At 66.8% G+C, this 56,569-nt stretch carries 52 protein-coding genes, 1 other RNA gene and 1 riboswitch; of the genes, 22 read left to right on the top strand and 31 right to left on the bottom strand.

Going from position 1 to position 56,569, the window contains the following annotated elements:
- Positions 1–64 precede the first annotated feature (64 nt).
- Positions 65–544 (top strand): DM13 domain-containing protein, encoded by a 480-nt coding sequence (locus tag R1H25_RS06915; protein ID WP_317223145.1) that lies wholly within the window; start codon positions 65–67, stop codon positions 542–544.
- Positions 545–633: 89 nt separating this feature from the next.
- Here R1H25_RS06915 and rnpB read toward each other — a convergent pair.
- An RNA gene (gene rnpB, locus R1H25_RS06910) (RNase P RNA component class A) lies at positions 634–985 on the bottom strand.
- Between the two features lie 111 nt (positions 986–1,096).
- Positions 1,097–1,915, bottom strand: a complete 819-nt coding sequence (gene rsmI, locus R1H25_RS06905) for a 16S rRNA (cytidine(1402)-2'-O)-methyltransferase (RefSeq protein WP_317223144.1) — start codon at positions 1,913–1,915, stop codon at positions 1,097–1,099.
- 81 nt (positions 1,916–1,996) lie between these two features.
- Between rsmI and R1H25_RS06900 the strand changes: the two genes are divergently transcribed.
- From R1H25_RS06900 to R1H25_RS06885, 4 genes are all read left to right on the top strand, one after another.
- Positions 1,997–3,718 carry a penicillin-binding protein activator gene (locus tag R1H25_RS06900; protein ID WP_317223143.1) on the top strand — a complete coding sequence of 574 codons (1,722 nt, stop codon included), beginning with the start codon at positions 1,997–1,999 and terminating at the stop codon, positions 3,716–3,718.
- Positions 3,708–4,076 (top strand): YraN family protein, encoded by a 369-nt coding sequence (locus R1H25_RS06895; RefSeq protein WP_170272468.1) that lies wholly within the window; start codon positions 3,708–3,710, stop codon positions 4,074–4,076. Before R1H25_RS06900 ends, R1H25_RS06895 begins: the two co-directional genes overlap by 11 nt.
- A gap of 110 nt (positions 4,077–4,186) precedes the next feature.
- Positions 4,187–4,906: a metal-dependent hydrolase gene (locus R1H25_RS06890; RefSeq protein WP_317223142.1), complete on the top strand. Its 720-nt coding sequence runs from the start codon at positions 4,187–4,189 to the stop codon at positions 4,904–4,906.
- Entirely contained in the window at positions 4,903–6,288 is a 1,386-nt protein-coding gene (locus tag R1H25_RS06885; protein ID WP_317223141.1) for an FAD-linked oxidase C-terminal domain-containing protein, read from the top strand. The genes R1H25_RS06890 and R1H25_RS06885 overlap by 4 nt, the downstream gene beginning before the upstream one ends.
- 152 nt (positions 6,289–6,440) lie before the next feature.
- Here R1H25_RS06885 and R1H25_RS06880 read toward each other — a convergent pair whose 3' ends face one another.
- Entirely contained in the window at positions 6,441–7,127 is a 687-nt protein-coding gene (locus R1H25_RS06880) for a winged helix-turn-helix domain-containing protein (protein WP_317223140.1), read from the bottom strand.
- Positions 7,128–7,173: 46 nt separating this feature from the next.
- On the opposite strand from R1H25_RS06880, the gene R1H25_RS06875 reads away from it, so the two are divergent.
- The 5 genes from R1H25_RS06875 (at position 7,174) to R1H25_RS06855 (ending at position 14,589) form a co-directional block, all read left to right on the top strand.
- A complete protein-coding gene (locus tag R1H25_RS06875) occupies positions 7,174–7,977 on the top strand; it encodes a porin family protein (RefSeq protein ID WP_317223139.1) in 804 nt (267 codons plus the stop codon).
- Positions 7,978–8,444: 467 nt separating this feature from the next.
- The gene (locus R1H25_RS06870) at positions 8,445–8,855 is read left to right on the top strand and encodes a hypothetical protein (RefSeq protein WP_317223138.1); all 411 of its coding nucleotides are present in this window, start codon (positions 8,445–8,447) and stop codon (positions 8,853–8,855) included.
- Positions 8,856–9,644: 789 nt separating this feature from the next.
- On the top strand, positions 9,645–11,066 hold the full coding sequence (locus R1H25_RS06865; protein ID WP_317223137.1) for an ATP-binding cassette domain-containing protein: 1,422 nt from the start codon (positions 9,645–9,647) through the stop codon (positions 11,064–11,066).
- A gap of 212 nt (positions 11,067–11,278) precedes the next feature.
- On the top strand, positions 11,279–13,663 hold the full coding sequence (locus R1H25_RS06860) for an autotransporter outer membrane beta-barrel domain-containing protein (protein WP_317223136.1): 2,385 nt from the start codon (positions 11,279–11,281) through the stop codon (positions 13,661–13,663).
- A 515-nt stretch (positions 13,664–14,178) separates the two neighbouring features.
- The gene (locus tag R1H25_RS06855) at positions 14,179–14,589 is read left to right on the top strand and encodes a hypothetical protein (protein WP_317223135.1); all 411 of its coding nucleotides are present in this window, start codon (positions 14,179–14,181) and stop codon (positions 14,587–14,589) included.
- A 120-nt stretch (positions 14,590–14,709) separates the two neighbouring features.
- Here R1H25_RS06855 and R1H25_RS06850 read toward each other — a convergent pair whose 3' ends face one another.
- The 6 genes from R1H25_RS06850 to R1H25_RS06825 all read right to left on the bottom strand — a co-directional run bounded on the left by R1H25_RS06850 (position 14,710) and on the right by R1H25_RS06825 (position 19,672).
- Positions 14,710–14,844 (bottom strand): hypothetical protein, encoded by a 135-nt coding sequence (locus R1H25_RS06850; protein ID WP_317223134.1) that lies wholly within the window; start codon positions 14,842–14,844, stop codon positions 14,710–14,712.
- A gap of 11 nt (positions 14,845–14,855) precedes the next feature.
- Positions 14,856–15,227, bottom strand: a complete 372-nt coding sequence (locus tag R1H25_RS06845) for a hypothetical protein (RefSeq protein WP_317223133.1) — start codon at positions 15,225–15,227, stop codon at positions 14,856–14,858.
- A 6-nt stretch (positions 15,228–15,233) separates the two neighbouring features.
- Positions 15,234–15,653: a hypothetical protein gene (locus R1H25_RS06840; protein ID WP_317223132.1), complete on the bottom strand. Its 420-nt coding sequence runs from the start codon at positions 15,651–15,653 to the stop codon at positions 15,234–15,236.
- Positions 15,650–16,156 (bottom strand): fimbrial protein, encoded by a 507-nt coding sequence (locus R1H25_RS06835; RefSeq protein ID WP_317223131.1) that lies wholly within the window; start codon positions 16,154–16,156, stop codon positions 15,650–15,652. Before R1H25_RS06835 ends, R1H25_RS06840 begins: the two co-directional genes overlap by 4 nt.
- 32 nt (positions 16,157–16,188) lie before the next feature.
- Positions 16,189–18,675 carry a fimbria/pilus outer membrane usher protein gene (locus tag R1H25_RS06830; RefSeq protein WP_373695553.1) on the bottom strand — a complete coding sequence of 829 codons (2,487 nt, stop codon included), beginning with the start codon at positions 18,673–18,675 and terminating at the stop codon, positions 16,189–16,191.
- A 79-nt stretch (positions 18,676–18,754) separates the two neighbouring features.
- Positions 18,755–19,672 carry a fimbrial protein gene (locus R1H25_RS06825; RefSeq protein ID WP_317223130.1) on the bottom strand — a complete coding sequence of 306 codons (918 nt, stop codon included), beginning with the start codon at positions 19,670–19,672 and terminating at the stop codon, positions 18,755–18,757.
- Positions 19,673–19,926: 254 nt separating this feature from the next.
- On the opposite strand from R1H25_RS06825, the gene R1H25_RS06820 reads away from it, so the two are divergent.
- Genes R1H25_RS06820 through R1H25_RS06810 form a run of 3 tightly spaced genes read left to right on the top strand, consistent with a single transcriptional unit; the run spans position 19,927 to position 21,638 of the window.
- Positions 19,927–20,439: a fimbrial protein gene (locus R1H25_RS06820; RefSeq protein ID WP_317223129.1), complete on the top strand. Its 513-nt coding sequence runs from the start codon at positions 19,927–19,929 to the stop codon at positions 20,437–20,439.
- 59 nt (positions 20,440–20,498) lie between these two features.
- A complete protein-coding gene (locus tag R1H25_RS06815) occupies positions 20,499–21,221 on the top strand; it encodes a fimbria/pilus periplasmic chaperone (protein WP_317223128.1) in 723 nt (240 codons plus the stop codon).
- Between the two features lie 45 nt (positions 21,222–21,266).
- Positions 21,267–21,638 carry a DUF805 domain-containing protein gene (locus R1H25_RS06810; RefSeq protein WP_317223127.1) on the top strand — a complete coding sequence of 124 codons (372 nt, stop codon included), beginning with the start codon at positions 21,267–21,269 and terminating at the stop codon, positions 21,636–21,638.
- 156 nt (positions 21,639–21,794) lie between these two features.
- On the opposite strand, the gene thiL is transcribed toward R1H25_RS06810, so the two are convergent.
- The 5 genes from thiL to R1H25_RS06785 form a co-directional block, all read right to left on the bottom strand.
- Positions 21,795–22,757 (bottom strand): thiamine-phosphate kinase, encoded by a 963-nt coding sequence (gene thiL, locus R1H25_RS06805; protein WP_317223126.1) that lies wholly within the window; start codon positions 22,755–22,757, stop codon positions 21,795–21,797.
- 125 nt (positions 22,758–22,882) lie between these two features.
- Complete coding sequence (nusB, locus tag R1H25_RS06800; protein ID WP_005408062.1) at positions 22,883–23,362, bottom strand: transcription antitermination factor NusB; 480 nt, start codon at positions 23,360–23,362, stop codon at positions 22,883–22,885.
- Positions 23,359–23,826 carry a 6,7-dimethyl-8-ribityllumazine synthase gene (gene ribH, locus R1H25_RS06795; RefSeq protein ID WP_005408061.1) on the bottom strand — a complete coding sequence of 156 codons (468 nt, stop codon included), beginning with the start codon at positions 23,824–23,826 and terminating at the stop codon, positions 23,359–23,361. The genes nusB and ribH overlap by 4 nt, the downstream gene beginning before the upstream one ends.
- Before the next feature lie 148 nt (positions 23,827–23,974).
- Positions 23,975–25,075, bottom strand: coding sequence for a 3,4-dihydroxy-2-butanone-4-phosphate synthase (gene ribB, locus R1H25_RS06790; protein ID WP_317223125.1), 1,101 nt, complete (start codon positions 25,073–25,075; stop codon positions 23,975–23,977).
- Positions 25,072–25,698: a riboflavin synthase gene (locus R1H25_RS06785; RefSeq protein ID WP_317223124.1), complete on the bottom strand. Its 627-nt coding sequence runs from the start codon at positions 25,696–25,698 to the stop codon at positions 25,072–25,074. The genes ribB and R1H25_RS06785 overlap by 4 nt, the downstream gene beginning before the upstream one ends.
- A gap of 74 nt (positions 25,699–25,772) precedes the next feature.
- Positions 25,773–25,918, bottom strand: a riboswitch (FMN riboswitch).
- 192 nt (positions 25,919–26,110) lie between these two features.
- On the opposite strand from R1H25_RS06785, the gene R1H25_RS06780 reads away from it, so the two are divergent.
- The 4 genes from R1H25_RS06780 (at position 26,111) to R1H25_RS06765 (ending at position 28,813) form a co-directional block, all read left to right on the top strand.
- Complete coding sequence (locus R1H25_RS06780) at positions 26,111–26,734, top strand: hypothetical protein (protein ID WP_049445008.1); 624 nt, start codon at positions 26,111–26,113, stop codon at positions 26,732–26,734.
- A 153-nt stretch (positions 26,735–26,887) separates the two neighbouring features.
- A complete protein-coding gene (locus R1H25_RS06775) occupies positions 26,888–27,772 on the top strand; it encodes a hypothetical protein (protein WP_317223123.1) in 885 nt (294 codons plus the stop codon).
- A 1-nt stretch (position 27,773) separates the two neighbouring features.
- A complete protein-coding gene (locus R1H25_RS06770; protein ID WP_317223122.1) occupies positions 27,774–28,409 on the top strand; it encodes a hypothetical protein in 636 nt (211 codons plus the stop codon).
- A 173-nt stretch (positions 28,410–28,582) separates the two neighbouring features.
- Entirely contained in the window at positions 28,583–28,813 is a 231-nt protein-coding gene (locus R1H25_RS06765) for a hypothetical protein (protein WP_317223121.1), read from the top strand.
- Positions 28,814–28,846: 33 nt separating this feature from the next.
- Here the strand turns inward: R1H25_RS06765 and ribD are convergent, their stop codons facing one another.
- The 6 genes from ribD to R1H25_RS06735 all read right to left on the bottom strand — a co-directional run bounded on the left by ribD (position 28,847) and on the right by R1H25_RS06735 (position 33,572).
- Positions 28,847–29,932 carry a bifunctional diaminohydroxyphosphoribosylaminopyrimidine deaminase/5-amino-6-(5-phosphoribosylamino)uracil reductase RibD gene (ribD, locus tag R1H25_RS06760; RefSeq protein ID WP_317223120.1) on the bottom strand — a complete coding sequence of 362 codons (1,086 nt, stop codon included), beginning with the start codon at positions 29,930–29,932 and terminating at the stop codon, positions 28,847–28,849.
- A gap of 93 nt (positions 29,933–30,025) precedes the next feature.
- On the bottom strand, positions 30,026–30,547 hold the full coding sequence (gene nrdR, locus R1H25_RS06755; RefSeq protein ID WP_004143350.1) for a transcriptional regulator NrdR: 522 nt from the start codon (positions 30,545–30,547) through the stop codon (positions 30,026–30,028).
- A 149-nt stretch (positions 30,548–30,696) separates the two neighbouring features.
- A complete protein-coding gene (locus R1H25_RS06750; protein WP_088480874.1) occupies positions 30,697–31,146 on the bottom strand; it encodes a hypothetical protein in 450 nt (149 codons plus the stop codon).
- Between the two features lie 27 nt (positions 31,147–31,173).
- Positions 31,174–31,593 carry a hypothetical protein gene (locus R1H25_RS06745; RefSeq protein ID WP_088480875.1) on the bottom strand — a complete coding sequence of 140 codons (420 nt, stop codon included), beginning with the start codon at positions 31,591–31,593 and terminating at the stop codon, positions 31,174–31,176.
- 67 nt (positions 31,594–31,660) lie between these two features.
- On the bottom strand, positions 31,661–32,914 hold the full coding sequence (gene glyA / locus R1H25_RS06740; protein ID WP_010481990.1) for a serine hydroxymethyltransferase: 1,254 nt from the start codon (positions 32,912–32,914) through the stop codon (positions 31,661–31,663).
- A gap of 184 nt (positions 32,915–33,098) precedes the next feature.
- Entirely contained in the window at positions 33,099–33,572 is a 474-nt protein-coding gene (locus R1H25_RS06735; RefSeq protein ID WP_088480877.1) for an RcnB family protein, read from the bottom strand.
- Positions 33,573–33,825: 253 nt separating this feature from the next.
- Between R1H25_RS06735 and ettA the strand changes: the two genes are divergently transcribed.
- From ettA to R1H25_RS06715, 4 genes are all read left to right on the top strand, one after another.
- Positions 33,826–35,490, top strand: coding sequence for an energy-dependent translational throttle protein EttA (ettA, locus tag R1H25_RS06730; RefSeq protein WP_005412220.1), 1,665 nt, complete (start codon positions 33,826–33,828; stop codon positions 35,488–35,490).
- 244 nt (positions 35,491–35,734) lie between these two features.
- Positions 35,735–36,424 (top strand): outer membrane beta-barrel protein, encoded by a 690-nt coding sequence (locus R1H25_RS06725; RefSeq protein WP_317223119.1) that lies wholly within the window; start codon positions 35,735–35,737, stop codon positions 36,422–36,424.
- A 64-nt stretch (positions 36,425–36,488) separates the two neighbouring features.
- A complete protein-coding gene (locus R1H25_RS06720) occupies positions 36,489–37,805 on the top strand; it encodes an NCS2 family permease (protein ID WP_005408048.1) in 1,317 nt (438 codons plus the stop codon).
- Positions 37,806–37,947: 142 nt separating this feature from the next.
- The gene (locus R1H25_RS06715; protein ID WP_317223118.1) at positions 37,948–38,913 is read left to right on the top strand and encodes a DUF4434 domain-containing protein; all 966 of its coding nucleotides are present in this window, start codon (positions 37,948–37,950) and stop codon (positions 38,911–38,913) included.
- Here R1H25_RS06715 and R1H25_RS06710 read toward each other — a convergent pair.
- The 8 genes from R1H25_RS06710 to R1H25_RS06675 form a co-directional block, all read right to left on the bottom strand.
- Positions 38,907–41,729 (bottom strand): hypothetical protein, encoded by a 2,823-nt coding sequence (locus R1H25_RS06710; RefSeq protein ID WP_317223117.1) that lies wholly within the window; start codon positions 41,727–41,729, stop codon positions 38,907–38,909. The two genes, R1H25_RS06715 and R1H25_RS06710, sit on opposite strands and share 7 nt — an antisense overlap.
- A complete protein-coding gene (locus tag R1H25_RS06705) occupies positions 41,726–43,873 on the bottom strand; it encodes a glycosyl transferase family protein (RefSeq protein WP_208044027.1) in 2,148 nt (715 codons plus the stop codon). The genes R1H25_RS06710 and R1H25_RS06705 overlap by 4 nt, the downstream gene beginning before the upstream one ends.
- 6 nt (positions 43,874–43,879) lie before the next feature.
- Positions 43,880–46,081, bottom strand: a complete 2,202-nt coding sequence (locus tag R1H25_RS06700) for a hypothetical protein (protein ID WP_317223116.1) — start codon at positions 46,079–46,081, stop codon at positions 43,880–43,882.
- Complete coding sequence (gene wecB, locus R1H25_RS06695) at positions 46,078–47,262, bottom strand: non-hydrolyzing UDP-N-acetylglucosamine 2-epimerase (RefSeq protein ID WP_317223115.1); 1,185 nt, start codon at positions 47,260–47,262, stop codon at positions 46,078–46,080. The genes R1H25_RS06700 and wecB overlap by 4 nt, the downstream gene beginning before the upstream one ends.
- Before the next feature lie 267 nt (positions 47,263–47,529).
- Entirely contained in the window at positions 47,530–48,567 is a 1,038-nt protein-coding gene (locus R1H25_RS06690) for a fimbrial protein (RefSeq protein ID WP_317223114.1), read from the bottom strand.
- Positions 48,558–51,122 carry a fimbria/pilus outer membrane usher protein gene (locus tag R1H25_RS06685; protein WP_317223113.1) on the bottom strand — a complete coding sequence of 855 codons (2,565 nt, stop codon included), beginning with the start codon at positions 51,120–51,122 and terminating at the stop codon, positions 48,558–48,560. Before R1H25_RS06685 ends, R1H25_RS06690 begins: the two co-directional genes overlap by 10 nt.
- A gap of 92 nt (positions 51,123–51,214) precedes the next feature.
- A complete protein-coding gene (locus tag R1H25_RS06680; protein WP_049444978.1) occupies positions 51,215–51,943 on the bottom strand; it encodes a molecular chaperone in 729 nt (242 codons plus the stop codon).
- 85 nt (positions 51,944–52,028) lie between these two features.
- Positions 52,029–52,568 (bottom strand): fimbrial protein, encoded by a 540-nt coding sequence (locus tag R1H25_RS06675; RefSeq protein ID WP_049444976.1) that lies wholly within the window; start codon positions 52,566–52,568, stop codon positions 52,029–52,031.
- Positions 52,569–53,028: 460 nt separating this feature from the next.
- Between R1H25_RS06675 and R1H25_RS06670 the strand changes: the two genes are divergently transcribed.
- Entirely contained in the window at positions 53,029–53,394 is a 366-nt protein-coding gene (locus R1H25_RS06670; RefSeq protein WP_014645902.1) for a hypothetical protein, read from the top strand.
- A gap of 25 nt (positions 53,395–53,419) precedes the next feature.
- On the opposite strand, the gene pncB is transcribed toward R1H25_RS06670, so the two are convergent.
- The 3 genes from pncB to R1H25_RS06655 all read right to left on the bottom strand — a co-directional run bounded on the left by pncB (position 53,420) and on the right by R1H25_RS06655 (position 56,393).
- Positions 53,420–54,598 carry a nicotinate phosphoribosyltransferase gene (gene pncB, locus R1H25_RS06665; protein WP_317223112.1) on the bottom strand — a complete coding sequence of 393 codons (1,179 nt, stop codon included), beginning with the start codon at positions 54,596–54,598 and terminating at the stop codon, positions 53,420–53,422.
- A gap of 107 nt (positions 54,599–54,705) precedes the next feature.
- Positions 54,706–55,545: a glycosyltransferase family 2 protein gene (locus R1H25_RS06660; protein WP_317223111.1), complete on the bottom strand. Its 840-nt coding sequence runs from the start codon at positions 55,543–55,545 to the stop codon at positions 54,706–54,708.
- Positions 55,542–56,393 (bottom strand): glycosyltransferase, encoded by an 852-nt coding sequence (locus tag R1H25_RS06655; RefSeq protein WP_317223110.1) that lies wholly within the window; start codon positions 56,391–56,393, stop codon positions 55,542–55,544. Before R1H25_RS06655 ends, R1H25_RS06660 begins: the two co-directional genes overlap by 4 nt.
- Positions 56,394–56,569 lie beyond the last annotated feature (176 nt).

Raw genomic sequence — 56,569 nt, 5'->3', positions numbered from 1 at the left:
GCACGCCACACGATGATCTGGCGCGGTCCTGCCGCGCGCCTCACCGATCCGCAGGGAGTCATCGATGCGCCGTGTTCTCGTACTTGTCGCCACCCACCTGCTCACCCTCGGCCTTGGCTTCGGCCTGGGCGTCTACCTCCTGCCGATCCTGATCGCCCCCGATGACCCGCCGGTCACACAGGTGCAGGCCGCCATGGGTGACGCCACCTACCACACCACCTTCCGCCGCGACCTCAAGGGCAGCGATGCGGTGCATTGGGCCGAAGGCAAGGTCAGCGTCAGCCCGCGCCAGGTCGCCTTCGACGGCAAGATGGGACCGGGCCCGGATTACAAGGTCTACCTGGTCCGCGACTTCGTCGACAACAAGGCCGACTTCCTGAAGATCAAGGCACAGGCCCAGCGCATCGGCGAGGTGAAAACCTTCAGCCGTTTCCTGGTGGACGTGCCCGACAACGTGGACGTGGACGACTACACCACGGTGGTGGTGTGGTGCGAGCGTTTCTCGCAGTTCATTTCGGCCGGGCAGTACCGTACGCCGGGTTGAACAACATCCCGAGCATCTGAACGGAGAGCAGCCGAGCATGGCTCGGCTCTACTGTAGAGCCGAGCCATGCTCGGCTTACCGTAAGAAAGAGGCGGAGCCGGCCGATAAGCCGGGTTCTGTCGTGGACAGTCATTCCTCTAGGCGTTACGTCACCGCAACGCTCAAGCAACCTACCCGGATCCAACGCGGGCCGCGCCAAAGGATCCCTATTTGGTCTTGCTCCAGGTGGGGTTTGCCGTGCCGGTCTGTTGCCAGACTCGCGGTGCGCTCTTACCGCACCATTTCACCCTTACCGGCCTTCCGAAGAAGACGTAGGCGGTATCTTTCTGTTGCACTTTCCGTCGGCTTGCGCCGCCCAGGCGTTACCTGGCACCTTGCCCTATGGAGCCCGGACTTTCCTCGGCACCCCCGAAGGGATGACGCGACTGTCTGGCCGGCTCCGCCAGCGCGCATTCTAGCGCACGCGGGTGGTTCCTGCCGCGTTGATCGCGACGTGCGGTTCATCCATCCACGCATGGCTTGGTGGGTGCGGACCTTGGTCCGCACGATCCATCAACTCCCGTACAACGCCTTGCGCGGTGCGCCGGTCAGCTCGGCAGCCAGCTTCGCCGCGGTCGACGGCGGCAGATGCTCGCTCAGCTTGGCGTACACACGACGGCCATGGGCCAGCTGCGCTTCCTCATCGTCGCCGGCGCCCTGCACCATCACCACGAACTCGCCCTTGCGCTGGTTCTCGTCGGCTTCCACCCTGGCCAGCAGGCCGGCCAGATCGCCATCCAGTACGGTCTCGAACAGCTTGGTCAGCTCGCGGGCCAGTACTGCCGGGCGCTCGCCGCCGAAGATCGCCGCCATGTCGGCCAACGACTCGGCGATCCGGTGCGAGGATTCGTAGAAGACCATCGTGCGCACTTCACCGGCCAGCGCCTGCAGGCGGTCGCGGCGACCGCTGGCCTTGGCCGGCAGGAAGCCCTCGAAGCTGAAGCGGTCACTGGGCAGGCCGGCCACGCTCAGCGCGGCGATGGCGGCGCAGGCACCGGGAATCGGGCTGACCTTGATGCCGGCTGCACGCGCGGCACGCACCAGACGGAAACCAGGATCGCTGACCAGCGGGGTGCCGGCATCGCTGACCAGTGCCAGCGACTCGCCGGCCTGCAGGCGCGAGACCAAGCGCTGGGCCAGGGCTTCCTCATTGTGTTCATGCAGGGCCACCAGCGGCTGCTGGATGCCGAAATGGGACAGCAGCTGGCCACTGCGGCGGGTGTCTTCGGCACAGATGGCCGCCACCGAACGCAGCACCTCCTGCGCGCGCGGGCTCAGATCGGCCAGGTTGCCGATCGGGGTGGCGACGACGTACAGGGTTGGGACACTCATTTCAGCGGTACTCACGGGGCAAGGGTAGAATCGTAGCGTGTACCCGGCCAAGGCCGCTGCCCTCATCGCATGGACCCGATCATGAACAAGCCCGCCGCACGGATCTCCGCCCTGTCGTTGTCGCTGATGCTGCTGGCCGGCTGTGCCACCACCAGCCTGACCAGTGCACCCGAATCGCCGGCCCAGAGCCAGGCGCTGGCGCTGATCGAACAGGGCAAGCCGCGCGACGCCGCACTGCAGCTGGAAGGCCTGGGCGCCACCCTGCGCGGCGGCGCCCGCAGCAACGCGCTGGCCGACGCGGCCTGGGCCTGGCACCTGGCCGGCGACAGCGCCCGCGCCCGCAGCCTGCTGGGCCAGCTCACCGCGCGCCAGCTATCCGGCGCCAGCCTGCAGCGCTACCAGCTGACCGGTGCCGAGCTGGCGCTGGCCGACAAGCAACCGGCGCAGGCACTGGCACTGCTGAAGGACCATGCCGACAGCGTTGCGGTCGGCCTGCGCACGCGCTGGCTGCTGGCCCGCGCCCAGGCCCTGCAGGGCACCGGCGATGCCTTCGGTGCCGCCAACGAGCGGGCCCGCGCCCATGCCAGCCTGACCGGCAGTGCGCGCAGCGAGAACCAGGCCGCCATCTCCGGCCTGCTCGGTACCCTCGACGACGCCACTTTGCGCAGCCGTGCCGCTGCCCTGCCGGCCAACGATCCGCTGTACAACTTCGCCGGCCGTGCGCTGATCGCGCGTGGCCTGCCGCTGCCGCGCCCGTTCGACCGCGATGGCGCCGCACAGTTCGACACCAGCAAGCGCCCGCCGGCGATGAGCGACGGCTACCGTCCGCCGGCCAAGCTGGCGGTGCTGCTGCCGCTCAGCGGCCGCCTGGCCACCGCCGCGCAGCCGGTGCGCGATGGCCTGCTGAGCGCCTACTACGGTGAAAGCCGCCGCCGCCCGGACATCAACTTCTTCGACACCGCCGGCACCCCGGCTGGTGCCCTCGCCGCCTACGACAAGGCCGTCGCCTCCGGTGCCGACTTCGTGGTCGGACCGCTGGGCCGCGACGAAGTGGACGCCGTGTACGGCCGCCAGCAGCTGCAGGTGCCGGTGCTGGCGCTGAACCGCGGCAAGGACGCACCGCCGGCCGGCAGCGCCGGCTTCTCGCTGGCACCGGAAGACGACGGTATCGTCGCCGCCGAATACCTGCGTGGCCGCGAGCGTGGCAAGGCGCTGGTGATCAACAGCGCCGACGACACCGGCCGCCGTGCCGCCGCGGCCTTCGCCCAGCGCTTTGCCCAGCGTGGCGGCCAGGTGGTGGCCACCGTCGGCGTGAGCGACGCGGTTGGCGATATCGGCGCGCAGGTGCGCAATGCCGGCCAGGTCGATGCCGTGTTCCTCGCCGTGCGCGCCCCGCAGGCCCGGTTACTGGCGCCGCAGCTGGCGCTGGCCGGTGCCGGTGGCGCCACCCGCGTCGGCACCTCGCAGCTGACCGTCGGCAGCGGCAAGGTGGAAGAAGACGTGGCGCTGGACGGCATCGTCTACCCGAACGAAGCCTGGAACGTGCGCAGCGTGTCCGGCTTGCCCTCGGCCAGCCAGGTGGCCAGCGCGCTGCCGAGCGCCCGCGGCGCCGCCGGCCGCCTGTTCGCCTTCGGCGCCGATGCCTGGAAGATCACCGCCTACCTGGACAAGCTGTCCAACGAAGGCGGCCTGGACGGTGCCACCGGCACCCTGTTCCTCGACAGCAACGGCAACATCCTGCGCCAGCCGGCATGGTCCACCTTCAATGGCGGCCGGCCGATGCCGATCGCCGGTGGTCGCTGAGCGCAGCCAACGGGGCTCGGCGGTGGAAGCCGCCGCCGAGCAGCATCTGCAGCAGGCCGGACTGCAGCCGCGCGCGCGCAACGTGCGCTATCGCGGCGGTGAACTGGACCTGGTGATGGACGATGCCGGCACCGTGGTGTTCGTGGAAGTGCGCTATCGCGCGCGATCGGATTTCGGTGGCGGCGCTGCCTCGGTGGATGCGCGCAAATGCCGACGCCTGGCGCACGCCGCGCAACTGTACCTGCAGGACAACCCCGCGCTGGCCAATGCGCCCTGCCGTTTTGATGTGGTTGACGCCACGGGCGAGCCGCCGCAGCTGCGGTGGCTGCGTGATGCGTTCCGGCTGGATGACTGCTGATGTGTACCGTCCGCCTTGGTAAAAGCCGACCTTGGTCAGCGCTTCTGTGCCAACCAAGGTTGGCACCTACCAGAGCGCAGCCTGGTCGGCACCACCGTGGTGTGTGACTGATGCCTTCGATCATCACCCATGCCGCCGTGCCGCTTGCGCTGTGGTGCGCCGCTGATCGCGGCCGCATCCCGCCGCGCCTGCTGGCTGCAGGTGTGATCGCGGCGGTGCTGCCCGATGCCGATGTACTGGCCTTCGCGCTGCACATTCCCTACGCCGATGCGTTCGGCCATCGCGGCGCCAGCCATTCGCTGCTGTTTGCCTGCGTGCTGGCGGCATTGGCCGCGGTGCTGGCGTTCTTTGGTAGCGGCCGACCTTGGTCGGCACCACACAGCCCCGGTAGTCGCCGACCTTGGTCGGCGGTTTCGTGCCAACCAAGGTTGGCACCTACCGAAGAGGCAATGGCGCGCTCTGGTAGTGGCCGACCTTGGTCGGCGGTTTCGTGCCAACCAAGGTTGGCACCTACCAAGGCAGGGCCAACGGTGGCATCGACCGTACAAGCCGCTGTATTCGTCTTCGTCTGCGCTGCCAGCCACCCACTGCTGGATGCGATGACCTCCGGCGGCCTTGGCGTTGCCCTCGCCTGGCCTTGGAGCGAACACCGCTTCTTCGCCCCGTGGCGACCGATCCGCGTTTCACCCTTCGCCCCGCAGTTCTTCAGCGCACGCGGCCTGGCCACCCTGATGTCCGAACTACGCTGGGTGTGGCTGCCACTGGCTGGCGCCGTGGTTGCGTGGAAACTGATTCAACCCGCCCCTGCTGTCCCGCGAGATCCGTCATGAGTCCTGCCCTGCCTGCTGCCCTGGTTGCCGAACTGTCCGCCCTGCTGGGCGCGGAGGGCTGGCGCATGGATGACAGCGCGCTGGACGCCAACGCACAGGACAACTCCTGGCGTCACCAGCGCCCCGCGGCGGTCGCCCTGCCGGCCGATGTGGAACAGGTGCAGGCGCTGGTGCGCGCCTGCCGAACATATGGTGTGGCCTTGGTCGCACGCGGCGCCGGCACCGGCACCACCGGTGCGGCCGTGCCGTTGCCGGGCAGCATCGTGCTGTCGTTCACCCGCATGGACCGCATCGTGGACATCCGTGCCGGTGACCGCTGCGCCGTGGTGCAGCCGGGCGTGTTGAACGGCGCGCTGCAACAGGCGCTGGCGCCGCACGGCCTGTTCTGGGCACCGGACCCGTCCAGCGCAGACATCTGCAGCGTGGGCGGCAACCTGGCCTGCAATGCCGGTGGCCCGCGCGCGGTGAAGTACGGCACCAGCCGCGACAACGTGCTGGGCCTGGTGGCGGTGACCGGCACCGGCGAGGTGATCCGCTGTGGCGGCGCCTACACCAAGGACTCCACCGGCTACGACCTCACTCATCTGCTGGTGGGCAGCGAAGGCACGCTGGCGCTCATCGTGGAGGCGACGTTGAAGCTGACCCCGCTGCCGGTCAGCCAGGCCGGCCTGCGCGTGCTGTACCGCGATGCCGATGCAGCCGCCGCTGCGGTGTCGCGCCTGATGTCGCAACCGGTGGTGCCCACCCGCCTGGAATTCATGGACGCGCGCAGCCTGCAGCTGCTGCGCCTCAATGGCGCCGAGGTGCCCGAGGCCGGCGCGATGCTGCTGGTCGAAGCCGATGGCGACCACGACACCCTGCCCTATCTGCTGCAGGCACTGGCCACGGCCGCCGAGGGCGATGGAATGATCGCGCTGGACGTGGCGATGGAAGGCCGCGCGCGCGACCAGCTGTGGGCGGCGCGCAAGGCGCTGTCGCCCGCACTGCGCAGCGTGGCGCCGGGCAAGATCAACGAAGACGTGGTGGTGCCGGTGTCGCGCATCCCGGATCTGGTGGCCGGTGTGCAGGCGCTGGCACGCGAGTACACGTTGACCATCGTCACCTTCGGCCATGCCGGCAACGGCAACCTGCACGTCAACATCCTGTACCACCCGGAAGACGCCGACGAGAATGCGCGCGCGCATGCCGCGCTGCCGAAGATCTTCGAACTGACGCTGGCGCTCGGTGGCACGCTGTCCGGCGAACACGGGATTGGATTGGCCAAGCGCGATTTCATGGCCCGGGCGTTCACTCGCGAAACGCTGGCGGCGATGCGTGCGATCAAGGCCGCGCTGGACCCGGATGGCATTCTCAACCCCGGCAAGGTGCTGCCGGCAGCGTGAGGTTCGACCGGCCACCGCGCATATGCGCTTCTGACCGGCATTCTTCATCACAGAGGGAACCGACTCCACACGATTCATGTCGGCGGATGCCCCCTCTCTGCCTGCATCGTGTACAGCGGTAAACCACGGTCGCTGGACGGCCACGCGCCAGCTCACTGCCAGCCGGCATGACTGAAGAAGTAGCCCTGCCCACGCACCGTCTTGATCCGGGCCGTGTCCGGTTCGGTGTCGCCCAGCTTGCGCCGCAGCCGGGAAATGCGCGCATCGATGGAGCGATCCATTCCATCGAAGCCAATGCCTCGCAATTGCTTGAACAACCAATCGCGCCCCAGAATGCGCCCCGCATTGGACGCCAGCACCGTAAGCAGATCGAACTCGGCCGTGGTCAACGCGACTGGCTTCCCGGCCAAGGTGACATTGCGTGAGGCCATGTTGATGCACAACTGGCCGAAGTCGAGCCGCTCCGGTGGCACATCGGCCTGTCGGCGGCGCAGATGCGCGCGCAGCCGCGCCATCAACAGGCGCGGCTCCACTGGCGTGGAAACATAGTCGTCCGCGCCAAGCTCAAGGGCGAGCACCTGGTGCAGGTCATCGACACGCGCACTGAGGATGAACAGCAGACCCGTGTAGAGAGGGCGGACCAAGCGGCACAGATCCAGGCCATCCATGTCGGGCAGCCCCAGATCCAGCAGCACGACATCAGGCGGCTCGGTGGCGATGGCGTGCAGCGCGCTGGCTCCGTCCCGCAGATGCTGCAGGTCGAACCCATGGCCCTGCAGGTAACGGCTGACCACGCTGGCCAGCCGCTCATCGTCTTCCACCAGCAGCAATCGAATCATGCGTATGCGTTCCACCTGTGAGGTGGCGGCATGCTAGTGAACGTTCATGCGCACACAGCAGTGGCAATCGCGACATTCGCCAAGCGTGTTACTGCTGCGTTCAACGTCCAGGATCGTTACAGAGCGTCTTGAAACCGGACGCAGCTACGGTGAATTCACTAAGGAAAGCACAGCACTCCATCTTCAGCATGGTTGGTCCCAACCACAGAGATCTCACTCCATGCGCAAGACCCTCTCCCTGCTGGCCATCATCCCCTGCATGCTGCCGGCCATGGCCAGCGCTCAATCATCTGATCGGGATGGCGCCTATGGCTTCGCCGGCATCGGCTCGTATGCGGTCACCATCCCGGCCAGCAGCAATGTCGCCCCCGCGTACCGGGACACCCGCTGGAAGAACAGCAAGCTTGGCTTCCATGCCGGGGCGGGCTACCGCATCAACGACCACTTCGCCCTGGAACTGGCGGCACAGGCCCAGGGCGGTGGCAGCAAAGCCCGCACGCCGACGCAGGCGGGCGACACCCACGTGCGCAGCAGCAGCCGCGCATTGAAGCTTTCGGGTCTTGGCGTGTTGCCGCTGGGTGATCGATTCGAACTCTTCGGTCGCGCCGGCATAGGCGCCATGCGTACCTCGCTGACCGCCACCACCGTTGAGTTCGATCACAAGGCCACCTCCGGCACGCTGGCACTGCAGTACGGGCTGGGCGCAAGCATGCGGCTGGGCGAGCGCAGCTTCGTACGAACCGAATGGAATGTGCTGCGACCCACTGGCAAGAGCACGTCGGCTGCGCCTTTGGCGGGCGAGCGGGTGTATGCGAGCCAAATGAACGTCGCGTTCGGTCGCCATTTCTAAGCCTGCGCAGCCAGACCCTGCTCGACTGCTCTTCGTCTTTGTAGAGTCGAGCCATGCTCGACTGCTCCTGGCAGCAGCCGAGCACAGGCTCGGCTCTAAAGGCTTGTCGCAATCGGCACGCACGTGCATTGCGCCACCGCCTTGCGAGTTTTTCGACGTTTCAAACTTTTCTGATTGGCAGCACAGGCGCTGCGTGCGAATCATGTATCGCCACCGACAACGGGTGGCACGGGCTTGCAATCCCGTTTGGTAGCTCAGTTGTTTACGCTTGTCTGCCGGCGTCGCTCTTTCCTTGTTGAGCGGCGCCGGCAGGCAATCCGTCCGCATGTTTCATGGTGGGCGGTGCGTGGGGGCCTCGTGCCCGCCGGCGTTTCGCTGAGTTACCACCGGTATTGCAACCACGCACCGTCCGCCACCCTCGCCGTTAAGCGGGGTGGCTCCTTCGCTACACGCATAAGGAAGCCGCCATGAGCGCCCATCGCTATCCGTTTCTGTTCGCCACCCTGGACGAAGCCGCCCAGCAACTGCCCGACGAACAGGCCCGCACACTCGAAACCACCTTGGCCAGCCTGCAGGCCGATTCGGCCCACGGCGGCGTAACCCTGCTCAGCGCGCTGCGGGACATCCACGAAGTCGATGCGGCCGACGGCCAGCCGTTGCCGGTGCATGGCCGCACGCAGAGCCAGCGCTGGGCGACCACCCGCATCGACCGGGCCAATGCCGGGCTCACATTCCTGCTGGAACTGCTGCAGGCCAGCGAACGTGTGCGCGTGGATGGCGAGGAAAGCCAGTACCTGGGTGACCACGGGCGTGAGGCGCTGCTGCTGGCCTGCCGGGGCTTGTGCGAATACGTGGGGTTGCAGGTGCACGCGGCCTGAGCGGCACGGTCTTCGTTGTCGCCGGGCATGGTTTGGCGCGACCGTCCATTCCGCCCGTGTAGAGCTGAGCCCATGCTCGGCTGCTCCTGGCGTTGATTCCGGTAGAAGCAGCCGAGCATGGCTCGGCTCTACAAGAGCGCCGCGCGCCGTTCCACTGTCTGCGCCCGGCGGTCCAACGGGTAGCCTGTGCGCTCAATCCGGTGAAGAACCTCCACGCTGGTAAGCCGGCGTCACTCATTGCCCGTGGGCGACAAAGGTAGGGAAACCGCCCACAGCGCGGCGTCCTTGCTCACGCCTGCGCATACGCGGTGCCCACCATCGCCTGCCTCACCCCCCAAACCCTGCTGTCGCCGCGGCGGCGCCGCCCATAGCGCTGTTGCAACTTGTTGCAGTGACTTTGGCTGGCAGTCGTGATCTGCTGGGGGGTGACCAGAACCGAGGCTTTGCCATGCAGCTCAGGACACTCCCTGAAGATGCGCCGGAGCGGCTCCAGCTGGCCCAGTGGTACAACCGGACAGCGACGGATTCCCGCACCTGATGGCAACGTTCGAAGGTGACCGGGTGTTCGCCGCCGTACAACTCAAGCGTCGGGAGACGCCCTCTTTCCGCAATGCGGGCACTGGCTTGGCGGCGCGTTCGTTGCCGATGCACAGCGCGACCGAGGGTTGGCGGGTAGGCTGGCCTTGGAGCGGCCGGCTTGGGCCGGCTGTTGATTGAAGCCCGCCGCCAACAGCGCCCTGCGCTGAATGACCAGGCCGCCAACGGCCTGCTCGCTGGAGATCAAGCACCATGTTGCGACTGGACGATATAGAGCTTCAATTCAACGGCCGCGCGCTTTTCAGCGGCGTGAACCTGCGCCTGCCTGCCGGCGCGCGGGTCGCCCTGATCGGCAACAACGGTACCGGCAAGAGCAGTCTGCTGCGCATGCTGGCCGGACAGGCAATGCCCAGTACGGGGCAGATGCGCTGGCGCGACGGCACATCGGTTGCCTACGTGCCACAGCACGTGCTGGATGGCTCGGCGCGCAGTGGCGGCGAACAGATGCGCCACGCCCTGGCACGTGCGCTGGACGCAGGGCCGGATGTGCTGCTGCTGGACGAACCCAGCAACCACCTGGACCGCAGCGCACGGCGCTCGCTGCTCGCCCGGCTACGCCAGTATCACGGCACCTTGGTGATTGCCTCACATGACACCGCCCTGATCGAGACGCTGTGCGACACGCTGTGGCATATCCACAACCAGCGTATCGAGGTCTTCCAGGGCCGCTATCACGACCATCAGCTGGAACTGCAGCGCCGTCGCGACGCGCTGGATCGTACCGTGCGCGACCTCGACCGCGCACAGTCGCACGCCCACGACGCGCTCATGCGCGAACAGGAACGCGCCGCCTCCTCGCGCAAGCGTGGCGCGGTGAAGGTGGAGCAGCGCAAATGGGGCACGGTGCGCTCGGCCACCAAGCTGGAGCGCGGAAACACCACGGCAGGGCAGAAACGCCAGCAGATCCGTGAGGTACAGGAGGACATCGCCGAGCGCCGCCGGCAGCTGCAGCGCGAAGAAGCCATCGCGCCGCGCTTCCAGCTTCCGGCCGGCTGGCGCCGGGAGGGTGTGGTGGTGCAGATCACCGATGGCGCGTGCGGTTACGGCCCCCCCCTGGTCGTGCAACGGCTCCAGGTGCGCCTTGAAGTGGGCGACTGCCTGCTGGTGACCGGCGACAACGGCAGCGGCAAATCCACCTTTGCTCGGGCCTTGCAGGGGGGCACCGACGTCCGGCGTGAAGGCGACTGGCTGCTGCCAGCAAAGGAGCAGGTGGCGCTGATCGACCAGCACTACGACGCATTGCCAGCCGAACTGACGCCGGTACAGGCGATGGCCGCATGCCAGCCCCAATGGACACCGTCGGAATGCCGGCTGCACCTGGCCGACTTCCTGTTCCGTGGCGACGCGCCCGCGCAGACCCCTGTGGGCCGCCTGTCGGGCGGTGAACGCGCGCGCCTGGCCCTGGCCCTGATGGCGACGCATCCCCCCGCGCTGCTGGTAATGGACGAGCCCACCAACAACCTGGATCTGGGCCTGCGCGCGCACCTGCTGCAGGTTCTGCACGCCTACCCCGGCACCCTGGTGGTCATCTCCCACGATGAGGGTTTCATCCAGTCGCTGCAGCCCACGCAGCAGCTGGATCTGCCAGTCGGCAACGGCGCCGGCGCACGCTGAACCGGCCGGCAACGGATCGGGCCGATCGCGACGCTTTGCAACAAATTGCATGGGACCCGGGCCCCTGTACCGGAACAATTCGAGTCGAAGTGGACATGCCCGGTCGTCTTTGGCATAGCATCGCCGAAAGGCCAGATCCCCCGGAAGCGCGGGGTCACGGCCGGCGAGGCGGCTGTCCATACCAGACACATTCGTCCGATCAGGAGTGATCCATGCGCCGTCATTCTGCACGCCTCCAGCGCTGTACCATGCGCCCCCTCGCCCGCTGCCTGCTGTTGGCCCTGGCGGCTCTTCCCCCAACACACGTACTGGCACGCGACCTGGATGGTCAGTCCGCGACCGTGCGTGAGAGCACCGCAGTCGAAACCTGGGACCTGATCAATGGCGCCTCTTTGACGGTTGACGGGGGCCGCACGGAGGGGATCACCAGCGAAGACTCGCTGGTGACGCTGCGCGACGGCCGCGTCGAAGCGCTGGCCAGTGGCGCAATCGCCAACGTGGTGCTGCGCGGCAGGTCCACACTGGACATGACCGGCAGCACCCTGCATGACGGGCAGGTCTTGGTGGCAGACCTTTCTACGGCGCGTATCACCGGCAGTACGCTGCATTCGGTGGGCGCCAGCTCGCGTTTCAGCGTGGGTATCTCCCTTGAGAAGTCCCCAAGCACATCCGATGCCGACAGCACGGTCATCGTCGATTCTTCCTTCGTGCGGGCCGAGGCATCGCCAGGTGCAGTCGACGTGAGCAACGGCCACGCTGTGCGGCTGCAGCAGGGCACTGCCATCCTGCAGAACGGCACGCGCGTGGAGGGAGCAAACTCCGGCGTACTGCTGCTGGGTGGTACTTACAGCGCTCTGCTCGGCCAGCCGATTACCCTGCGCGTGGACAACGCCCAGGTTGCTTCGGACAACGGCGCCGCCATATGGGTGGCGCCGCGCAGGCTGGTGCGCTACGACATCACCATCGCCAACGGTTCGCAGCTGTCCGGCGGTGATGGCCATCTGCTGCTGGTGCGTCCTGACGGTGTCGCTACAGGTGAGGCCGAGGTCTATTTCACCGTGGACGACGCCCGTCTGGCCGGTGACATCACCTTCGATTCCGACCGCGTCAGCGGAAACCTGGACGTCGTGCTGCGCAACAAGGCGCAGATTGACGGGCGCTTCAATGGCGTCACCTCGGCCGACATCGGTAATGAAAGCACCTGGCTGATGACCGGCGACAGCAATGTCGGTGCGCTCACCTTGGGCGCCACTGGCACCATCGGCCTGGGCAATGGCAGCACCTTCAACACGCTCACCGTGGATGAGTTCACCGGCAACGGCGGCACCCTGCTGTTCAACACCGTGCTGGGCGACGACACCTCGCTGACCGACAAGCTGATCATCACTGGCGATGCCAACGGCCTGGCCAACGTACGCGTGCTCAATGCCGGCGGCGCCGGTGCCAAGACGGATCGCGGCATCGAGCTGATCGACATCGGCGGCGCGTCCAACGCGCAGTTCGATCTGGTCGGCCGCGCCGTGGGTGGGCAGTACGAATACTTCCTGGTGAAGGACGCCAACGGCAACTGGTACCTGCGTTCGGAACTGACCACCACGCCGGACCCGTGCAAGATCGACCCGACCCTGCCGGACTGCACCCCGATCACGCCGATCGACCCGATTGATCCCATCGACCCGGTGCCCGTGCTGCGCCCGGAAGCCGGCGCCTACCTGGCCAACCAGTTCGCGCTGGACCGGATGCTGCGCCATCAGTATCGCGACCGCCAGGGCGGCGCTGCAGCGGCGGACGGCATTCGTGGCTGGGCCCGCGTGGATGCCAACCAGAGCAAGCTGGGCGCAGTGAATGACCAGCTCGACCTGCGCGTGGACCGCTCGCGCCTACAGCTGGGTGCGGACATCGGCGTATTCGACGACGGCCGTGGCCGCGTGGGCGTGATGGGTACGCTGGCGCAGTCCAGTGCCACCTCGCGTTCGCAGCTGACCGGCTACAGCGCGCGCGGCAAGCTGGAAGGCGGCGCGTTGGGCGTGTACGGCAACTGGGCCACCGATGCGCTGTATGCGGATGCCAGCGTGCAGCGCGGCCAGTTCCGCAACCGCGTGCAGGGCGAAGGCCTGGCCGAGGAACGCTATGACTCGGATATCTGGCAGAGCTCGGTGGAAGCCGGTTACCGCTTCGGCATCGGCCAGATCGGCAACACCGCGTTGAGCCTGCAGCCGGAACTGCAGCTGATCTACACCGACGCAAAGACCGACGTGCATACCGAAAGCAACGGCACCGTGGTGCGTGCCGCCGGCAACAGCGGCCTGTCCGGCCGTGCCGGCCTGCGCCTGCAGGGTGAATCGCGCTCGGCAGCGGGTGCCTCGGTCAGCCCGTACCTGGCGGCCAACTGGTACCGCGATGGTGCGGGCAATGGCATCGCCTTCGACGATGAAGTGCTGAAGGCCGGCATTCCGCGCAACCGCTATGAGCTGAGTGCGGGTGCGCGCGTGGAGTTCCGTTCCGGGTTCAGTGCATGGGGCGGGCTGGGTGTGATGCGCGGCGACCACGGCTATCGCGAAGCCACGGGTAACCTGGGCGTTGCGTACACGTGGTGAGGTAGATGGAACAACGGCGCCGGAGAGATCCGGCGCCGTTTTTGTTTTGGCGCGTAAAAGCGGGTGCGTGCCGCTTCTGTAGAGTCGAGCCATGCTCGACTGCTCTTGGCGCCAACCACGGCAGAAGCAGCCGAGCATGGCTCGGCTCTACAGGTTTGTCGCAATCGGCACGCACGGCCGTTGGACCCTCGCTTTGCGAGTTTTTCGAAGTTTCAAACTTTTCTGATTGGCAACACAGACGCTGCATGCAAATCATGTATCGCCACCGGAAATGGGTGGCACGGGCTTGCAATCCCGTAAGACAAACATGTTTACGCTTGTCAGTCGGCGTCGCTCTTTCCTTGTTGGGCGGCGCCGACTGACAATCCGTCTCTGCCTCCATGGCGGGCGGTGCGTGGGGGCCTCGTGCCCGCCGGCGCTTTGCATGTTTGTCCCCGGTATTGCAACCACGCACCGTCCGCCGCCCTCGCCGATAAGCGGGGTGGCTCCTTCGCCCTACGCATAAGGAAGCCGCCATGAGCGCCCGTCACTATCCCTTTCTGTTCGCCACTCTGGGCGAAGCCGCCCAACAGCTGCCCGACGAACTGGCCCGCACCCTCGAAACCACGCTGGCCAGCCTGCAGGCCGAATCCGCCCACGGCGGGCCAACCTTGCTCAGCGCACTGCGGGACATCCACGCGGTGGATGCGGCCGACGGCCAGCCCTGGCCGGTGCACGGCCGCACGCAGAGCCAGCGTTGGGCGTTGTCGCGTATTGATCGTGCAAACGCCGGGCTGACGTTCCTGCTGGAACTGCTGCAGGCCAGCGAGCGCGTGCGTGTGGATGGTGAGGAGAGCCAGTTCCTGGGTGACAACGGCCGCGAGGCGCTGCTGCTGGCCAGCCGGGGCTTGTGCGAATACGTGGGTCTGCAGGTGCACGCCGCCTGACAGGCAGGGTCTTCGTTGCCGCCGGGCATGGCCCGGCGCTACCGCCGCGTCGGGCATGGTTCGGCGCGACCGCCTCATACCGTTGCTGTAGAGCCGAGCCATGCTCGGCTGCGCCTTGCCTCAGTAGTAGTCAGCCATCAACACGGCCTCACCCACGATGGCGCCGGCCTTCAGCGGCTGGCCTGCCAAGCGAATGTAGCGCGCGGTGAACGGGATATCTTCCGCCGCGCCGGTGGAGTCGGTATGTGCCCACACGCGCCCCATCATCAGCGGCGCCCCTTGTGCAGAACCTGCAGGCCCACCCCCAGCGCTTCGGACCCCGCTGCGGGCACCAGCACATCGGTGGCGTTGCCGCGGTCGCTGGCATCGTGGATCTGCAGCGACACGGGCCGCCCCGGCACCCCGCACTGCATGGTGACAACGAAGTTCTTGTCCCCGCCGGTGGGCACCGCTTCCATATCGCGTGCAGCAATCGGGTCGAGGGTTACATGGGCGTTGGACAACGCGTAGGTCGTGCCCTGGAACTCATAGCCGATCTCGAAATGGAACTCGGCAGCGCCGGAGCCGTTGACCCGCACCATGCCCAACGGTTTCTGCAGCTGCGGCCGCATGCTGCCGCCACGGGAATAGAAGAGCAACTGCGCCTAGGTCCGGCTCCTTGCGCGCGGCAGATACCAGGGATTGCTGACGGACACATCCAACGGCACGGTCAGTCCTTCGTCGCCGTTGTCGGGTTCGCTCTCGAACCAGATGGTCATCAAGGGCGAATCCGGGCCCGTCTCGTAGGCAGGCGCACCATCGATATGGCGAACGTAGGTGAGTCCCCCGATCGACGGCTGCAGCGACACATGTTCATCCGCATCGCAGTCAAATTGAATGGACTGGCTTGTCGCAGTGTGCAGCAGCACATCCGGCGCCGGCACGAATCGCACCGGAACGTTCTGCACATACGTCACGCTGGGGGCCGATGGCACGCACAACGCCTGCGCCGAGCCGGCAACGCCGACCAGGGCAAGCAGTACAAGGCAGCGCGCCGCCAGGGGCTGCAGGGTACTCGCGGTCATTCGTAGGCCGCCGTCACAACAATCTCGGTGGAAACTGCCCCGGCATTGATGCCACTGGTGCTGGGCAGGTAGTAGCCGGCGCGCAGCGGGTAGGACGCCGTTGCACCGGCCACGGTCAACGTATCGGTGTCACCGTTCTTCAGATAGATCGTGCCGGAATTCCCCGCCAGCAGCGCGATGCTCACTCCGGCGGCCGCATCGGTGGTGGCGGTGTTCTTCCAGCGCTCCGTGTCTCCATCGGCAGCGGTGCCATCAAACGACAGGCGCGCACGCATTACGCCTACGCAGCCGGTGAAGTTCAAGGCGCCTGCCTTGAGCTTGTTGTCACCCACAGTCATCTCATCAGCCTTGACCGGGTCCAGGGTGATGGCCGGCGCGGCCAGGGTACAGGTGCCGGGCAATACGCGGCCGCTGATGGTGAGCGTGGCGCTGTCTGCCAGGGCCACAGGCGCGATTGCCAGCAGAACAGCGGTGGTGGGTAGGCGCAGGGATCGAATATTCATCGAAGAAGTCTCCGTTTGGAAGCAGGAAAGGGTCAGTGAACAGCCGGCGCGCTGGCCTGCAGGCCAGGCACAGGCAACGGCTGTGGGGCACACACGGCTTGACTCCAGGACAGGCCATAGGCGTCGGGTGCGTCCGGCATGCGGTACTGCAGTCGACACCGGCGCGGCCCGTCTGGATCGACGATCAATGCACCGTCGTCCTGTGCCCCGCGCAGCTGGATCACACCGCCCTGACCCACCGCGCCCAGCGGCCGGCCATCGTCATCTTCCACGCGTGCGGCAAACGGGAGCGGCTGGCCCAATGCGTCGGTGGCATCGATGAACAAGGTGCGTTCGCGGCGTACCTCGAACGGCACCCGCACGATGCCACCAGCCGTAGGCGCCACACGCTGCGAGGTCTGCAGCAGCTCCACTTCCAGCGGCAGGCCTGACGGATCCAGATCGATGCGGTTCCAGCGGTACGGGCTGACATGTGGCAGCAGCGCGTAACCGTTGCGGCCGATGCGGATATCCGCACCGGTACCCACGCGGGCGCCCTGTGCGCCAGGCGCCTGTACCAGCACGAAGCCTTCGCCCACCGGCGGGCCAAAGTTGATACCGCCCCGATGCAGCACCACGCTGCCGGCCGCGCCCAGGGTGATGCTGTGGTTGCCGGCATTTCGGCTATAACCGGCATTCGCGTTCAGGTGGCTGCCCTGGTAGCCCAGATAGGCACTGTGTGCCGATGCACCTTCGCTGGCGTCGCTGGCCGACACACTGTAGTTGAGGTTGCGGTCCTCGCCCAACGTGCCGTTCAGACCCAACTGAGCCTGCTTGCCCTGCCCGGCATGGCTGAGCTGGGTATTCAAGCGCGGTGCATTGGTGGTACGCCCCAACGGCACGCTGAGGGTGAAGCTGTAGCGAGTGTCCTGGCGGTCGTTGCCAAGCCGGTAGCGCAGCGCCGAAACGCCGTAGTTGACCCGCCCGGCCACGCTCTGGAAGCCAAGCTGGAAATCGTTCTGGCGGCGCGCGCTGTCCCAGTAGCTGACGTGGCCACCGCTGAGGTACAGCGAACTGCGCTCACCCACGCGCTGGGAAAAGTTGATCTGGTAGCGCTGCCGCGCGCGGCTCGCGTAGCCCCAGTCATCCTGCAGCGCGCGGGCGGTATCGGCCAGGCTCATGTAGCCGCGCGTGCTGTAGCGATAGGCCGCCAGGCCAACGTTGGTGCCCGTGCGTGCCACATAGCGCTGGTAGTTCAGGCGATAGCTGTTGCCAGTGGCCTGCATGGCGTTATGCAGGCGTGCCCGCGAGTGGGTGACGTCGGCACCGAAGGCGCCCATCGGTGTGTTGACCGCCGCACCCGCAAGCAGCGCGGCGTAGTGCTCACCCAACTGCGCACCGCCCAGCACTGTGAGGTGGTTGCTGATGCCGCGCGCGTAGCTCCCCTCGGCAAAGCGCAGCGGTTGCAGGGTGTCCTGCCGACCCCGCAACGCACCGGCCGTGGCAGAGAACCGCGTCGCCCCCGCCCGCAACGCCTGCGGTACGGCAGAAAAGTTGACAGTGAAGGACTGCTCACGGCCGTCGGCCTCGGTCACGGTGACCTGCAGATCACCGCCGAAATTTGTGGGATACAGATCCTCGATGGAAAACGGACCGGGTGCCACCGTGGATTCGTGGATGATGTTGCCGTTCTGGCGGATGCGCACGACCGCGTTGCCTTCGGCGATGCCCTGCACCACCGGCGCATAGCCACGTAGGGAGTCAGGCAGCATGCGCTCATCGGTGGCCAGGCGGACACCAGTGAACGCCACGCTCTCGAACAGCTCGCCACCGGTGCTGCCCTGGCCGATCCACAATTGGCTGTTCCAACCGGAAATGTCGCGTTGCAGGTGGCTGCTGATGACCTCGCGGCGGCGGCCCATCGGCCCGTCGCTGAACGAAGCACGGTGGCGCAGGCGCCACGCGCCCAGGTTGAAGCCGGCACGCACGCCCAGGTAGCTGCTTTCGGTACCGCGGTTGCGGTAATGATTGGCGCTGTAATCGACGAATCCCGCGATGATGCCTGCGTCGCGATCGCCGGGCGGCACGTAGCCGCGCGGACTTCGCGCCTGTGCGGCCTGCGGCACACTGATGTCCAACTGCAGGGTGCTGCTGTCGAAGCGGACAGTGGCACCTTCAATGACCCTGGCAAGATCCAGGCAGCCGGGCTGCGCCGCCAGCGCGTCGCGGTAAGCCGACTTCAGCGACAGCGCATCCAGCAGGGCAGGCGATACACACGGAACGGCTGTCGCGCTGCCGGGCACCGCGGTAAACGTGATATCACGGCTGCTGACGAATTCGCCATTGACCCTTACATCGACACTGTAGACGCCTGCCGCCAGCGGATTGCCGTGCGCGTAGCGCGCCATATCGATGGCGCTGCCGCCGATCATGAAGCCATCGCTGAACTCAAGATCGTCTGCCGGTGCGGGGGCGCCCTGGGCGACGGGAATGGCGGCCAGGGTTAACAGGATCGCGTGTGGCAGCGCGCGGATACGCACACGTTGCCACGGTGCCCGGAGGGTAGCTGATGCCCTGCCGCGATACCGTGGGATGGGAGTGTGGACTCGCATGACAGCCTCAGCGGTAGTCGGCGGTCAGGACGGCTTCGCCGTTGATGTCGCCGGGCAGCACCGCGTCTGCACCACGCAGGTAACGCGCCGAGAAGCCTATGTCTTCCAGCCCACCCGTGGAAACGCCGTGCGACCAGCGTTCGCCATAACGTACCGGCGTACCCGCACGCAGCAGCTCGATGCGTACACCCTGCGCATTGGAGTCAGCCGTAGGCTGCAGCGCGCTGCCCACGTTGGCAGGATCATTCGCATCGGACAGCGAAAGTTCCACACTGATGCCGGGACCCGGGCAGCGCATGACCACCGCGATGGGCTTTTCACCTGCGCTGTCACCCACCCGTGCCAGTGCGTCTGCATTGACATCATCCAGTGTCAGGCTTGCATCGGACAGCCTGCAGGCCGGCGCCCGCGTATTGATACCGATACTGATCGGCACCACGCGCTGCAGCGCAGGAAAGTTCTGCGGCCAGGTGGTGGCCGTGCCCAGAACGGTGTAAGGAACCGAAGTCATCACACCACCGCGTGAGATGACGTACACCAGCACCTGCGAGCGATACTGGTCCTGCCCGAGCCTGCTGGAATTCGGATCGACGGTGCGTCCCAGTGCGAGCGGGACCTCGTGGGTTGCCCCACCGAAGTAGCCGGAGTTGTGTTTGAACACCAGCAGCGGCGATGTCGCGCTTGTCGCATAGGCTGGAAAGACAAGCCCATCCATCTGCACATCCTGCACGTAGGTCAGTCCGCTGATGGCAAGCTCGATCTCGATGGGCTGCCGGCCGGAACACCCGCTGAATCCGAAGGCGCTACCGCGCCAGGGAATCATGCCGAGCCGCTTTCCCACCGGATCCGCATTGGCCACCTCCACAGTGCCGTCAACAGACTGAGGAGGCATGAGTGCGGTACAGGCGACTGCGGCGATCGGCAACGTAGAAAGTGCTGCGAGAGCGCACATTCTTGCGACTGCTGATGGTGACATGGCTAGGGTACGCGACAGGGGAAGGCGCGCAGTCTAGGCTGCGATGCCGGTCGGCCCTATGCAATTAATTGCAATTGACGATCTCAACGGCACTTTTTGCAACTTGTTGCATTGGCCGGCAGCAGCAAGGTGCGGACACTGCGACCCAGCAACCGGGCGCAACGGCGACCGCGTTGCTCCTTCACTCTGCTTCGAGACACATCATGACCACTTCATTCCGTTTGCTGGGCCTGTCCCTGCTGATCGCCGCCGCGCCTGCTGCCCATGCCGAGCAACTTGAAATCACCGGCGAACTGATGACCTCCACCTGCACAGTGCAAAGCACTGGCGGCACCCTCACCGTGCCGATGGGCAAGGTGGACCTGGTATCAGTCAACGCCGGTACGCGCGCCGGCCAGAAGAACTTCAGCATCAACCTGGACTGCACCGGCTCAGGCGCCGCGCAGGAGGTGGGCGTGCGCTTCGGCGGTACGCCCGATGGCAGCACCGGCAACCTGGCACTGACAGCCGCGTCCACCGCCTCCAATGTGGGCGTGGCCCTGTACGACGCTGGCGGCGCCCAGCAGAAGATCGGCGATGACCCGGCGGTGTGGGTGACCATTCCGGCCGGTGGCGCCGGCCAGCTGGACTACTCCGCGTGGTATGCATCGCCGGCGCAGAACGCCACGGCCGGTACCGCCAATGCGTCAGGCGATTTCGTGGTGCTTTACAAGTAAGCACACCTTGGCGTGCCTGCACTCTGCGGTGCAGGCCGCCACCTTCAACGAGGTGACACATGACATTCCGCGCATCTACGTGCATGTGCGCGCTGCTGGCTGCGGCCGCCGCGCTGCCGGCATCGGCAGCGGTGACGCTGCAGGGCACGCGCGTCGTGCACGACATGAGCAAGGGCCGCGATGTGACGGTCAAGGCCAGCAACAGCGGCGAGCTGCCCGCGATGACCCAGGTCTGGATTGACGATGGCGACAGCCAGAGCCGGCCGGAACAGGTGCGTACCCCGTTCCGGCTGACCCCGTCGGAACCGCGGCTGCTGCAGGCACAGCAGGGGCAGGCCTATCGCATCACCTATGCGCCGCGTCCTTCGGAAGCACCGCTGCCGACCGACCGCGAATCGGTGTTCTACTTCAACCTGTTGGATATACCGCCAAAGCCGAAGGATGCCGCGTCGAAGAACCTGCTGCAGTTTGCGGTGCGCACGCGGGTGAAGCTGTTCCATCGTCCGGCCGGCCTGCCAGGCAATGCCCGAGATGCGGCTGACCAACTGCAGTGGCGCGCGCAGGCGGGCGGCCTGCAAGTGAGCAACCCCAGCGCCTACCACGTGACGCTGAGTACGCTGACCCTGCCCGATGGCAGCAAGGTGGACGTGGACATGATTGCCCCCGGTGCGCAGGTGAACCTGCCGCTTCCTGCAGGTACAGCGATGCCGGCGACGCTGAAATTCCAGTGGCTCGATGACTACGGCACGCCGCGCGATGCCGAAGCGACCGTCGTTCGCTGATTCCAGCCGCGACGGCATTCAGTCCTTCAAAGAGAAATATCCAACATGAAAAAGATGATCACGCCCCTCACTCGCTACGCGCAGTTCAGTGGGCGCTCCAGCCGCAGCGAGTACTGGTGGTTTCAGGTGTTCATCATGATCATTTCGATTCCGCTGTACATGCTGAGCTTCTACGCCGGTTACAGCGGTTCGCAGGGCTTGGCCCTGTTATCGACCGGCCTGAGTGTGGCGATGTGGTTGGTGTTCGCCTTGCCGTGCATTGCAGCAACCGTCCGCCGCCTGCACGACACCGACCGTTCGGGCTGGTGGATGCTGCTGGCGTTCGTACCGTTCGTCAGCCTGGTGCTGCTGGTGTTTCTGGTGCTGCCCAGCCCTCCGGGCGACAACCGCTTCGGTGCGCCCGTTCCGCACGTATAACCTCCCCGCTTGGGTAGGTGTCGACCTTGGTCGACACGGAGTGGGGCACGGGCGGCTGACACATTCGTGCCAACCAAGGTTGGCACCTACCAGAGCAATGCCCAGGTGCTGACCCCACCCCGAAGGTTGGCACCCACCAGGGCAGTACCGCTGCTGCTACGCGAAGTGCTGGTAGCCGCCGTCGGCGGCTTCGCCGTCCACGTGCACGCCCTGCCCTTCGGCGATGCGGCCGATGCGGGTAAGCGGCACGTCCAGCGATTCAGCCAGGTAGTGCAGCGCATCGCGCTGGTCGGCGGCAGCGGTGAAGCACAGTTCGTAGTCGTCGCCACCGCGAAGTGCGCAGTCACGCGCACCCTCGCGGCCGAGCAGCTCACGCAGCGCGTGCGAGATCGGCAACGAATCGGCATCGACGTGCGCGGCCACATTGCTGCGCGTGGCAATGTGGCCCAGATCGGCCAGCAGGCCGTCGGACACATCCACCGCGGCATGCGCGAATGCACGCAGGCGCAGGCCCAGGGTCACGCGCGGCGTCGGCCGCAGCAGGCGCAGGCGCAGGCTTTCGTAGTCGGCCAGCAGCGTGGCGGTGGTTACGCTCAGCGCGCCCTGCTGCCACAGGCGTAGCGCACCGGCGGCGTCACCCAGCGTGCCGCTCACCCAGATGTCATCGCCTACTTGTGCGCGATCGCGGCGCAGTGCCTGACCGCGTGACACCTGCCCCATCGCGGTAACCGACAGCGACAGGGGGCCACGCGTGGTGTCACCGCCGATGAGAGCGATGTCGTGCTGGTCGGCCAGTGCGAAGAAGCCATCGGCGAAGGCATCGATCCAGTCTTCGCTGGCCTCGGGCAACGACAGCGCCAGCGTGCACCAGGCCGGTCGCGCGCCCATCGCGGCGAGGTCGGACAGGTTGACGGCCAGCGTCTTCCAGCCGATGTCGAACGCCGAGGTTTCGGCCGGGAAATGCACGCCACTGTTGAGCGTGTCGGCGGTGACCACCAGTTGCTCGTTCGGGCGCGGCTGCAGCAATGCTGCGTCATCGCCGATGCCGAGCACGATGTCGTCGCGCTCGACGGTGCGGGCGCGGATGCGGTCGATGAGGGCGAATTCGGCCAGGGACATGGGGCGGTCTGCTGTTATGTAGAGCCGAGCCATGCTCGGCTGCAGTTCGATCACGCGCCGCAATGCCGGACGCAACCGTGCGCTGCACGGTGAGCCGAGCATGGCTCGGCTCTACAGAAACCGGGTCAGTGACCCGATTCGACCTTGCGCCATTCCACGGCGGCACGATCCAGCACGCCGTTGACGTAGGTGTGGCCGTGTTCGGAACCGAAGCGCTTGGCCGATTCGATGGCTTCGTTGATCACCACGCGGTACGGAACGTCCAGGCGGTAGCGCAGTTCGTAGGCGGCCAGGCGCAGCACCGCGCGTTCGATCGCGTCCACTTCCTCGATGCCACGGTCCAGGTACGGGCCGAGCGCTTCGTCGATGTCGCGGCGGTTGTCGAGCACGCCGTGCAGCAGCGCTTCGAAGTACGCCAGGTCGGCGATTTCACGGGCCTGCTCGTGGGCGAACTGGGCGATCAGCGACTGGGCGTTGCCGCCGGAAATCTGCCAGGCGTAGATGGCCTGCACGGCACGACGGCGCGCGCGCGAGCGCAGCACCGGATCGACGCCATCGCGGCGGACGGGTTTACCGGAGGGCTTGCCCTGGGTGTTCTTGTTCATGGCAGTTGCTCCAGCAGGTTGACCATTTCCAATGCGGCGAGTGCGACTTCTTCGCCCTTGTTGCCGTGGCTGCCGCCGGCACGTGCCTCGGCATCTTCAACGCGTTCCACCGCCAGCACGCCGTTCAGCACCGGCACGCCGAAGTCCAGCTGCACGCGCATCAGGCCTTCGGCGCAGCGGTCGGCCACGTGTTCGTAGTGGCGGGTATCGCCACGGATCACACAGCCCAGGGTGAGGATGGCGGCGTGTTCATGGGCGGCGGCCAGGCGCGCGGCCACCAGCGGCAGTTCCCAGGCTCCCGGCACGCGGATCACGTCGATGTTGGCTTCGGTGATGCCGTTGCCGGCCAGGCTCTGGCGGGCGCCAGCGACCAGCGTGTCGGTGATGCGGGCATTCCAGCGGCTGGCCAGGATGGCGAAGCGCGCCGATTCGGGAGTGCGAAGATCGCCTTCGAAGTGGCTCATATGCGGCTTGGGGGACTCGATAAGGGGGTAATTCTAGCGTGGATGGGCCCCGGCCGTGGCTGGTGGGGGCTTGGCATCCGCCGGGCATGGCCCGGCGCTACCGGGGTCGGATCCCGCACCGCGGGCTCCGACCCCACCGGGCGGCGGCTTACGGGGTGACCGTCTCCACCACTTCCAGGCCGTACCCGGCCAGGCCGATCTGGCGGCGCGGGGTGCCCAGTACGCGCAGCTTGCCCAGGCCCAGGTCGGACAGGATCTGCGCGCCGGCACCGTTGCGGCGCCACTGGCTCACGTCCTTGTCCTTGCCCGGCACCACCGGCGCCGGCTGCTGGCGCAGGCGGGCCAGCAGGGCTTCGCCGTCGCGCGGGGCCGACAGCACCACCATCACGCCACTGCCTTCCGCGGCGATCGCGCGCAGGGCATCGGTGGCCGCCACGCCGAAGTCATCGCGGCGCCAGTGCAGCAGGTCGGCCAGCGGGTTTTCCACCTGCACGCGAACCAGGGTGGGCGTGTCCGCATCCGGGGTGCCGCGGACCAAGGCGAAATGCAGGTCGTGGGCGATGCGGTCGCGATAGGTGACCAGCTTGAACGGTCCGAACTCGGTGTCGATATCACGCTCGTCCACGCGTTCGACGGTCTTTTCGGTGGCCAGGCGGTAGGCGATCAGGTCGGCGATGGAGCCCATCTTCAGGCCGTGCTCGCGGGCGAACACTTCCAGCTCCGGGCGGCGCGCCATGCTGCCGTCCGGGTTGAGGATCTCCACCAGCACGCCGGCCGGTTCCAGCCCGGCCAGCATGGCCAGGTCGACGCCGGCTTCGGTGTGCCCGGCGCGGGTCAGCACGCCACCGGGCTGGGCGATCAGCGGGAAGATGTGGCCCGGCTGGTGCAGGTCGGTCGGCTTGGCATTGGGCTTTACTGCGGTGCGGATGGTGTGTGCGCGGTCGTGTGCCGAGATGCCGGTGGTCACGCCCTCGGCCGCTTCGATGCTGACGGTGAAGTTGGTCTGGAACTGCGCGGTATTGGCCTGCACCATCGGCGCCAGGCCGAGGTCGGCGGCGCGGGTGCGGGTCAGCGGCAGGCATACCAGGCCACGGCCGTGGGTGACCATGAAGTTGATGTCCGACGGCTTGACCAGCTCGGCGGCCATGATCAGGTCGCCTTCGTTCTCGCGGTCTTCGTCATCGACGATGACCACCATGCGGCCCAGGCGGATGTCTTCCAGGATGTCCGGAATCGGGGCGAAATTCATGCGGCATCTCCCTGTGGGTGCTGACCGTTGGCCGGCACACTGATCAGCCGCTCCACGTAACGGGCGACCAGATCGATTTCAAGATTGACCGCGCTGCCCACGCCTGCGGCGGAGAAGGCGGTGTTGGCGACCGTGTGCGGGATCAGGGCGACTTCAAAACCTTCATCGTCCACTTCGTTGACGGTGAGGCTGACGCCATCCACGCAGATCGAGCCCTTCTTGGCGATGTAGCGGCGCAGCGAGGCCGGCGCGGCGAAACGCCAGCGCTGGGCACGCGCGTCTTCATGGATGGACAGTACCTTGCCGAGGCCGTCGACGTGGCCGCTGACCAGATGGCCGCCGAGGCGGTCGGTCGGGCGCATGGCGCGCTCCAGGTTGATGACCGCACCCTCGCCCAGCTGGCCCAGCGTGGTCAGGCCCAGGGTCTCGGTGGACGCATCGGCCTGGAAGCTGCTGGCGTCGAATGCGATGACGGTGAGGCAGACGCCGTTGATGGCAATGCTCTCGCCCATCTGCACGTTGTCGAACGGCAGATTCCCGACATTGAAGGTGAAGCGGACATCGCCGCCGATGGATTCGCGTGCGGCCAGACGGCCGACGCCTTCGATGATTCCAGTAAACACGTAACGTTCTCCGCGAAAAGTGAGCGAAAAACGCCGCAAGGCAAACAGGCGCACGCAGGGCATGAGCCCTGTGGCACCGTCTTCTTTCATCCGGACTATGACCGTCGGCTCCGGCATTGGACCGGATCTGCTGACCCCCGGCCGTGGGCCGGGGCGCTCGCGGGCTTGTGCTTGCGCACCTACCGCCGGTGGGGAATTGCACCCCGCCCTGAAGACGTTTGTATACCGGCGAACCGGCCCGCGTAGTGTACCAGCCTGGGCTGAACGGGGCCGGCGACCCCTCGCAGCCTGTGACGGCCGTCGCTCGCATTTTGTAAAACTTTCATTAAAATCGCTCACCGGACGACATGAGGTCGCCACGGGCTGCCCGGAGGGCCGGCCCGCCAATGGACTGAAATTCACAGGAATTCCCATGCGCAAGATCCTGATCGTGGCCGCCCTGCTGGCCGCCGCCCCGTTCTCGGCTTCGGCCGACGCCCTGAGCTACACCTACGTCGAAGGCGGCTGGACGCAGGTCAAGACCAACGACGACCTGCTGGATGACCCGAAGGTCGACGGCGGCTATCTGCGTGGCTCGGTCGCCCTGTCCGAACAGGTCCATGTGTTCGGTGGCTGGACCTACGCCAGCAAGTCGTACAACTACGACTACGGCTCCTACAAGCTGAAGCTGAACCAGCCGGAGCTGGGCATCGGCTACCACATGCCGTGGACCGACCGCGTCGACTTCACCGCTGACGCCGCCTGGGTCCGCCAGCAGGCCGAAATCACCGTCAACTCCGATTTCTACGGCCGCCTGCGCAACAAGGACCACACCAACCTGGGCCGCGTCACCGTGGGCCTGCGTGGCAAGCCGTCGCGCATGACCGAAGCCTGGGTCAAGACCGGCTACATGGACGGCGGCAACAACTTCAAGGGCACCTGGGTCGGCACCCTGGGTGGCCAGATCAACTTCACCAAGACCTGGGGTCTGGTGGGCGAGATCTCCGGCTACCGCGATGTCACCCAGTACTCGGCCGGCGTCCGCGCCAGCTTCTGATCCAACGATCGCTCCTCGTCGTGCGATCGAACGGGCCCCGCAAGGGGCCCGTTTTTTTTGTCCACTGCACACCGTCACCTGGCTGCACCGTGCCATCGAAAGTGTGGGCAGATGCGCTAGGCTTGCGCGCCTCTGGAACAGGAAAACACCGTCATGAAGACTCCCGCCCGTACCCTTCTGGCCAGCGTGCTGCTGTGCTCCCCGCTGATTGCCAGCGCTGCACCGGCCCAACTGGCGCCCGAGCAGGCCTTCGACCTGTATGCACGCGTGCTGCTGGAAGACGACGCAGCCGCCACGCGCATGCTCAACGACGCACTGAAGCCGGCGTTCGAAGGCCAGGATGCCGTGACCCCCAACCCGGGTGCGCTGGCCAAGGCATTGGCCGAACCCTGGCAGACCGTACTGGCCAGCACCGGCGCCAAGGTCGACGCTGCGGCCACTGAAGCGCTGTATGCCAAGGCGCTGCGTGACTCGAAGTGCCGCGCGACCAAGAGCGTGATCGAAGACAACGAATACGTTGAAGACCAGAAGCTGGCGCGCATCACCTACAGCTGCCAGCTGCCGGACCTGGGCAAGGTCCGCCCGCTGTTCGCCGCCAGCCTGGCCGACGATGCCAGCCCGGCCTCGCGCAAGCAGTTCACCGATGCCTATGCCCAGGCACTGCAGAGTGGCGCGCGCGTGCCGGTCAGCGGCACCTTCACCCTGTACCCGGCCAAGGACAACGGTTACTGGTACAGCGGCAACTTCGATGACCTGGTGGGCACCGTGGCTGGTGCGCTGGCACCGTTCGAGGACTGGATGCAGGACGCGCAGGCAGCCAACGCGCCGAAAGTGACCGGCGTACCCGGCTGCGACCTGCTGCTGCAGCAGCACCGCGCCTGCGTGGCGAAGATCGCACCCGACCAGATCAGCGGCGTGGACGCGATGGCCGAGGAACTGAAGGCCAAAGCACAGGTGAAGTCGACCGATGAGATGACGCAGGAGTGCAAGGCACTGCGCCCGATCGCCGAGATGATGTGGACCGACGAGTGCAGCTGAGGTGGTTTCGCTGAAACACCTGGGGCTGGCCGCACTGCTGGCCCCTTGCAGTGCAATGGCCGCTGCCGAAGCGGCATCGCCCGCAGAGTTGTTCGATCTGCATGCACAGGTGATCGTGCATGGCGATGCCCTCGCGCAGAAGGCGCTGGCAGCGCAGCTGGAGATGGATGACGCGCCAGCCTTCGTTGCCGCGTTGGCGGCTGCAAGCCGACTGGATGAAGCCCCCGAGCTCGCTGGATGGCCGGCTGCTGCACAGGCCCTGCGCGAGCGGCAGGCCTCGGCACAGTGCAAGGCCGATGGCGTGCGCTGGCCGCAGGGCCATGACGGCGACGTCGCAGAAGTGGCGTATCACTGCCGGCTTCTGGATCTGTCAGGCCTGCTTCCGCTCTATCGCCAGCACCGTGTTCCCTTCAATGGGCCGCATCCACCGCAGATGTCCCCACCTCTGGCGGCCGCCTACACGACGGCGATGCACAACGCGCCCGATCGCGTGCGCAGCGGCACACTGATCTTCCAGCGCACTGGCGGCCACCGCGCGTGGCACGTGCGCGACCCGGGCCCGCTGATGGCGCTGGTGGCCGACGCCTTCCTGCCGTTCTTCGAATGGAACGAGCATCTGCCGGATGATTCCGGGTAGCACTGGGCCGCATCTCGGCTCACGGTCGCGGATGACGACTGCATCCGCATTTTCAGAACCGTTGCATGGCCCCGCGTGGCCTGCGTGGTCAATGCTGTTGCCCTGTTCCACCGGGGCACCCTTCGATTGCCTTCGAGTCAAGCCAGCTGAGCGACAGGCAGCTGGATGCGTGGATGAGCGAGGACGACGACTGCCACGCGCTCCTGAAGTATCACGATCAGTGTGCCGTGCTGGTGCAGGCGGATGAGTACGACGACGGTTTCACCCGTCACCAGCTGCGGTTGAAGGCCAGGCAACTGCCGGGCGAGGCACTGGGCACGTACTGCCGCGACCTGCATGTGCTGTGGAAGGAGCAATGGAAAGGACAATGCCCCGTCGGCGAAGACGACGAAGAAGGCGCCTGATGTCGGCGGAACAGCCTTCGCCGGGTCATTGCCTCACGGGCGCAGCAGCAGCCTGATGTCCTCGCCCACTTGCCGCTGATCGATCACACGCAGGCGACGCTGCTGGTCCATGGCGTCGATGCCGAGACCGGCCAGCAACGGGCGTCCGTTGTCGCCCAGCAACGTGGGGGCCTGGTACAGCAGCAGTTCATCCACCCAGCCACCGCGCAGCAGCGCACCGGCCAGTGTCGCGCCGGCTTCGGTATGCACTTCGTTGATGCCGCGCTCGGCCAGCAGCGCCAGCACCGCGCCCAGATCCAACCGTCCCTCTGCGCTGGGCACGCTGGCAAATTCTGCGTCCGCCGCATCCGGCGCACTCACCGCCGCATCGTGCAGGTACAGCGTCGGTGCCCCGCCCTCACGCACACGACGGCACTCCAGCGAACGCAGGCGCGAGTCGAGCACCACGCGCAGTGGCGGCATCACCTCGGTGCCGGCCAGGCGCACGGTCAGCATCGGGTCGTCGGCGAGTACGGTGTCGGCACCGGTAAGGATCGCACCGGCACGCGCGCGCCAGTGCTGCACGTCCTCGCGCGCGGCCGGTCCGGTGATCCACTTGGAACTGCCGTCGGCCATCGCGGTACGACCGTCTAGACTGGCGGCAAGCTTCACCCGCAGCCACGGACGATTGCGCTCCACGCGTGACAGGAAACCCTTGTTGATCTCACGCGCCTGCGCCGCCATCAATCCTTCGGCGACCTCGATGCCGGCATTGCGCAGCAGATCAAAGCCACCGCCATCAACCTTCGGGAACGGATCGCGCATCGCCGCGACCACGCGCGACACGCCTGCTTCGATCAGCGCCAGCGCACACGGCGGCGTGCGCCCGTAGTGAGCGCAGGGCTCCAGAGTGACGTAAGCAGTGGCACCGCGGGCCTCGCTGCCGGCCTCGCGCAGCGCGAACACTTCAGCGTGCGGACCGCCGGCGCGCTGGTGCCAGCCCTGCCCGACCACGCGTTCGCCATGGGCGATCACGCAGCCGACCATCGGGTTGGGACGGGTGGTGTAGGCGGCACGCTCGGCCAGGCGCAGCGCGTTGGCCATGTGCAGGTGGTCGAGAACGGAGAACGGGGTGGTCATGCGGCCATGGTAGCGCCGTTGGTGGCGGTGTAGATCCACGCCATGCGTCGATGGGCTCCACTGTGCCAACCAAGGTTGGCATCTACCGGGGCGTCAGCCCTTCTTCTTCTTGGTCAGGGCAATCACATCGCCCAGCAGCTGCAGCTGTTCGGTACTGGACGGCAGGTCGCGCTCAAGCTTCTCGATCTCCTCGCGGAAATCGGCCACGTCCTCGAAACTGCGGTAGACCGAAGCGAAGCGCACATAGCCGACATGATCGAGCTTGCGCAGTTCGTTCATGACGAACTCGCCGACCTTGATCGAGGGCACTTCGCGCTCGCCGCTGATGCGCAGCTGGTGGACCACGGCGCGTACCGCCGCTTCGATCTTGTCTTCGGCCACCGCACGCTTCTGCAGCGCGCGGTCAAAGCCAGCTCGCACCTTTCGCTGGTCGAACGCCTCGCGGGTGCCATCGCTCTTGACGATGGCCGGCAGCTTCAGCTCGACCGTTTCCATGGTGCTGAAGCGCTCGCCGCAGGCTTCGCATTCACGCCGACGACGGATCGTCGCGCCGTCTTCGGAGACGCGCGAGTCGATGACCCGGGTATCGGCATGTTGGCAGAAGGGGCAATGCATGGAACGCCTGGCTCAGGGAAGTACCTATTGCCACGGTCATGGCAGCGTCGCAAAGGTACCTGAGAAAGGGCCCCGCAGCAAATGCTGTCTGCGCGGAAGTGCCTGCATTTCGGCCGAACAGAGCCTCCAGCGCGGTCAGCGCTGCGCGTTCAACCAGGTGCCGGCGCCGCCGAGGCCGCGCGTGCCCAGCGCAACCACGCCAGGTGCCCGGCCATCACCAGCAGCGGCGGGCCAAAGCCGAGGAAGGCCAATGTAGAGATTTCCCCGTGCTTGAAGGTGAAGTACAGCGTGGCGGCAACGACGCCCAACGCGGCCAGCGCCCCCACCCCCAGCCCTACCCAGGCAACAACCGGGGAGTGGCGCAGGCCGGTGACACCGCGCCACAGGAACAGGCCGCTCAGCCACAACCAAGACAACGCGCCCAGGATTCCGGCCGACGACCACAGCAGCAACAGCCTGTGCTCGTCGCCCGTCAGGTACTTGCCGTCCCATACGACCATCAACCCCAGCACGGCACCCGTGCCGCCTGCCGCCACGGTGGGCAGGCCCACCAGCAGGCCGGCGATCGCCATCCAGCGTTTGTGCAGACGCTCATCCATGCGTTCGATCTCCTTCCATGGGCCACGTCATGCGCGGCATTTGATCCACACCAGCATCGCAGCCGGCACCAGCATCGACGGGCCCAACAGCAACACGCCGATGCCTTCGGCATGCACGGCGATGCCCCACCACAGCGCCAGCCCCAGCGGGGGCAAGGCGGCGAGACCGCCCGCCAGCAGCATCCACCACCAGAGGCGGTGCACGTGCAGCCCGGCACGCCCCTGCAGCAGAAAACCCGCGCTGAGCCACAACCAGGCCAGGCAGCCGGCAATGCCGGCCAGGCCCCACAGCGGCATCACCGTTACCGAGGCCAGCGTGCCATGACCGAACTGGCCCAGCCCCATCAGCAGCAGCATCGTCGCCGCCGCGCCGCCCATCACCAGGCTGGGCAGGCCAAACAGCACCGCCAGCGCGGTGTACAGATACTTGAGGTGGCGCTCATCCATGCGCGGCATTCCTGCTGGCGGGGTCAGAGCCCTTCCCTGCGGGAAGGGATCCGACCCCACTCCCTGATCAGCCGTAGACCGGGTACTTGCGGCACTGCGCACTGACGGCGTCGCGCACGCGGGCGATGACAGCGTCGTCGTTCGGCGCGTCGAGCACGTCGGCGATCCAGTTGGCCAGGTCCACGCAGTCCTGTTCGACGTAACCACGGGTGGTCACCGCCGGGGTGCCCAGGCGCAGGCCCGAGGTGACGAACGGCGAACGCGGGTCGTTCGGCACCGAGTTCTTGTTGACGGTGATGTGGGCCTTGCCGAGCGCGGCTTCCGCATCCTTGCCGGATACGTCCTTGCCGATCATGTCCACCAGCATCAGATGGTTCTGGGTGCCGCCGGAAACGATCTTGTAACCGCGCGCGATGAGCGTGTTGGCCATCGCCTGGGCGTTCTTCACCACCTGCTGCTGGTAGGCCTTGAAGCCCGGTTCCAGCGCTTCCTTGAAGGCCACGGCCTTGCCGGCGATGACGTGCATCAGCGGGCCGCCCTGGATGCCCGGGAACACGATCGACTGCAGCTTCTTGACCAGGTCTTCGTCGGCGCCCTTGGCGACGATGATGCCGCCACGCGGACCGCGCAGGGTCTTGTGGGTGGTGGAGGTGACCACGTGGGCGTGTTCCAGCGGGCTCGGGTAGACGCCCGCAGCCACCAGACCGGCAACGTGCGCCATGTCCACGAACAGGTACGCACCGACCTTGTCGGCGATGGCGCGGAAGCGCGCCCAGTCGATCACCTGCGAGTAGGCCGAGAAGCCGGCCACGACCATCTTCGGCTTGTGTTCCAGGGCCAGGCGCTCGACTTCGTCGTAATCGATCAGGCCCTGGTCGTTCACACCGTACTGCACGGCGTTGAACAGCTTGCCCGAGGCGTTGACCTTGGCACCGTGGGTGAGGTGGCCGCCGTGGGCCAGGCTCATGCCGAGGATGGTGTCACCCGGCTGCAGCAGGGCGAAGTACACGGCCTGGTTGGCCTGCGAACCGCTGTGCGGCTGCACGTTGGCGTAGTCGGCGCCGAACAGCTGCTTCAGGCGGTCGATCGCCAGCTGCTCGGCGATGTCCACGTATTCGCAGCCACCGTAGTAGCGCTTGCCCGGGTAGCCTTCGGCGTACTTGTTGGTCAGCTGGCTGCCCTGGGCTTCCATCACCGCCGGGCTGGTGTAGTTCTCGCTGGCGATCAGCTCGACGTGGTCTTCCTGGCGCTGGGTTTCAGCGGCGATGGCCTTGGCCAGTTCGGGATCGTAGGATTCGATGCGGACGTCACGCGGGAACATCGGGTACTCCAGCAGGCAGGGAAAAGGGGGTACGGCTCAGCCCCCGATTGTAGCCCCGCACCGGCCCGCTGGGGCCGAAACAGACGGGGCCGGCATCCCCGAAGGAATCCGGCCCCGTATGGTTTCGACTGCGCTGCCCCGGCGTACCGGTGGTGCCTCGCCATGCGTGGATGTGGCTGTCGCCTCAGCGGTTGTTGAGCACGTACTGGGCGATCACGCCGGTGGCGATGGCGACCAGCAGCATGTTGCCGCGGTCATCGCGGATCCACTGGTGCCCGTACGGCGGGCGGCGCAGGTTGTAGCGCGGGTAGTCGTTCACCACGTAGATCGGGCCGCGGTAGTAGTCGCGGTAGCGGTGGCCGACCTTCCAGCCATAGCCCGGGCCGTAGGCCGGTCGATAGACCACGCGCGGCGGTGCCGGGCGGTAGTAGCGGTCATGGTCGCGGTGCCAGTCGCGGCGGTCGCGTTCCCAGTCGCGACGGGCCTCGCGGCGGTCGCGCTCCCAGTCGCGGCGGTCCTGGCGCCACTCACGGCGATCCTCCCGCCACTCACGGCGGTCGTGGTCGCGGCGATGGTCGTTGTCGGCGAAGGCCGGGGCCACGGCGCCCAGCGCCAGCACAGAGGCCACGGCGCCGGCCATTACTCGATTGATGCGCATGTCAGACCTCTGCTCGGGTGGGTGGTGAGCCCATATTGCGCAACCGATCTGAACCGTTTCCGGCTGGAAACGCTTCCCGTTGCAGGACTGTGACCCAGTATTCAGGCCACGGCCAGCCCGGCGGCGCTTCCCGGGCGCGGCCCGGAACCGGTTCCGGCTATAATTGGCGGTATTCCATTTCAGTCTGTGCCCGCTGCCGCAACGGGATCTTCCCGTGACGGACCGGGCGCAGGGCCGCGCCTACGGAGACCGCATGTCCTCGCAATACATCTACACCATGAACCGCGTGTCCAAGGTGGTTCCGCCCAAGCGGCAGATCATCAAGGACATCTCGCTGTCCTTCTTCCCGGGCGCGAAGATCGGCCTGCTGGGCCTCAACGGCGCCGGCAAGTCCACCGTGCTGAAGATCATGGCCGGCGTGGACACCGATTTCGAGGGCGAAGCCCGCCCGCAGCCGGGCATCAAGGTCGGCTACCTGGCGCAGGAACCGGAACTGGACCCGACCAAGACCGTGCGTGAAGCGGTCGAGGAAGGCGTGGGCGAAGTGCTGCAGGCACAGGCCGCGCTGGACGCGGTGTACCTGGCCTACGCCGAAGAAGGCGCCGACTTCGACGCGCTGGCCAAGGAACAGGAGCGCCTGGAGGCGATCCTGGCCGCTGGCGACGCGCACACCCTGGAAAACCAGCTGGACGTGGCCGCCGATGCGCTGCGCCTGCCGCCGTGGGATGCCGTGGTCGGCAAGCTGTCCGGTGGTGAAAAGCGCCGCGTGGCGCTGTGCCGCCTGCTGCTGCAGAAGCCGGACATGCTGCTGCTCGACGAACCGACCAACCACCTCGACGCCGAGTCGGTGGAATGGCTGGAACAGTTCCTGGCGCGCTACACCGGCACCGTGGTGGCGGTCACCCACGATCGCTACTTCCTGGACAACGCCGCCGAGTGGATCCTGGAACTGGACCGCGGCCGCGGCATTCCGTGGAAGGGCAACTACACCGACTGGCTGACCCAGAAGGATGAGCGCCTGAAGCAGGAAGACAACCAGGAAAAGGCCCGCCAGAAGGCGATCCAGAAGGAACTGGAATGGTCGCGCCAGAACGCCAAGGGTGGCCGTACCAAGGGCAAGGCCCGTCTGGCCCGCCTGGAAGAACTGCAGTCGGTCGATTACCAGAAGCGCAACGAGACCAATGAAATCTTCATCCCGCCGGGCGAGCGCCTGGGCAATGCGGTGATGGAGTTCAAGAACGTCTCCAAGAAGTTCGGCGACCGCCTGCTGTTCGACAACCTGAGCTTCCTGGTGCCGGCTGGCGCCATCGTCGGCATCATCGGCCCGAACGGTGCCGGTAAGTCGACCCTGTTCAAGATGATCACCGGCCAGGAAAAGCCGGATACCGGCGAGATCGTGGTCGGCCCGACCGTGAAGCTGTCCTACGTGGACCAGAGCCGCGATGCGCTGGAAGGCAACCACAACGTCTTCCAGGAAATCGCTGGCGGCCTGGACATCCTCAACATCAACGGCATCGAGATCCAGTCGCGCGCCTACATCGGCCGCTTCAACTTCAAGGGCCAGGACCAGCAGAAGATGGTCGGTTCGCTGTCCGGTGGTGAGCGTGGCCGCCTGCACATGGCCAAGACCCTGCTGCAGGGTGGCAACGTGCTGCTGCTCGACGAACCGTCCAACGACCTGGACATCGAAACCCTGCGTGCGCTGGAAGATGCGCTGCTGGAGTTCCCGGGCAACACCTTCGTCATCTCGCATGACCGCTGGTTCCTGGATCGCATCGCGACCCACATCCTGGCGTTCGAAGGCGACTCGCACGTGGAGTTCTTCCAGGGCAACTACCGCGAGTACGAAGAAGACAAGCGCCGCCGCATGGGCGACGACGCGGCGCCGAAGCGCCTGCGCTTCAAGGCGCTGAAGTAAGCCACACCGCAGGAAACGAAAGGCCGCGCTCGCGCGGCCTTTCGTCTTTCAGGCATTCCTGTCGCCATGGATGCCCGCTTTCCGGGTGTTTTCGCCAGCCGGGATTCAACCGTTGATGAACGCAGACGCCTCAAGCGGGCTTGAATCCTTGTCGTAATCGGACTTTGCAATTCGTTGTATGTTTTCACTCGCCTGCATCGGTTTTCCTACGTTCCCGCTTCATCCCCCAACGTAGGAAACCGCAATGAAAGCACTGATCATCACCACGGCAGCCCTGCTGCTGTCGAGCACCGCCACGGCCGCGACCACCGACTGGGACGGCTTCTACCTGGGTGCCCAGGCCTCGCATGGCGAGGGGCACAGCAAGGACCGCAGCAATGCCAACGCCTCGGAAAAGAGCGTGCGCGGCTTCACCGGCGGCGTGCAGGGTGGCCGTCGCTGGCAGTTCGACAACAACATCGTGGTCGGCGTTGAAGGCGCGCTGTCATTCGGCAACGTCAGCCGTGACTGGAAGGATCGCGAGCAGCACCGGTACAGCCCGTATTACGGCAGGGACGCGGTGACCCGTTCGGGCACCTTCGATGTGACGCTGGGCCGTGCGATGGGCCGCTGGCTGCCCTACGTCGGCGCGGGCGTGACCGTGGCCCAGCAGGAATTCACCCTGGGCTGCGACAAGTCGCTGGTGGAAGCCACCAACGGCTGCCGCGTGGCCGAGTTCGAGACCCGCGCCTCGCACCTGTCCACCGGCGCCCACGCCACCGCAGGCGTGCTGTACCGCTTCAATGACCGCCTCTCGGCCGGTGCCGAATACCGCTACACCCACCTGGGTTCCAGCCCGGTGACCCTGGAAGACCCCAACTACCCCGCTGCGGCGCGTCGCAGCTTCCATACCGACTACAGCAGCGTTACGCTGAAGTTGAACTACCACTTCTAACCGCCTGGCGACGCACCCGCAGGTCCCCCGGGGCGGCAGGGCGCGCAGGCATGAGAGATCTGCGATGTCCCTGTTCGAGCGCCTGTTCCAGCTGCAGCAGCACGGCACCACCGTGCGCACCGAGCTGCTGGCCGGTGTCACCACCTTCCTGACGATGTCCTACATCGTCTTCGTGAACCCCGAGATCCTCGGCACCACCGGCATGGATGCCGGTGCAGTGTTCGTGGCCACCTGTCTGGCCGCAGCGCTGGGTTCGGCAGTGATGGCACTGGCCGCCAACTTCCCGGTCGGCATGGCACCGGGCATGGGCCTGAACGCATTCTTCGCCTTCACCGTGGTCGGCGCCGCCGGACTGCCGTGGCAGCAGGCATTGGGTGCGGTGTTCATCTCCGGCCTGGTGTTCCTGGTGCTGTCGCTGACCGGTGTACGCGCGTGGCTGGTGTCGGGCATTCCGTCGTCGCTACGCTCGGCCATCGTGGCTGGCATCGGCCTGTTCCTGGCGATCATCGCGCTGCAGAAGTCGGGCGTGATCGTCGGCAATGAAGACACGCTGGTGGCGCTGGGTCCGTTGAACACGGCGCCGCCGCTGCTGGCGCTGGCTGGCTTCCTGCTGATCGCGGTGCTGGAAGCGCGCCGCATCCGCGGTGCGATCCTGATCGGCATCCTGGCGGTGACCGGCGCTGGCTGGGCATTGGGCGATGTGCAGTACCAGGGCCTGGTCTCGCTGCCGCCGAGCCTGGCACCCACCTTCCTGCAGCTGGACCTGCCGGGCCTGCTGCACCATGACGGCGGCGCACCCATCGCAGTACTGCTGCAGGTGGTGCTGGTGTTCGTGCTGGTGGAAGTCTTCGATGCCACCGGCACGCTGTACGGCGTGGTCGGTCGCGCCGGCCTGCTGAAGCTGCCGGGTGCGCAGAAGCGTTTCGGCCGCGCGCTGCTGGCCGACAGCACCGCGATCGTGGCCGGTTCGATGCTCGGCACCAGCAGCACCACGGCCTTTGCCGAAAGCGCTTCGGGCGTGCAGGTGGGCGGCCGCACCGGCCTGACCGCACTGGTGGTGTCGGCGCTGTTCTTGGCCGCCCTGCTGTTCTCGCCGCTGGCGGCGATGGTGCCCAGCTATGCCACCGCACCCGCGCTGCTGTTCGTGGCCGGCCTGATGCTGCGCGAACTGGTGGAAGTGGACTGGAGCGACCTGACCGAATCGGTGCCGGCCGCGCTGTGTGCGCTGGCGATGCCGTTCACCTACTCGATTGCCAACGGCCTGGCGTTCGGTTTCATTGCCTATGCCGCGCTGAAGGCCGGTACCGGGCGTTGGCGCGAAGTGCATCCGGCGGTGTGGCTGGTGGCGGTGCTGTTCACCCTGCGCTATGCGTTGGAATAAGCGGTAGGCGATGCCGGCCAGCGGCCGGCACTACCAGAGCGCGCTTCGGCCCGCGGCCGGCAGGGTTCACCCGCCACGCACGGCGCTCTGGGATGATGCGGGCATGGTTCGGCCTGACCTTCCCGCGGATCCGTCTTCGCCGTTGCGCCGCCGATTGCTGCGCGCGGCGGTACTGGCGCCATTGGCCGGTACGCTCGCTGCCCTGCCCGGCTGCTCGCTGCCGGTGCAGGTGGATGGCACCTTCCTGCAGCCGTGGCGCAGCCACCTGCAATGGGGCCTGGCCGACTGGCAGCGATCCTTGAAGCTTGCACGCACGCTGGGCTGCCGGCAGCTGGTGCTGCAGTGGACCGGCATCGCCGGTGGCAGCGACGGCGACTGGTCACTGCCCGACAGCAGCTTGCAGCAGCTGTTCACCGCCGCCAGCGAGAACGACATCCGCATCCGCGTCGGCCTGCCCTTCCAACAACGCTGGTGGCAGGCGATCGGCGCAGACGACGCCACGCTGCAGGCCTTCCTGGCCGAGAGCCTGGCGCATGCACGCAGCTGGTTGGCACAGGCGCCCTGGGCACAGCAGCCGGCCTTCGGGGGCTGGTACCTGCCCTACGAACTGGAGCAGTACCACTGGGCCGATCCGGCCCGCCAGCAATGGCTGGCGCAGTGGCTGCACGGGCTGGTGCAGGCCGCCAGCGCGCGCGGCGGTGACTGTGCGGTCTCCTGTTACTTCAGCCGCCTGCCGACCGAGGGCAACCTGGTCACGCTGTGGCAGGCGATACTTGCGCACGCGGCCGTGCGGCCCATGGTGCAGGACGGCGTGGGGGTGGCCGGTGCCGGCAACGTGCAGCAGCTGCAACCGCTGCTCGATCATTTCCACGCACACGGCATCGGTTTCGATGCGATCGTTGAGTTGTTCCGCGAACTGCCCGGCGGCCCTGCCGACGGCAGCGGATTCAAGGGCGAAACCGCCGATGCCGCACGCATCCAGCGGCAGTTGGCATGGGTACGCGGCAGCGGTGCTCAGCACGTGCTGGTCTATGCATTGGAGCCATGGCTGACCCAGGACACACCGCAGGCTGCAGCGCTGCGGCGACGCTGGGGCCTGCCTCAGTAGTACAGGATGGCGGTGGCGAACAGGCCCTTGGCACGCTGCGTATCACCGCCGCCGATCGCGAAGCGGTACTGCACGGTCAGGTCCAGGTAGGAACGCGGCGTGTTGTAGTGGTCCTCGCGGAACCAGTAGCGCACGCCCACGCCCGGCCCTGCGCCGAGTGACCAGCTGCGCTGCGTATCGTTGAGCGCGAACGACTGCACCGGAAATGGCGGATAACGGATGTCGCGCACGCGCGAGCGCTGGTCCAGCCAATCGGCACCGACCACGACATAGGGTGTGACCACCCAATGCGTCTGCCCTGCACCGAAACGGAAGCTGCGCCCGGCGCGTAGTTCACCGGCAGCGAACCACTGCTCCCGATGCAGGCGGCCATTGGCCTCGCCCAGGCGCCGCACCGGCGTGCCGTTGGCATCAAGCGCGTCGAGGGTGAAGGTGGCACCGTTGTCGTCCCAGGTGTATCCGCCCTGCGCATAGCCACTGACCATCCACCACTGGTTCACATCGGTGCGCAGATCAGTGCCGTGGTAGTAGCCGTAGGTGAGATAGGACATCCAGCCACCGGAACCACTGGCCAGCCGGTAGCGTGCCAGCGTGCTGGCTTCCAGCGGCCGGTTCAGGGCCAGCTGCAGTCGGCACTGCACTGCTGCCGACTCGGGGTAGACCTCACCTTGGCGGGTTGCACTGCCGAGGAACTGCCGGCGCTCGATGCCAGCACTCAGACCGGTCTGGCCAAACGCGTAGCGCAGGCCGAAAGACGCGATCGTGGATGGCCAGCCAGTAGTGGAACGCGAGTGGCTGAGGCGCTCGGCACGTGCACGCGCATCCGGCGTTGATTCGCCGGTGCACGGATCCACCGCACGGATCGATTCATAGGTGCCGCCTTCGTCGTACAGCGTATTGAGCAGGCGTGCGTAGAGCTCCAGCGTGCCATGCTGGTCATTGAACGCTGGTGGCCGCCAGAACGCCTCCAGCGTGCTGAACACCGAATCGCCCGGCGTGCTGATCGCCGCACCGCCGACATTGGTCGCCGCCTGGCGTGCACCACGGAAGCCCGCCGAGGCGATCACGCCCCACTCGCGCGAGTAGTTGGCGATGGCATTGCGTACGTTGTAGCGCTGGCGCTCATCCAGTGGCAGCTCACCGGCATCGGCGCGATCAATGGCGCTACGCAGCAGCGTCACCGCCTGTGGGTGGTCGCCGTTGGCTGCGCTGGCGTAGGCCTGGTCGAGCACTACACTTTTCGGTGCCCTGCCGGTGGCCTCGGCGGCACGGAAGTCGGCCAGTGCGCGCGCCGGTTCGTGGGCCTTCTGGTTGAGGTAGCCGCGTTGCATCCGCGCCCCCGCGTCATCAGGACGCTGCGCCAGTGCCGCATCCAGGCGCAGCCGCGCTTCGTCCCGTTGGGCCTGGTTGCCCGACGCCAGTGTGGTGGTCAGCAGGACTTGCAAGTTCGCGTCGTCCGGTGCGAGTTGCACGGCCTGCCGTGCCTCACCGATGGCATCGGCGTAATCCTGGCGCGCATAGGCGGCGTAGGCACGCTGTGCGGCACCGCCATCCCCCTGCAGGTCGGCCGGCATCAGTTCGCAGACGTTGCCGCTGTCGACGGACTGACAGTGCTGGACCGGTGCCGGGTAGGCTTCGGCGCTGATGCGGGGAAGCTCGCGACTGGAGCGGATCGCCCGGCTGCGTTGCTCGATGCCCTGCTGCAGAAGCTGTCGCGACCGTGCATCGCCTTCACCTGCCGGCACCGCCGCCTGCAACGGTGCCAGCAGTGCAGCTGCGCGTACCCGATCACCTGCGGCCAGCGCCGCATCCACCGCCAGCAGGCGCGCGTTGCGCTGCAGTGCGATTGAGCCCGCCATGGCAAGCGCGGCGTCGAAATCTTCATTGGCCAGCACCACTTTGCCCTGGCGCTGGCGCAGGTAGCCACGCATCACCCGGGCATTGAGATCGTTGCCGTCGATCTGCAGCGCCTGGTCGGCACTGCGCTCTGCATCGGCCAGCTGATCGCCCTGCAGCTGCGCGGTGATCAGCAGCAACCGGTATGAAGCAACGTCCGGGGCCAGCTCCACGGCGGCGTGCGCCTGCTCAATGGCGGCGGCGCCCTCGCCTGCAGACAGCGATTGATAGGCCTGCTGGGCCTGCAGCAGCGCGCGTTGGCGGCCCAGCGCCACGCGCCGCGCGCGCAGCGCTTCGACATTCGGTGCGCCCAACTGCAGCGCGGTGCTGATGGCGGCGTCGGCCTGTTCGGGCTGCTGCTGTGCTTCCAACGCGGCCACCCACAGCAGCGCCCATGCGCCCTGTTTCGGCTGCTGCCGGAACGCCTGCTCGGCCTTGCGGGCGGCGATGCCCATCTGCCCGGCGTCGTAGGCCGCATAGGCTTCGGTTGCCAGCATGTGGGCCTGCCGGTTGCTGCGGTCTGCCGCCGTTGCGGGCGCACGCGGTACCGCTGTACTGCGCGATGCACCTGTGGTCGTCCTGGGCGCAGCCGCCGCCAGCGCCGGCAAGGCCGGATCCTTCAACCCCGCATCCAGTGCACGACGTGCCTGCTGCTGCGCCTCGCCCCCCCGTCCCAGTTTCTGCAGCGCATAGATCTGCAGCAGGCGCAGCCGCACCACGTCCGGGCGCAGCCGGATCGCTTCAGTGGATTGCTGGTAAGCCGCGCGGTAGTCGCCGCGCTCATAGGCGGCAAACGCCTGCTCGGCGATGCGGTAAGCCGCACCGGACAGCGGCAGTGCCGTATCGGCCTGTGCCAGCACCGGCGCAGCGGCCGTGGCCAGTGCCACGGCAATGACGGTGGACAGCAGCGTGGTCTTCATGCCGGCAAGGCTCCGGGAGGCGGCGACTGCAGCGTGGCCGCGCGCCGGCGCTGCTCCTGCATGGCCTGGGCCACGGCGTCTTCGGTGGTGATGCCCTGCTTGACCAGGTAATCGCCGATGCGGCCATCGCGCTGCGGCTTGTATGCGTCCAGTGCAATCTCAAAGCGCGCGTGGTCGATCAGGCGCATCTCCACCAGCAGGTCGCCCAGCAAGGGCACGTTGTCCAGCTGCCACTGCCGGTCGCCGCCGATCAGGCGCAGGCCAGCATTGATTTCACTTTCGCGGGCGATGCTCTGTTCGATGTGCCCGCTGCGCGTTTCCTGCTTCAGCAGCGCCACGGCGTCCTCGGGCAGCGGACTGGCCACGGCCAGTCGCAGGGTACCTTCCTGGCGCGGCGGCAGCGGCAGCATCCGCCATTGCACGCAGGCATCGGCACTGACCGGGAACTGGCAGGCGCGCAGGTAATCCACGTCGATCACCGCGCGTGGCAGGTCACCCTGGAAGGCGATCGCCTCGGCCAGCGTCTCGTCATCCAGCCAGCCCTGGGTGAGCAGGATGCGGCCCAGCGGTTGCTGGCGGCCTGCCTGCTGCTGGTCCAGCGCCTGCTGCAGGCGTTCGGGTTCCACCGCCTGCCAGGTGGTCAACAGCTCACCGAGTTGCTTGCGGGTCTGCACCAGCTGCGCCGCATCCGGGAAATCGTGCATGGTCTTGTCCCAGACCATGCGCTTGCCGAACAGCAGGTAAGCGAGGAACACCTTCCAGGCGCGGGCGGTGGCCATGAAATTGATCATGTTGCCGACCACCATGCGCGGGATCGACATCAGCGCGTGCTCCCAGCCGTACAGCCGGTTGACGAAGTAGAAACGCTGCACGACCCGGGTCGCCAGCGCTGCGGTGGTCAGCAGCGCGACATTCATCTGCCAGGTACCGGCCTGGAACACGCTGGGAAACTGCATCGTCCACAGCCCGGTCATCTTCAACAGCCAGAACAGCAGCAGCTGCAGGAAAATGATGTAGGCGATGATGCTGACGAACGAGGTGATGATGCCCTTGCGGTCACGCGCCAGCAGGTACTTGGTGGCCAGCGAGCCGCGCCAGCCCAGCGACTCCCAGCTCTGCAGGCCGATGCCGAGCACCCAGCGCGCCTTCTGCCGGTACGAGGCGCGGAAGTTGTCGGGGAAGTACTCGCGCACGCACAGCGCCATCTGCTGGGTGCGCTCGCGCACCGGCCCCCAGCCGAACCATGACGGGCGGCGCACGCGGAACTGCACCGGAAAGCGGGCGAAGATCGACTGCATGCCCATCGCCGCCAGTCGCGCACCGACGTCGTAATCTTCGGTGAGGCTGTCGGTGTTAAAGGGCTGGTTGTCGGTCTGCGCGCTCAGCGCCAGCAGTGCGCGCCGCGAGAAGCAGGTACCGACGCCTGCGGAGGGCACCATGCCGGACACGCTCTCGCGTACCACCAGGTCCTTGGCGTGCCATTCGGCGAACTCGTCCATGTAGACACCGGCCACCAGCTCGTACCATTCGCGGTCCAGCGAGGTCACCGGCAGCTGGATCATGTCCTTGCGCGGCAGCAGGTAGTTGTAGAAGCGCAGTTCCATCGGGTGCAGTACGTCCTCGCTGTCGTGCAGGATCACCCCGGCGAACGCGATGTCGTGGCGCTTCTCGTAATCGAAGATGGCCAGGATCAACCAGTTCAGGCAGTCGGCCTTGCTGGTCGGCCCGTCATGCGGCACCTCCACGCGGCGCAGGCGCTTGTAGCGGCGGCGCATGCGCTCCACTTCATCGATGGTCTGCTGGTCGTTGGGATAGGTGCCGACGAACACGACGTACTCGCGGTAGTCGAGCACGTTGATCATGTTCTCCACCATCTGCGCGATGACGTCGTATTCCATCCACGCCGGCACCATGATCGCCAGCGGCTGTTGCGGCCGCTGCATCAGGTCTTCCTGGGTCAGCGGCCGGTACGCTTCGCGACGCTTGATGGTCAGCGCGCGCCAGCTCTCGCGCACCCAGTACCAGACATCGATGAACAGGTCATCGAGGCTGGAGATCAGGATCAGCACGGCCACCGCCGCCGCCGTGGTTTCCAGGGCGGCGTAATAGTTGGCCAGCTGGATGTTCCAGAACAGACCGTCCACGGTGGATCAGTGCCCTGTGTTGGCGGACTTGCGGCGGCGCACCTGGGTGACGCGGGCGGCCAGCAGGGCGAACACGATCACGCCGACCAGCAGCAGCAACCAGACCATGTGCCGTTCCCACTTCGATTGCGGATTGCCATCCTGGGCAACGCGGCTCCCGTAAGGATCCTGGCGATCGAACTCGCGCACGGCATCACTGCCGTCGAGCACCGCGAGATCACCGCGCAGCAGCCGGAACGGTGCGCCGAACGACGGCGCCTGAGTGCCCAGGTCGCTGTACAGCACGCCGAGCTGGCCGCCGGAGGTGCCGACCTGCACCACCGCGGCGCGGTCCAGGCCGCTGACATCCAGCAGCGGCTGCGGCTTGCCGCCGATCAGCAGGTGGCCGTCCTTCAGGCCGGCCACATCGACTCCCGACGGCGCCACATCGAACGCCAGCCACGGCGCACCCGGGCTGACCGCTGCACCGGCATCGACCACCTTCAGCTCCGACGCCTCCGGCGAGGCACCCACAGCACTGGCCACCGCGATCACCTTGCGCAGCGATGCCGGCGCGTCCTGCAGCCACGTGGCGGGCACGAATACCTGGTTGCCGCGTGACAGCTGGCTGCTGGCACCGACGAAATCGCTGCCCAGCGAACGCTTGGCCAGGGTCATGTGGCTGCTGGGCAGGATCGAGACCGGATAGGCAGTGGCCGGATCGTGGCAGTAGGGACGTGCCGGCTGGCGCAGGAAGCTGACCCGGATCTCGTTGCGCGCCGACAGCGCATAGGCCGGCACCTTGGCCACCAGCCGCTGCGGCTGGCCGTTGGCCGACAGCACCTTGCCGCCCAGCAGGTAGTCATTGAAGTGGATCGTGGCCACTGCGCCCTGCCCGGCCGCATTGGGGGCCGCCGAGACATCGATCACCACCTCCTCGGGCAGGCGCCCGTCGGCCGACAACGCGCCGAGGTCGAAGGTGGCGCTGCGGTCCGCGCGGGTGACGACATCCATCGTGCCGGCGATGTTGCCGAGCCGGCTCAGCAGCACCTGGTCACCGTCCAGCTTCGGCGTGCCCGCTGCGCTGACCTGCAGGCTGCGGCCCAGCGCGTAGCTGCGCCACTGTTCGGCGAACAGCCCGGCGACCTTGCCCGCCGCTGCCGGGTCGACCACCAGCGTCGGACGCCCGGCCACGGCCACCACGCTGACCGATGCGTTGGCGGCGGGCTTTTCCAGGCCGCCCATGTCGGTACCGCGCCACGCGGCGAATGCCGTGCCCCCATCGGCGCCAGCGGTAGCAACCTGTGCGGCCAGCGCGTCCAGTGCCGCGCGCACGCCGGCCCGCAGTGCATCGCTGCCGATCATCACATCGGCGGCCAACGGCCCACTGTCACGCAGCGACAGCAGTGCCCCCACTTCGGCCAGATCCTTGATCGCATGCGCGCGCTCGCCCGCAGCCAGCGCAGCATAGGCCGGCACGCCCTGCAGGCTGGCCGGGATGCTGATGCCGGTCAGGTCGACACTGTCACCGACCTTCGGCAGCGCCACCACCTGCACCTGCTTGCCACCGGTCTGCAGCGCGGTACCGATGCGCCAGGCCGCATCGTAGGCGGGCGCCTGCAGCGCCTTGCCGTCCACCAGCAGGCGCACCTGCGGTGGCAGCGCGCCCCAGGCCTTGGCCACGGTGTCCACGGCGCGGCCGTCGAAGCGGTAGCTGAAGCGCGAGTCTGGCGACAGCCGCAGCACGTTGGCCGGTGCGCTCTGATCGGCACACTGGTAGTCGGACACGATCGACCACCAGCCGACGCCGACCCGCACGAAGCCGTTCTGGCGGGGTTCGCCATCGATGGCCAGCAGCTGGCTGGCGTCACCCTGTGCATCGGTGATCGAGCGCGCGGCGATTGGATCGCCATCGACCGACCACAGGCCGGACGTGCGCCCGGCGTGGCCGCGCACATAGCGCCCGTCCAGCTGGAGCTGCGCATCGCGGGTGGCGACGCCAGCCGGCACCGGCAGGTAGACCTCGCGCTGGCTCTCCTGCCCGCTGAGCACCAGCGGTTGGCGGAAACCAAGTTCACGCAGGGTCATCTGCCGGCTGACCGTGCTGTCACCGCTCCACTCGGCGAATTGGCCGGCAACGCTGTCGGCAGCATGGGCACTGCCAACCACGCCCGACAGGACGAACGCGGCGGCGGATGCAAACAGGGGAGAGCGGCCGGTCTGGCTCATGGCGTCACTTCGCGTGGATGGGGGTGGGCGGCACCGCCGCTGCGGAGGCCAGGAGAGAATTCGGGAAGGGGCGTGCCACGCAGGGCGGCGACGATGCGCGCACTGGCGCGGCCATCGCCGTAGGGGCTGGCGTCGGGATCGAAGCGGGTCGGATGCGGTGGTTGTGCCAGTGCCGCGTTGACCGCCTCGACAATGCGCGAGGGCGTGGTGCCGACCAGCGTCACCACACCGGCCTCGACCGCCTCAGGGCGTTCGGTGACGTCGCGCATGACCAGCACCGGCTTGGCCAGCGCCGGTGCCTCTTCCTGCACGCCACCGGAGTCGGTGAGGATGACGTCGGCGCGCTGCATCAGCCGCACGAAGCGCAGGTAGTCCTGCGGCGGCACCAGGTGCACGTTGTCGAGATGGCCGAGGTGGGCGTTGACCGGTCCCTGCACGTTCGGGTTGAGGTGGACCGGGTACAGCACCTGCAGGTCCGGCCGCCGCGCCAGCTCGGCCAGCGCACGGCAGATGTCCTCGAAGCCCTGCCCGAAGCTCTCGCGGCGGTGGCCGGTGACCAGCAGCAGGCGACGATCGGGGTCAAGCATGTGGAAGGGTTCGTCAGCCCGCGCGCGCAGCGCCGGGTCGGCATCCAGGCGCTCTACGGTCTGCTGCAGGGCATCGATGACGGTGTTGCCGGTGACCAGGATCTGCCCGCCCAGGTGTTCACCGGCCAGGTTGGCGCGCGAGCTGGGCGTGGGCGCGTACAACTGGTGGCCGACCACATCGATCACCCGCCGGTTCATTTCCTCCGGCCACGGCCGGTTGATGTCACCGGTGCGCAGTCCGGCCTCGACATGACCGATCGGAATGCGGTGGTGGAACGCGGCCAGTGCGGCGGTCATCGCCGTGGTGGTATCGCCGTGCACCAGCACGCGATCCGGGCGAACCTGCGTGTACAGCGCATCAAGCCGCTCGAACAGCTTCGCGCACAAGCCATTGAGGGTCTGGTTGGGCACCATGACATCGAGGTCATGGTCGGCGGTGATCGCGAACAGCGACATCACCTGGTCCAGCATCGCCCGGTGCTGGCCGGTGACGCAGACCACCGATTCGATGTCCGCAGCCTCGGCCAGGGCCCGCACCAGCGGCCCCATCTTGATCGCTTCCGGTCGCGTACCGAACACCGACAGGACCTTCACCGCAGCGCTCCGGCGGACCGACGCGGGGGAATGCCAGGAACTGTAGCCACGTCTGGATCCTTTTGGCGTTCCCGTCCAACACCCGCAGGCAGGAGACGGTCACCTCATGAGGAAACTCCAAAATCGCGACGTACATCACATTCGCGTGATAGTACGCGCGTCGTGGCATTGATCTTCATCGTTGGAAGATCAAGACGCAGTCAACGCCGCCCGTGGAACGGGCGACGTTGCGGTGGAACGCAGCAGTGGCTGCGGCCTGGGGCCGCCTTACTCGTACTGGATGGTGAAGGTGGCCTGGCCGTTCGCGACACCGGCACCGACCGTGCCGGCCTGGGTCTGCACATAGCGGGCGCGCAGCGGCAAGGTCATCGTGCTGGTGCCGGGGGTGGTGGTACCGACATTGACGGTCTGGCCGAAGCGCACCTCGCGCTCGGTGCTGCCATCGCGCTGGACCATCTGGATGCCGATGCGGGTGGCGCTGTTGGTGGCCGCACTGAGCTTCAGCACACCCGGCATGTTCGAGCTGTCCTGGTCGGCGTCGAGGCGGATGCCGATCTTGCTCTGGTAGGCGGCAACATTGCTGCCCTGGCAGTTCAGGCGGATCTCGAAGTCGCGGTCGACGGCCTTGGAACCGACACCGGTGAAGGTGGTGTTGGGCACGCTGCCGAAATCGACGGCGATGTTGCGGCTGCCGGCCTGCACTTCACAGGTCGGGCTGACCACGGTGGTGCCCGAGCCCCTGAACGTCGAGGTCAGCACCGGACGGCTGGGACCGTCACCATCGAAGTAATAGGTGGTGAATCGACCGTTCGGCGCGATCACGCCCGAACCGGTCTGCGCGGCGGTCTTGATCAGCTGGATGCGGAACTGGCCACCGATCAGCGAGATGGTGGCGTTGGCGGCGAAATTGATGGAGTGCGGGTAGTAGGTCTGGATCGCGCCGGAGTCGCGGAACAGGCGGATGCCCACACCCGCGACGCCAGTCTCGTAAACGTTGGCAAACCCGGCCACCGGTCGCTTCTGCGGTGCGTTGACATACTCACCAGTGGAGTAGCCACCGTTCCAGTAGTCGCAGCGGGCAACGCTGTTCTGCTGGTTGATCGGTACGCTGATTTCCTTGATCACGCCGCCTACCGGTGTGCTGGGCAGGATCACGATCTGACCCATGTCCATCTGCACGTCCTGCGCAACGAAACCATTGATCTGGATACGGCACGCGGCGCTGGCCTGCTGAGCCAGCAGCACGCCGCCCAGCAATGCAAGGGCACTCAGCGCCTTGCGGCCACGGGAAGAAATCATCGGCATGCTGCCTCCAGCGGGATGAAGCCGGTCTTGGACGCATCGGCGCCCGCCAGAACCTGGTAATCGACGGTGCAGCGCTGATCGGCGCCGGCGCCCCACTCCACCAGCAGGCTGCCCTGGTTCTTTTCACTGCGCACGTACAGGCGGCCACCCTGGCTGACCATACCCACCGGCTGGCCCTGCTCGTCCTTGACCTGCGCACCGAACGGCATGGTGCGGCCGTCGGGGTTGCGCACCTGGATCAGCAGCGCGTTGCCCTTGCGGGTATCGAAGCGCAGGTAGCTGATCGCACCGGCAAACGGCGCGACCGACTGGCTGGTGCTTTCCAGTTCGACGTCGTGGGCCATGCCCTGCGGGTCGAGGGTGACGGTGTTGAGGCGGTACGGCGACACGTACGGGACCACCGCGTAACCGCGGCCATCGACGCGCAGGCCCGGGGCGTTGCTGACGATCGCATCGCGTGCGCCCGGCGCTTCCACCAGCACCATGGTGTCGCCACGCTGCGGGGTGAAGGTGAAGCCGCCCGGATGCACGACCACGCTGCCGTTGGCACCCACCGAGGCCTGGCGGAAATCACGCGAGTGGCTGTAGGTGGCGTTCAACGCGGAGTAGCGGCTGCGGTACTCGGCATTGCCGACCGCAGTGGTGCCACCTTCGCGGGAATCGGACAGGGCCACGCCGTAGCTGAAGTTGTTGTCGACGCCGGCCGAGCCGGTGATGCCGACGCGGCTGTTGTCGTAGCCACCACGCTCGCGCACGCCGAGGTCGGCGCTGAACGACACAGGATGGGAACCACGGCCCAGCGGCACGCTCATCGACAGCAGGTACTGAGTGTCGGAGCGGCCCAGCACGCCCTCTTCGGTGCGCAGTGCAGAGAAGCCGTAGTTCACCGAGCGCCAGGCATTGTTGTAGCCCACCTGGTACTGCTTGGAGGTGCCGGAACGGTCGTAGAAGTCACGCACCGAGCCGGTCACGTACAGCGCGCCGCCGCGACGGCCCAGCGGCTGGTTCAGCGTTACCTGGAACTGGCTGCGCTGACGACCGCGGGTGGTCGGGTCGATGCCGCGCTTGTCCGAATCACGGCCATACAGCGCGTCCTGCAGGCTGTAGAAGCCTTCGGTCGAATAGCGGTAGGCGGCCAGGGTCAGGTTGGTCCCGGTCTCTCCGATCATGTTGCTGTAGCTCAAGCGCACACTGGCGCCGGTGTGGTTGCCGTAGTGGTCGAACGTGGTACGGGCGTGGGTGACGTCGGCGGCGAACGCGCCAACCGGCGTGGACAGGCCGACGCCGTACAGCAGCGACAGGTAGCCATCGCTCATTGCACTGCCGCCGTACAGGGTCAGCTGGTTGCCGATGCCGCGCTGGTAGGTGCCCTGCACCAGCCATGGCTCATCGGCCAGCAGCTTGTTGCGCACCTGGCCGGCGGTCAGCGAGTAACGCGACACGCCTTCGCGCAGCATCTGCGGCACCGAACCGAACGGCACCTTGAATTCGCGGCGGCGGCCATCGGCCTCGATCACGCTCACTTCCAGATCGCCGCCGTAGCCGGTCGGGTACAGGTCGTCGATGACGAAGCTGCCCGGCGACACGGTGGAGGAGTAGATCAGCTGCTGGTTCTGGCGCACTTCAACGCGCGCGTTGGTTTCGGCAATACCGCGCACGACCGGCGCGTAGCCGCGCAGCGAGTCGGGCAGCATGCGGTCGTCGCTGGCCAGGCTGGCACCCCGGTAGCCGATCGAATCGAACAGTTCGCCGGTGGTGTAGGCCTCACCGATGGTGAGCATGCCGCGCACCTGCGGAATGCCGCGCTGCGCATAGGTGGCGATGCTCTGCCAATGGCGGCCGTCGCCCTCGGACCAGGTCAGATTGGAATCGTGGCGGAACTGCCAGCCACCCAGGTTCAGGCCGGCATTGAGGCCGAGGTATGCGCTGCGGTTGCGCTGGCCACCTTCGACACGGCTGTCGCTGTCGATGGCATTGAAGCTGTAGCCGACGAAGCCGGCATTGATGCCGCGGTCCCACAGCGCCGGGTTCACGTAACCGCGTGCCTCACGGCGCAGGAACACCTGCGGGATGCTGAGGTCGTAGCGCAGGTTGCCGCTGTCATAGACGCCATACGCATTGGCCATGCGCTGCTGCACCGGCACGCAGCTGGTCTTGTCGGTGGGCACGGACGGATCCTGCTGCAGCAGCACGGCCTCGCTGTCCACGCCCATTTCTTCCAGCATCGGCAGCGGCAGGCAGGCATCGACACGGCCCTGTGCATCGGCCTTGAACTGCAGATCGCGACGGCCCTGCCAGGCACCGTTGACGTAGACGTCGACACGGTAGTTGCCGGCCACCATCGGGTTGCCGTTGCTGAAGGCGGCCAGGTCCACCTGCTTGGCTTGGCCCGACAGGAAGCTGGAATTGAACTGGGCCGATTCCGGTGCACGCGCATTGGCCGCACCACTCTGCGCCATCAGCGCCTGTTCGCCGAGATTGGCCGGAGCAGCCAGCGCCCATCCTGGGCAGGCCACGCCAGCAACCAACAGGCACAGCGCCTGATGGATCGACAATGTCAATCTGTTTCCGATCACACTGACATTCCTTCAATTCGCCGCACAGCGGCGGTGGCGGGATGCGCAGGCCAGAGGCCGGCGCGGCGCGTTCAGCCCCCGGTGCTGCCGAGGCGGATGGTGTGTTCCACCCGGCCGCCGTAGTCGTTGATGGTGATGAAGCGGACCTGGTCGGTGCCCGCCGGTGCGGCGAACTCCAGGCTCTGCTTCGGCGCGACCATCGCGCCCTTGTCCTCGACGGCCTTTTCACTGCTGCCGGTCACGGCATGTACTTCGGCCAGAGTGACGTGGAAGGGGCTCGGGTTTTCCACCCGCAGGCGGTCGCCCGTGCGGGTCCAGCGCAGCGCTGCCGGCGCGTCGTTGGCGACGCCCTTCAGGCCCTGCGGCCGGTAGAAAAGCTTCAGGCGCGAACGGAACGCGACCTGCAGGTAATTCTGTTCGCCGCTTTCGGCGTTGTCCGGGGACGGCGGAACATCCAGCACGTTGAGCCAGAACACCGACTCACGGTCGGTCGGCAGCTGCGCGCCGGAGAAGATCAGTCGCAGCGCCTGGCTGCGGCCCGGCTCGACACGCGCGATCGGCGGTGTCAGCACGAACGGGGCATCGCTGGTATCGGCGGTCTGGTTGGCGTCGCCGCTGTCGATCCAGGCCTGCACCAGCGCCGGCGAATCGCCCACGTTGTCGACCTGCACAGTGACTTCGCGCGCCTGCGCCGGATAGATCACTCGCGTGCCATTGACCACCACGCCGGCCAGAGCGTTCTGGCAGAAGGGCAGCGTGAACGCTGCCAGCAGCAGCGCCCGGGGAAAGAATGCTTTCATCGGAAGTACTACGCTCCAGGGGTGTGGCCAGAGGCCGCGGAGCACTGGCCGGCGCGTACGCCGGCCAGTGCGGGTACGGCTACGATCAGTTGTAGATGATCGTGTACTTGACGCTGCTGGTGACGTCGCCCGGGGTGGCGGCGGCAGTGGCGTAGTACTCAGCGTAGTAGTTCAGGTCGGCCGAGCCGTCGGTGCCGACGGTGACCCACTGCGAGTTGGTCTGGGCCAGGCCAGCGCCAGCAGCCTTGATCGGCAGGACCTGGTTGTTCGAACCCAGCAGCTGCAGCTGCACGTTGGTGGCAGCGTTGGCCGAAGCCTGGTTCAGCAGGCGGCCGGTGTTGAAGTCAACGGTCGAACCCGGCTCGAAGTAGGTCGCGACGTTGCCGGCGCTGCACTTGGTCAGGTTGATGGCGAACGGGGTACGGCCGGCAACCGAACCTGCGGTGGCCAGGGTGTTCTTGGACACGGTCGGCAGGTTGACGGAGAAGTCCTTGCCGCCCGGGGTCGAGATGGTGCAGGTCTTGTCGGTCACCTTGCCGTTGAAGGTGATGGTGCCGTCGGCGGCGTTGGCGGCCAGCGGAGCGGCGGCCAGCATCAGAGCGGCGATGATATTGATCTTGTGCATTCGCTTTTACCTAACCCTACTGAAGAGATGAGAAGTAGAGGAGGAAGCAAGGAGCACTGCCGGGGCTATCAAGACCCATCCTTGCGTCTCACCTGTGGCCGGACTCGGACATACCTTCCCCTGAATCCGTGACGCAAGTATATGCACAACTGTGATGAAAGTCTCATTATTTTTCTGAACGCCAATTCATTGACGCCTTAAATGTGACGTGGTAAGCGAAATAAGATCGCGCGGCGCGCAGAGGATTTGACGGTGGCCGGGATCAGGTCACAAACGACCTTGCATGACGCTCTTGGTGACGCGTTCGGCATGCGCGGAACAGGCTTTTTTAAGGTGGAAATCACCTTATTTGATGCGCATCACTCTTTGTTGGTGACGGCCCTAGCAGATTCGAAATCGTCCTATTAAAGGCGGATCGAACCTGTCGCTAACTAGGACACACCGAACCAGAGAACGTGTCATGAGGAACTCCATTCTGCTGTGCGTGGCCCTGATGTCCGTCAGTGCGCTGGCCCAGGCCAGCAGCGGCAGCATCCGTTTCAGCGGCCGTATCGCCGAGCCGGGCTGCACGACGAACCTGTCCCAGGGTGAGCTGAGCCTGGCCGCCTGCCCGCCCTCGGCCAAGGGCTCGACGGTGGCGGTGACGGCGCTGGCCGATGGCCAGGCCGCGACGCTGCGCGACGGCAAGCGCCAGGGCCAGAAGCTGTCGGTGTCAGCCAGCGCGATGCGCGCCGGCGATATCGCCTTCTCCGAGCGCTACAGCGTGCAGGCCTCGAAGCAGCAGCCGCTGCAGGGCGCCTACCTGGTGGTGGTCGACTACCTGTAAGCCGGCGTGCTGCAAGCCGACGTGTTTACGCCGGCGGCAGCTCGAAGACCTGGCGCAGGTAGGCCAGGTAGCCGGGGTCGTCGCACATGCTCTTGCCCGGCGAATCGCTGAGCTTGGCCACCGGCTGACCGTTGCAGCGGACCATCTTGATGACGATGTTGAGCGGCGTTGGCCCCAGATCATTGGTCAGGTGGGTGCCGACGCCGAACGCGACCTGGCAGCGACCCCGGAAGTAGTCGTACAGGCGCATCACCTTGGCGATGTCGAGCCCATCGCTGAACACCAGCACCTTGCTCCGCGCATCCACCCGACGCTGCTGGAAGTGCGCCAGCATGCGGTCGCCCCAGTCGAACGGATCGCCCGAGTCGTGGCGGACACCGTCGAACAGCTTGCAGAAGTACATATCGAAGTCGCGCAGGAACGCATCCAGGCCGACCACGTCGGACAGCGCGATACCCAGATCTCCGCGATACTCGCGCGCCCACGATTCCAGTGCCGCCACCTGCGAATCGCGCAGGCGCGGGCCCAGTGCCTGGAACGCCTGCAGATACTCATGCGCCATGGTGCCGTGCGGGGTCATGCCGTACAGGCGGGCGAAGTGCACGTTGCTGGTACCGACCAGCTGCGGGCCGAGCGCATCGCGCAGCAGCGGCAGCAGCCGGGCGTGCCAGTCGCGCGAGTACCGGCGGCGGCTGCCATAGTCGGCGATGCGGCACTGCTCGAAGCCCGGGGTATCACGCAGCAGCGCGGCCTTGGCCTGCAGGCGACGCTCGCCCTCGGCAAAGTCGGCCGTGGTGGCGTTGCGGAACCAGACTTCGTTGATGATCGCCAGCAGCGGCACTTCGAACAGGATGGTGTGCAGCCACGGGCCGGTGATGTCCAGTTCGATCTCGCCGGGCACGGTCTTCGACGCGCGCAGCTGGATGTACTTGCGGTCGAGGTGGAACAGGCCGAGGAAATCGGCGAAGTCCGGCTTCACGAAACGCAGGCCACGCATGTAATCCAGCTCCGCGTCGCTGAAACGCAGGCTGCACAGGTGGTCGATTTCTTCGTCGATCTGGTCGATGTAACGAGCCAGGTCGATGCCGGGCGTGCGGCACTTGAACCGGTACTGCACCTGGGCGCCGGGGTGCTGGTGGAGCACCGCCTGCATCATGGTGAACTTGTACAGGTCGGTGTCGAGCAGGGACTGGATGATAGGCATGGGGCGGATTATGCGCCCGGCGGAGTGAACCGTGGGCGCGCCCGCCTTCCGTAGAGCCGAGCCCACGCTCGGCTGGATTGTTGCCTGAGCCGAGCGAGGGCTCGGCTCTACAACGACCTGCGCAGCAGGCGCGGCACCAGCATCAGGGCGTGCGCCCAGATCGCGCCCCACACCGCAGCCCGCACCGGCAGCGAACGTTGCGCGGCCTCGAACTTCTGGAAGTAGCGCCACAGGCCCCGGTGCTTGTGCCATTCGACGAAGAACGGCCGCGAGCGGCTGGAGACGCCCCGTACATGGGTGACATGCAGATCGTTGGCGATCGCCACCACCGCGCCGGCCTCGCGTGCGCGGCGGCACAGGTCCAGGTCCTCGGCATGCAGGCGGTAGCCCGCGTCCCAGCCGCCGATGCGGTCGAACAGTGCACGCGGCATCATCAGCAGCGCACCGGACAGGGCCGGCACCCGCTGCAGCGCCTGGTGGGGATCACGCGGCACCGCCAGCTTCGAGCCCTTGCCGGGCGAACGCAGCATCAACAGAAAATCCGGATCGCGGCGACGCACCGCCTCGTCGGCATGGCCATGCTCGTCCACCTGTTCGACGCCCAGCAGGCAGTCGCCCAGCGCTTCGGCACGGGAGCGCAGTTCAGCCAGGGTGTCCGGCTCGACCATCAGGTCCGGGTTGATGAAGGCCAGCCATGGGCTGTGCGAATCGGCCACGCCCTGGTTGTTGGCGGCGGCGAAGCCGGGGTTGTCCGGATTGCCGACGAAACGCACGCGCGGATCATGGCTGGCATGGCGCTGCACGATATCCAGTGTGCCATCCATCGAGCCATTGTCGATCACCCGGATCTCGGCCACATCCTGCGCCTGACGCAGACGCGAGAGACAGGCATCAATGGTGCTGCCGCTCTGGTAGGTGACGACGATGGCGGCAATGGCAGCATTCAAACGGGAGGCTCCGGCGCAGACGGGACGAACAGGTCCCCCTGTTCCTTCGGCATTATCGCCTGCCGCATGCGCTGCTGCAGGTCGGCACGCAGGCCATGCAGCGGATCGTGCATGAGGAAGTCAGCCAACCGCGGCACCCAGCCCGGCCAGCGTGCGGCCAAGGCCTCGAGATCGCCATCACGGCTGATCGCCTCCCCTGCCCGGCTGACGAAGGCGGTCTCGCACAACACGTTGCGCCATCCCAGGCCAGCCATGCGCAGGCTCAGGTCCACCAGTGCCGCGTTCCAACCGCCGTAGCTGTCCACGTCCAGGCCCCCGGCACGTCGTCGCGCGTTGCCCCGCACCAGCACCGCGTGGGTGACTGCCGACGGCAGCTCCGGGTGCAGCGTTGGCAGGCCCGCACAGGTCTGCGCCAGCAGCGCGGCATCGTCCGGTTCGGGATTGATCTCGCCCAGCCGGGGCCACGCAGCGGTTTCGCCGGCGTTGCACCACGAGGTTGCGGTCGCGATGGCGGCATCGCGGGCGAAGGCGTCCTGCAGCTGCTGCAGCCAGCCCGGGGCGGGCACGCTGTCCGGTGCCAGCACCGCCACGTCCATGCCATCGCAGGCCCGCAGCATCTCGTCCAGGTGGGCGACTTCACCCAGCGGCCGTGCACGCCGGGTGTACTCAGCCTGCAATGGCGTTTGTGCCAACCAGTGTTCCACTACCGCCTGCGCGCGCGGCCCGGTCTGCGCATCGTCGGCCAGCCAGACCGCGGTGCCCGGCGCGGTGCCCGCATCCAGTGCAGCCAGGCAGCGGTCGAGCGCAGCATCGTCCACGCACAGCGGCAACAACACGATCGCCCCCATCCCGCCTCCGTGGTTGTCGGTAGCCACAGCCTAGCACTGGGAGGGTATCGGCCGGGTTGCACCCGGCACCCGCTTCAGGCCAGGGCAACAGCAACGGCCGAAGCAAAAGCTGGGTTCCTGCGGGATGGCGGGGTGGGTCCGGTTGCGGGGGACGCCGTAAATACGTCCCTGTAGGC

Source organism: Stenotrophomonas veracruzanensis, assembly GCF_032911525.1.
GTDB classification, from domain to species: Bacteria; Pseudomonadota; Gammaproteobacteria; order Xanthomonadales; family Xanthomonadaceae; genus Stenotrophomonas; species Stenotrophomonas africana.
The sequence above is the reverse complement of the archived record's forward strand: the minus strand, read 5'-3'. Positions and strand labels throughout refer to the sequence as shown.

What these genes read in the sequence shown, in the direction of transcription:
- R1H25_RS06885 (WP_317223141.1), top strand. Translation starts at nt 4,903, where the DNA reads ATGAGTCCTGCCCTGCCTGCTGCCCTGGTTGCCGAACTGTCCGCCCTG.
- ribD (WP_317223120.1), bottom strand. Translation starts at nt 29,932, where the DNA reads ATGACCACCCCGTTCTCCGTTCTCGACCACCTGCACATGGCCAACGCG.
- R1H25_RS06655 (WP_317223110.1), bottom strand. Translation starts at nt 56,393, where the DNA reads ATGGGGGCGATCGTGTTGTTGCCGCTGTGCGTGGACGATGCTGCGCTC.
- R1H25_RS06810 (WP_317223127.1), top strand. Translation starts at nt 21,267, where the DNA reads ATGAAAAAGATGATCACGCCCCTCACTCGCTACGCGCAGTTCAGTGGG.
- rsmI (WP_317223144.1), bottom strand. Translation starts at nt 1,915, where the DNA reads ATGAGTGTCCCAACCCTGTACGTCGTCGCCACCCCGATCGGCAACCTG.
- R1H25_RS06780 (WP_049445008.1), top strand. Translation starts at nt 26,111, where the DNA reads ATGCGCAAGATCCTGATCGTGGCCGCCCTGCTGGCCGCCGCCCCGTTC.
- R1H25_RS06915 (WP_317223145.1), top strand. Translation starts at nt 65, where the DNA reads ATGCGCCGTGTTCTCGTACTTGTCGCCACCCACCTGCTCACCCTCGGC.
- R1H25_RS06750 (WP_088480874.1), bottom strand. Translation starts at nt 31,146, where the DNA reads ATGGATGAGCGTCTGCACAAACGCTGGATGGCGATCGCCGGCCTGCTG.
- R1H25_RS06745 (WP_088480875.1), bottom strand. Translation starts at nt 31,593, where the DNA reads ATGGATGAGCGCCACCTCAAGTATCTGTACACCGCGCTGGCGGTGCTG.
- R1H25_RS06860 (WP_317223136.1), top strand. Translation starts at nt 11,279, where the DNA reads ATGCGCCGTCATTCTGCACGCCTCCAGCGCTGTACCATGCGCCCCCTC.
- ribH (WP_005408061.1), bottom strand. Translation starts at nt 23,826, where the DNA reads ATGAGCCACTTCGAAGGCGATCTTCGCACTCCCGAATCGGCGCGCTTC.
- R1H25_RS06880 (WP_317223140.1), bottom strand. Translation starts at nt 7,127, where the DNA reads ATGATTCGATTGCTGCTGGTGGAAGACGATGAGCGGCTGGCCAGCGTG.
- R1H25_RS06735 (WP_088480877.1), bottom strand. Translation starts at nt 33,572, where the DNA reads ATGCGCATCAATCGAGTAATGGCCGGCGCCGTGGCCTCTGTGCTGGCG.
- R1H25_RS06710 (WP_317223117.1), bottom strand. Translation starts at nt 41,729, where the DNA reads ATGAAGACCACGCTGCTGTCCACCGTCATTGCCGTGGCACTGGCCACG.
- R1H25_RS06815 (WP_317223128.1), top strand. Translation starts at nt 20,499, where the DNA reads ATGACATTCCGCGCATCTACGTGCATGTGCGCGCTGCTGGCTGCGGCC.
- R1H25_RS06835 (WP_317223131.1), bottom strand. Translation starts at nt 16,156, where the DNA reads ATGAATATTCGATCCCTGCGCCTACCCACCACCGCTGTTCTGCTGGCA.
- glyA (WP_010481990.1), bottom strand. Translation starts at nt 32,914, where the DNA reads ATGTTCCCGCGTGACGTCCGCATCGAATCCTACGATCCCGAACTGGCC.
- R1H25_RS06690 (WP_317223114.1), bottom strand. Translation starts at nt 48,567, where the DNA reads ATGCCGATGATTTCTTCCCGTGGCCGCAAGGCGCTGAGTGCCCTTGCA.
- thiL (WP_317223126.1), bottom strand. Translation starts at nt 22,757, where the DNA reads ATGTCCCTGGCCGAATTCGCCCTCATCGACCGCATCCGCGCCCGCACC.
- R1H25_RS06820 (WP_317223129.1), top strand. Translation starts at nt 19,927, where the DNA reads ATGACCACTTCATTCCGTTTGCTGGGCCTGTCCCTGCTGATCGCCGCC.
- R1H25_RS06765 (WP_317223121.1), top strand. Translation starts at nt 28,583, where the DNA reads ATGAGCGAGGACGACGACTGCCACGCGCTCCTGAAGTATCACGATCAG.
- R1H25_RS06870 (WP_317223138.1), top strand. Translation starts at nt 8,445, where the DNA reads ATGAGCGCCCATCGCTATCCGTTTCTGTTCGCCACCCTGGACGAAGCC.
- R1H25_RS06900 (WP_317223143.1), top strand. Translation starts at nt 1,997, where the DNA reads ATGAACAAGCCCGCCGCACGGATCTCCGCCCTGTCGTTGTCGCTGATG.
- nrdR (WP_004143350.1), bottom strand. Translation starts at nt 30,547, where the DNA reads ATGCATTGCCCCTTCTGCCAACATGCCGATACCCGGGTCATCGACTCG.
- R1H25_RS06875 (WP_317223139.1), top strand. Translation starts at nt 7,174, where the DNA reads ATGCGCACACAGCAGTGGCAATCGCGACATTCGCCAAGCGTGTTACTG.
- R1H25_RS06700 (WP_317223116.1), bottom strand. Translation starts at nt 46,081, where the DNA reads ATGAGCCAGACCGGCCGCTCTCCCCTGTTTGCATCCGCCGCCGCGTTC.
- ettA (WP_005412220.1), top strand. Translation starts at nt 33,826, where the DNA reads ATGTCCTCGCAATACATCTACACCATGAACCGCGTGTCCAAGGTGGTT.
- R1H25_RS06890 (WP_317223142.1), top strand. Translation starts at nt 4,187, where the DNA reads ATGCCTTCGATCATCACCCATGCCGCCGTGCCGCTTGCGCTGTGGTGC.
- R1H25_RS06855 (WP_317223135.1), top strand. Translation starts at nt 14,179, where the DNA reads ATGAGCGCCCGTCACTATCCCTTTCTGTTCGCCACTCTGGGCGAAGCC.
- R1H25_RS06865 (WP_317223137.1), top strand. Translation starts at nt 9,645, where the DNA reads ATGTTGCGACTGGACGATATAGAGCTTCAATTCAACGGCCGCGCGCTT.
- ribB (WP_317223125.1), bottom strand. Translation starts at nt 25,075, where the DNA reads ATGAATTTCGCCCCGATTCCGGACATCCTGGAAGACATCCGCCTGGGC.
- R1H25_RS06840 (WP_317223132.1), bottom strand. Translation starts at nt 15,653, where the DNA reads ATGACCGCGAGTACCCTGCAGCCCCTGGCGGCGCGCTGCCTTGTACTG.
- R1H25_RS06680 (WP_049444978.1), bottom strand. Translation starts at nt 51,943, where the DNA reads ATGAAAGCATTCTTTCCCCGGGCGCTGCTGCTGGCAGCGTTCACGCTG.
- R1H25_RS06675 (WP_049444976.1), bottom strand. Translation starts at nt 52,568, where the DNA reads ATGCACAAGATCAATATCATCGCCGCTCTGATGCTGGCCGCCGCTCCG.
- pncB (WP_317223112.1), bottom strand. Translation starts at nt 54,598, where the DNA reads ATGCCTATCATCCAGTCCCTGCTCGACACCGACCTGTACAAGTTCACC.
- R1H25_RS06725 (WP_317223119.1), top strand. Translation starts at nt 35,735, where the DNA reads ATGAAAGCACTGATCATCACCACGGCAGCCCTGCTGCTGTCGAGCACC.
- nusB (WP_005408062.1), bottom strand. Translation starts at nt 23,362, where the DNA reads ATGAACAAGAACACCCAGGGCAAGCCCTCCGGTAAACCCGTCCGCCGC.
- R1H25_RS06775 (WP_317223123.1), top strand. Translation starts at nt 26,888, where the DNA reads ATGAAGACTCCCGCCCGTACCCTTCTGGCCAGCGTGCTGCTGTGCTCC.
- R1H25_RS06720 (WP_005408048.1), top strand. Translation starts at nt 36,489, where the DNA reads ATGTCCCTGTTCGAGCGCCTGTTCCAGCTGCAGCAGCACGGCACCACC.
- R1H25_RS06670 (WP_014645902.1), top strand. Translation starts at nt 53,029, where the DNA reads ATGAGGAACTCCATTCTGCTGTGCGTGGCCCTGATGTCCGTCAGTGCG.